This window comes from Microcoleus sp. S1D4 (assembly GCF_036700765.1).
Classification (GTDB): Bacteria; Cyanobacteriota; Cyanobacteriia; order Cyanobacteriales; family Microcoleaceae; genus Microcoleus.
Genome location: NZ_JAUBPP010000023.1, coordinates 57,143 through 104,529, shown reverse-complemented (window position 1 = coordinate 104,529; position 47,387 = coordinate 57,143). Strand labels below are relative to the sequence as shown.

General features: G+C 44.9%; 37 protein-coding genes (1 of these 37 cut by a window edge). 17 read left to right on the top strand and 20 right to left on the bottom strand.

Annotated elements, in window-relative coordinates:
- Positions 1-236: 236 nt before the first annotated feature.
- Positions 237-374, bottom strand: coding sequence for a hypothetical protein (locus QT998_RS21660; RefSeq protein ID WP_228042064.1), 138 nt, complete (start codon positions 372-374; stop codon positions 237-239).
- 195 nt (positions 375-569) lie between these two features.
- Here QT998_RS21660 and dnaN point away from each other — a divergent pair, with 195 nt between their 5' ends.
- A complete protein-coding gene (dnaN, locus tag QT998_RS21655) occupies positions 570-1,709 on the top strand; it encodes a DNA polymerase III subunit beta (protein ID WP_194008244.1) in 1,140 nt (379 codons plus the stop codon).
- Between the two features lie 483 nt (positions 1,710-2,192).
- Here dnaN and QT998_RS21650 read toward each other — a convergent pair whose 3' ends face one another.
- Positions 2,193-3,632, bottom strand: coding sequence for a sensor histidine kinase (locus QT998_RS21650; RefSeq protein ID WP_333090845.1), 1,440 nt, complete (start codon positions 3,630-3,632; stop codon positions 2,193-2,195).
- A gap of 818 nt (positions 3,633-4,450) precedes the next feature.
- On the opposite strand from QT998_RS21650, the gene QT998_RS21645 reads away from it, so the two are divergent.
- From QT998_RS21645 to QT998_RS21595, 11 genes are all read left to right on the top strand, one after another.
- Positions 4,451-5,527 (top strand): permease, encoded by a 1,077-nt coding sequence (locus tag QT998_RS21645; protein WP_333090847.1) that lies wholly within the window; start codon positions 4,451-4,453, stop codon positions 5,525-5,527.
- Between the two features lie 314 nt (positions 5,528-5,841).
- Entirely contained in the window at positions 5,842-6,630 is a 789-nt protein-coding gene (locus tag QT998_RS21640; protein WP_333090848.1) for a TIGR03943 family putative permease subunit, read from the top strand.
- A gap of 183 nt (positions 6,631-6,813) precedes the next feature.
- Positions 6,814-8,193 carry an oligosaccharide flippase family protein gene (locus tag QT998_RS21635; RefSeq protein WP_333117716.1) on the top strand — a complete coding sequence of 460 codons (1,380 nt, stop codon included), beginning with the start codon at positions 6,814-6,816 and terminating at the stop codon, positions 8,191-8,193.
- A 452-nt stretch (positions 8,194-8,645) separates the two neighbouring features.
- Positions 8,646-8,825: a hypothetical protein gene (locus tag QT998_RS21630; RefSeq protein ID WP_333090850.1), complete on the top strand. Its 180-nt coding sequence runs from the start codon at positions 8,646-8,648 to the stop codon at positions 8,823-8,825.
- Positions 8,826-9,728: 903 nt separating this feature from the next.
- Positions 9,729-11,297: a hypothetical protein gene (locus QT998_RS21625; protein WP_333090851.1), complete on the top strand. Its 1,569-nt coding sequence runs from the start codon at positions 9,729-9,731 to the stop codon at positions 11,295-11,297.
- Positions 11,298-11,814: 517 nt separating this feature from the next.
- Positions 11,815-15,030, top strand: coding sequence for an ATP-binding protein (locus QT998_RS21620; RefSeq protein ID WP_333090852.1), 3,216 nt, complete (start codon positions 11,815-11,817; stop codon positions 15,028-15,030).
- Positions 15,031-15,329: 299 nt separating this feature from the next.
- A complete protein-coding gene (locus QT998_RS21615; protein ID WP_333218144.1) occupies positions 15,330-16,211 on the top strand; it encodes a tetratricopeptide repeat protein in 882 nt (293 codons plus the stop codon).
- 24 nt (positions 16,212-16,235) lie between these two features.
- Complete coding sequence (locus QT998_RS21610; RefSeq protein WP_333117712.1) at positions 16,236-17,447, top strand: glutathione S-transferase family protein; 1,212 nt, start codon at positions 16,236-16,238, stop codon at positions 17,445-17,447.
- Between the two features lie 102 nt (positions 17,448-17,549).
- The gene (locus QT998_RS21605) at positions 17,550-17,924 is read left to right on the top strand and encodes a DUF433 domain-containing protein (RefSeq protein ID WP_333117710.1); all 375 of its coding nucleotides are present in this window, start codon (positions 17,550-17,552) and stop codon (positions 17,922-17,924) included.
- The gene (locus tag QT998_RS21600; RefSeq protein ID WP_333117708.1) at positions 17,921-18,316 is read left to right on the top strand and encodes an ACP S-malonyltransferase; all 396 of its coding nucleotides are present in this window, start codon (positions 17,921-17,923) and stop codon (positions 18,314-18,316) included. Before QT998_RS21605 ends, QT998_RS21600 begins: the two co-directional genes overlap by 4 nt.
- 67 nt (positions 18,317-18,383) lie before the next feature.
- Complete coding sequence (locus tag QT998_RS21595) at positions 18,384-18,614, top strand: hypothetical protein (RefSeq protein WP_333117706.1); 231 nt, start codon at positions 18,384-18,386, stop codon at positions 18,612-18,614.
- Positions 18,615-18,659: 45 nt separating this feature from the next.
- Here the strand turns inward: QT998_RS21595 and QT998_RS21590 are convergent, their stop codons facing one another.
- The 6 genes from QT998_RS21590 to QT998_RS21565 all read right to left on the bottom strand — a co-directional run bounded on the left by QT998_RS21590 (position 18,660) and on the right by QT998_RS21565 (position 27,722).
- A complete protein-coding gene (locus QT998_RS21590) occupies positions 18,660-19,757 on the bottom strand; it encodes a Druantia anti-phage system protein DruA (protein ID WP_333117704.1) in 1,098 nt (365 codons plus the stop codon).
- On the bottom strand, positions 19,757-21,418 hold the full coding sequence (locus tag QT998_RS21585) for an ATP-binding protein (protein ID WP_333117702.1): 1,662 nt from the start codon (positions 21,416-21,418) through the stop codon (positions 19,757-19,759). The genes QT998_RS21590 and QT998_RS21585 overlap by 1 nt, the downstream gene beginning before the upstream one ends.
- Positions 21,419-21,429: 11 nt before the next feature.
- The gene (locus QT998_RS21580) at positions 21,430-22,662 is read right to left on the bottom strand and encodes a hypothetical protein (protein WP_333117700.1); all 1,233 of its coding nucleotides are present in this window, start codon (positions 22,660-22,662) and stop codon (positions 21,430-21,432) included.
- Positions 22,663-23,101: 439 nt separating this feature from the next.
- A complete protein-coding gene (locus QT998_RS21575) occupies positions 23,102-25,480 on the bottom strand; it encodes an EF-hand domain-containing protein (protein ID WP_442921990.1) in 2,379 nt (792 codons plus the stop codon).
- Between the two features lie 183 nt (positions 25,481-25,663).
- On the bottom strand, positions 25,664-26,314 hold the full coding sequence (locus QT998_RS21570; protein ID WP_333117698.1) for an RNA ligase family protein: 651 nt from the start codon (positions 26,312-26,314) through the stop codon (positions 25,664-25,666).
- A gap of 130 nt (positions 26,315-26,444) precedes the next feature.
- On the bottom strand, positions 26,445-27,722 hold the full coding sequence (locus tag QT998_RS21565) for an HhoA/HhoB/HtrA family serine endopeptidase (RefSeq protein WP_333117697.1): 1,278 nt from the start codon (positions 27,720-27,722) through the stop codon (positions 26,445-26,447).
- A 286-nt stretch (positions 27,723-28,008) separates the two neighbouring features.
- Here QT998_RS21565 and QT998_RS21560 point away from each other — a divergent pair, with 286 nt between their 5' ends.
- Entirely contained in the window at positions 28,009-28,359 is a 351-nt protein-coding gene (locus QT998_RS21560) for a metal-sensing transcriptional repressor (RefSeq protein ID WP_194010563.1), read from the top strand.
- 328 nt (positions 28,360-28,687) lie between these two features.
- On the opposite strand, the gene QT998_RS21555 is transcribed toward QT998_RS21560, so the two are convergent.
- Entirely contained in the window at positions 28,688-29,125 is a 438-nt protein-coding gene (locus QT998_RS21555) for a helix-turn-helix domain-containing protein (protein WP_333090872.1), read from the bottom strand.
- A gap of 1,056 nt (positions 29,126-30,181) precedes the next feature.
- Between QT998_RS21555 and QT998_RS21550 the strand changes: the two genes are divergently transcribed.
- From QT998_RS21550 to QT998_RS21540, 3 genes are all read left to right on the top strand, one after another.
- On the top strand, positions 30,182-30,826 hold the full coding sequence (locus tag QT998_RS21550; RefSeq protein WP_194010561.1) for a pentapeptide repeat-containing protein: 645 nt from the start codon (positions 30,182-30,184) through the stop codon (positions 30,824-30,826).
- 564 nt (positions 30,827-31,390) lie between these two features.
- Positions 31,391-32,917, top strand: coding sequence for a hypothetical protein (locus QT998_RS21545; protein ID WP_333090875.1), 1,527 nt, complete (start codon positions 31,391-31,393; stop codon positions 32,915-32,917).
- Between the two features lie 307 nt (positions 32,918-33,224).
- On the top strand, positions 33,225-34,001 hold the full coding sequence (locus QT998_RS21540) for a pentapeptide repeat-containing protein (protein WP_333090877.1): 777 nt from the start codon (positions 33,225-33,227) through the stop codon (positions 33,999-34,001).
- Positions 34,002-34,011: 10 nt separating this feature from the next.
- Here QT998_RS21540 and QT998_RS21535 read toward each other — a convergent pair whose 3' ends face one another.
- From QT998_RS21535 to speB, 9 genes are all read right to left on the bottom strand, one after another.
- Positions 34,012-37,020: a GAF domain-containing protein gene (locus QT998_RS21535; protein WP_333090878.1), complete on the bottom strand. Its 3,009-nt coding sequence runs from the start codon at positions 37,018-37,020 to the stop codon at positions 34,012-34,014.
- 372 nt (positions 37,021-37,392) lie between these two features.
- Positions 37,393-37,848, bottom strand: a complete 456-nt coding sequence (locus tag QT998_RS21530; protein WP_333117696.1) for an NADAR family protein — start codon at positions 37,846-37,848, stop codon at positions 37,393-37,395.
- A 265-nt stretch (positions 37,849-38,113) separates the two neighbouring features.
- A complete protein-coding gene (frr, locus tag QT998_RS21525) occupies positions 38,114-38,662 on the bottom strand; it encodes a ribosome recycling factor (RefSeq protein WP_194068474.1) in 549 nt (182 codons plus the stop codon).
- Entirely contained in the window at positions 38,649-39,377 is a 729-nt protein-coding gene (pyrH, locus tag QT998_RS21520) for a UMP kinase (protein ID WP_228050104.1), read from the bottom strand. Before pyrH ends, frr begins: the two co-directional genes overlap by 14 nt.
- A gap of 186 nt (positions 39,378-39,563) precedes the next feature.
- On the bottom strand, positions 39,564-39,962 hold the full coding sequence (msrB, locus tag QT998_RS21515; RefSeq protein WP_194068416.1) for a peptide-methionine (R)-S-oxide reductase MsrB: 399 nt from the start codon (positions 39,960-39,962) through the stop codon (positions 39,564-39,566).
- Between the two features lie 66 nt (positions 39,963-40,028).
- Entirely contained in the window at positions 40,029-41,849 is a 1,821-nt protein-coding gene (gene modB, locus QT998_RS21510; protein WP_333117695.1) for a molybdate ABC transporter permease subunit, read from the bottom strand.
- 150 nt (positions 41,850-41,999) lie between these two features.
- Positions 42,000-42,806, bottom strand: a complete 807-nt coding sequence (modA, locus tag QT998_RS21505) for a molybdate ABC transporter substrate-binding protein (RefSeq protein ID WP_333090883.1) — start codon at positions 42,804-42,806, stop codon at positions 42,000-42,002.
- 383 nt (positions 42,807-43,189) lie between these two features.
- A complete protein-coding gene (locus QT998_RS21500) occupies positions 43,190-43,747 on the bottom strand; it encodes a thioredoxin family protein (protein ID WP_333090884.1) in 558 nt (185 codons plus the stop codon).
- Between the two features lie 133 nt (positions 43,748-43,880).
- Positions 43,881-44,810: an agmatinase gene (speB, locus tag QT998_RS21495; protein ID WP_333117693.1), complete on the bottom strand. Its 930-nt coding sequence runs from the start codon at positions 44,808-44,810 to the stop codon at positions 43,881-43,883.
- A 249-nt stretch (positions 44,811-45,059) separates the two neighbouring features.
- Between speB and QT998_RS21490 the strand changes: the two genes are divergently transcribed.
- Positions 45,060-45,965 (top strand): alpha/beta fold hydrolase, encoded by a 906-nt coding sequence (locus QT998_RS21490; protein ID WP_333117692.1) that lies wholly within the window; start codon positions 45,060-45,062, stop codon positions 45,963-45,965.
- Positions 45,966-46,202: 237 nt separating this feature from the next.
- Here QT998_RS21490 and QT998_RS21485 read toward each other — a convergent pair whose 3' ends face one another.
- Together QT998_RS21485 and QT998_RS21480 are read right to left on the bottom strand one after the other, a co-directional pair.
- A complete protein-coding gene (locus tag QT998_RS21485; protein ID WP_333090888.1) occupies positions 46,203-47,129 on the bottom strand; it encodes a calcium-binding protein in 927 nt (308 codons plus the stop codon).
- Between the two features lie 157 nt (positions 47,130-47,286).
- On the bottom strand, positions 47,287-47,387 hold the final stretch of the coding sequence (locus QT998_RS21480; protein ID WP_333090889.1) for a hypothetical protein. The gene runs 352 nt beyond the window's last position; the window shows 101 of its 453 coding nt (coding positions 353-453); its start codon lies beyond the right edge, outside the window — the gene reads right to left on this strand; its stop codon occupies positions 47,287-47,289.

The following is a 47,387-nucleotide window of genomic DNA, read 5'->3' as shown; positions in this document are numbered from 1 at the left end:
TTTAGTGACGAGTATGTCTCTGGTAAATATAAAGCCGTCCTAGAAGGACGGGGTTTTCGACCCAATTTTCTGATAAAAAGTCATTAGTCATTAGTCATTAGTCATTAGTCAGCAGTCATTAGTCATTAGTCAGCAGTCATTTCAATCCCCCTGCCCCCTACCTGTGGAAAAACCTGTGGAAAATTTGCCCTTTGTTTGTGGAAAACTTTACTCGATCGCCCAAAACCATTTTTTTACTAAAATGGGCGATCGTATTCAGCAGCTTTTCCACAAGTTTTCCACAGTTTTTGGAAACTATAAGTCATATCCCGCAAACAGTTAACTTTTTTTTCCACAGTTTCCACAGGGCGATCGACATAAAAATAATTCAACAAATTAAAAAAAAATCTAGTCCTCGGCGCGTTAACCTCAGAAACCGGGTTTCTAAGTATATTTCTCCTTCCTTCACAAAATTTTGCCCTGAAACCCGGTTTCTAGCCCCAGAAATAAGCCATGACAGAGAAAAGTCAGCCCGCCGACTTTCTGTGATAGGATTTGGTTTCGTCTCAAATCCGGTTAATTAACCTCCCATGAAATTGGTTTGCACCCAAAGTGACCTCAACGCCAACCTCTCGTTGGTAAGTCGGGCCGTTCCCTCCCGCCCGACACATCCGGTACTAGCCAACGTGCTCTTAGTAGCGGATGAGGAAAATCAGCGGGTTAGCTTGACAGCTTTCGATCTCAGTTTAGGAATTCGCACCAGCTTCGCAGCAGAAGTGACCGGCGGCGGCAGTTTTACCATACCCGCTAAATTGCTCAACGATATTGTTTCGAGACTCCCAGATGGAGAGATTACTTTAGAAGATGAAGCGGGGGACACCGTAGCATATCTCAGTTGCAGTTCAGGCAGCTACCAAGTCAGAGGCATGGGCCCGGAAGAATTCCCAGAATTGCCAGCAATCGAAGCCGGAACAATCCTCAAACTGCCGCCCGAAGCCTTGATAGAAGGACTCAAAGGAACTTTATTTGCGACAAGCCCCGACGAAGCAAAACAGGTACTTGCAGGCGTGCATTTAAAGGTATTGCAAGATTGCTTGGAATTTGCAGCGACAGACGGCCACAGATTGGCAGTAGTTCAAACTGTCAATGAAAAAGTCGAAGGCGAAGAAACCCAAGAAGAATTTGAGGTGACAGTTCCGGCTAAAGCATTGCGGGAAGTAGAAAGAATGCTAGTAATGCGGCAGTGGACTGAACCAGTTACGCTGCATTTTGAACATGGTCAAGTAGTGTTTGAATGGGCAGACCAGCGGTTGACAACTCGCACCTTAGAAGGGCAATATCCCGCATACCGGCAGTTGATTCCACCGTCTTTTGAGCGGCAAATTACCTTAGAAAGGCGATCGCTCTTAGCAGCCGTCGAAAGAATAGCAGTCTTTGCCGACCAAAAAAATAATATCCTCAAATGCAGCATCGACGAGGAAAATCAGGAAATTACTTTGTCGGTAGATGCCAAAGATGTCGGTAGCGGCAAAGAGTCAATGCCGGCGCAGATTTCGGGAGACAGCATCGATATTGCTTTCAACGTGAAATACTTAATTGACATTTTGAAAACAGCTCAGTCTCCCGAAATTCAACTGCAATTAAACGGCGCTCTGGCTCCTGTAATTTTTCAGCCTTTAGGCGGAGTCAATGCTACATTCTTGGTGATGCCCGTTCAGCTTCGAGCTTAAAAATAGTCAGTAGTCAGTAGTCAGTAGTCAGTAGTCAGTAGTCAGTAGTCAGTAGTCAGTAGTCAGTAGTTATTGGTTATTGGTTATTGGTTATTGGTTATTGGTTACTTGCTACGAATTCCCAATTTTCCATTCTCAATTCCCAATAACAACTAACAAATAACAGTTAACAGTTAACAGTTAACAGTCAACAGTCAACCGTTAACAGTTAACAGTCATTAGTCATTAGTCAACAGTCAACCGTTAACAGTTAACAGTCATTAGTCATTAGTCAACAGTCAACAGTCAACAGTCAACCCCAGACAGTTCCACCAAAATTGTTGATACAATTAATCAGCCTTAATCTGTGTTAATCTGCCTGTATCTGCGGTTAAAAAAAGATAATTTAGTAACCGCAGATGACAGTGGATTGACGCTGATTTACGCCGAGGTCGAGAGATCCGAATAATTCTGCTGCTAAAAGATTTGATATGACTTCTTCATTCAAATCAATGGCAACAAAATCTCAAATTCCGTCCCCGTACCGGGCGTAGAATGCAAATTCAACTTGCCTTTATGCTTCTCCGTCACAATTTGATGAGTAATTGCCAACCCCAAACCCGTACCTTTCCCAGCAGGTTTAGTGGTGAAAAATGTATCAAAAATCCTGCGCTGAATTTCTGGCGGAATTCCCGGCCCGTTATCGGCAATTCTGATCGCTATCCAAGCGTTATTTTGATTCTTTTCGCTTGCTTCTGGGCTGAAACCGGCGTTTTGGCTGGCGGATGATAGCTGTTTTGCATTTTGTCGATCGCCCAAAACATAATTTTGCAGTAATTCCGAATTCACGAAGTCTCCGTCAGAACTGTCTATTACCTCAGTTTCAATCGTAATCGCAGCGACAAAACCTGTTTCTTCTTTTACTTCTTCCAAAGCATCGATCGCATTGCTGATGATATTCATAAATACCTGACTCAACTGACCAGAGTAACACTTGACCAAAGGCAAATCCCCATAATTTTTAACTACTTTAAACCCGTACTTCAGACGGCTTTTCATAATTAGCAGCGTACTGTCAATACATTCGTGGAGGTTAGCTTCTTTCAAGTGAGTTTCGTCCATGTAAGAAAAGGTGTGCAGGCTGGTGACAAGTTCCCTCAGTCTCTCTGATGAAGCCTTCATACTTTTGATAATTTCCACCCAATCTTCTTTCAGAAAATCAAATTCTATATTTTTTTTGAGTGCGTCAATTTTTTCGCTAGGCCCGACAATTTGCTCGTAAGCAGACAGCAACTCCATGATGTCTTTCGAGTAGTTAGACAAAAAGCCGAGATTTCCGCTGATGCAGGTGACAGGGTTTCTAATTTCGTGAGCTACTCCAGCTACCATCTGCCCCAAACTGGCTAATTTTTCGGTTTGAATTAGTTGAGATTGAGTTTGCTGCCTCAGCAATTTTGTCGCTAATTCGTGAATTTTTGACTGGGCCACTAACAGTTCGCGTACATCTACCAAAGTATAAGTTTGGGGCGACACTTGAACCACAATCGGCTCGTAAAGCAGTTCTTGCGATCGCTGCAGCGACTTCCGGGCTGCATCCACGATTAAAGTATTGCTAGGAAAAATCAAAGTCTCAATTTCAGCAAAGCGATATAAAGCCTTGACAGGTCGTTTTAAAAATAATTCTCTTCCAAAAGGACGGCTGAGAAATTCTAAAAATCTCCGCCGGGAAATCATGCCGACAAATTTACCTTGATTTGTCAAAATGACTCCCGGTAACAGCGGATTAGTTTCTAACATCTGGGAAATTTTCATCCCGAAATCCATAGCTTCTACTTGAAAATCGTAAAGCGATAATTCTTGGAGAGTAGAGTCTAAACGAAGTTCTCCAGAGTCAGCTTCGGACGCGGGTTGTACTGGTATTTCTACGCAAGAAGTATTTAACATAAATTCATCAGCACGCTTTTTTGGTTTTTATTTGCCAGCAGACATTCAGTTACCAAAGCTCAGTCGGTGAGTAGCTGAGTGCTTTTGCCGACATCCCTCTGGCAAACTGCATTTTAAATTACACAAAAAACTGTTTGTGGCAAATGGGATTTTACCACTCCAAGTATTAGGCAAGTTTGAGGATGACCGAGATAGATGCGCTTTGGTAATTATGCCTGACTTTATTTTATATTGGCTGGAGGCGTATTAACTGTTATTTGGAGTATTTAACTATTCGTTAACCTTGGGCTAAAAGCTTAACCTGTTGTTAACACTAACCCGATTGCGCTGGAAGTTATCATTAATTGATGATACAGGAAAATCATTATTGCGGCGCGCTTCTCAAATACCCCTGCTCGGTTTTCCCATAGAGTCTGGCTGTCTAAACAAGCTTGCTACTTTTATGATTTGTTCGTTGCAACAAGCCAATTTGGCGCAATATTTGGTGATATTTTAATTGATTAAATTTTTATGACTTTTTGTGATAATTCGCGCCAGTTAAATCAACAATTATCCGATTGATAGGAAAAATATAAAATTAATTTTAACAACTATTATTTTCGTGTGTAAATATAGAGATTATAGGCGACCATTACTAGGGATCGGATATTGCGGTGTCCGGTGCTGGAATCTGCAACTTTTAATGGTTTCTATAACATTGAGGACGATCGCCAAAAAGTTTCAACGGAATTTTAAACTTAGTGCTGTGCAGAAGGTATGATCGACAGGGAGTCCGCCAAATACGTGAAACTAAATACCAATTTACCAGTAGGCGATCGATGCAACCAGCCCTAACGAATCAGTTAAACAATGCTTTTACCCTTTTTCTCAGCCTGTTAGTAGAAGCAATACCTTTTCTGCTGCTGGGAGTTTTATTCTCAGGTTTGCTGCTGGGGTTTGTAGACGAACGCAAACTCGTATCCCGCATCCCGCGAAACCCACTGCTGGGCGCTTTGATGGGGAGTTCGATCGGCTTTTTGTTTCCCGTGTGCGAGTGCGGTAACGTGCCCGTAGCCCGCAGGTTGCTGATGCAGGGAGTACCCGCACCAGCGGCGATCGGCTTTTTGCTAGCAGCCCCCACCATCAACCCGATCGTAGTTTGGGCGACTTGGACAGCATTTCGCGATCAGCCAGAAATAGTAGTTTTGCGGGTAGTATTTTCTCTGTTTATCGCCACAATCATCGGCTGGGTGTTCAGTGTTCAAGCCGACTTGCGCCCTCTGTTACATCCCTCTGTAGCCCGCGCGATTCCCCTCCCAAAACCAGAGTTTTCCGAACAAAACCTCGCCCCAGCCAACACTCCGCTACTGTTACAGTCGGGAACATTTATGCTCGGTCAGGGGGGTGCAGTGCCGATCGAATCTTTGCTAAAAGATGACTGGAAGCCTTTACAAACAGGCAAAACAGACAAAACCTCGAAACGTTCATCTATGTTTCACCCGGTTTCTAAAGAGCGTCTGCGCCTGCTTTTAGATAGTATGGTACAGGAGTTGCGGGAGTTGGGAGGAGTTTTGGTCATCGGAAGCGCGATCGCCGCCATCATTCAAGTTGGCGCACCCCGCGAACTAATTCTCAACCTCGGTCAAGGCCCGGTTTCCTCGATTCTCGCCATGCTGCTATTAGCCGCAGTCGTATCGATTTGTTCTACAGTAGATGCTTTTTTTGCCCTATCTTTTGCCGCCACATTTACCAGCGGTTCGCTGTTAGCCTTTCTCGTTTTCGGCCCGATGATTGACCTCAAAGGCATCGGTTTAATGCTCTCTATTTTTAAAGGTAGAGCAGTAATTTACTTAATTGTCTTGGCTGCTCAACTAACATTTTTAATGACCCTCGCTGTCAACTTGTATTTAGGTTGATCGATTTGCCCGCACGGACAAATAACGATATAGCATTTCTCATAAAGATGAGGTGCTTTCGGGCATAGGGCATAGGCCAAACCGGGCATAGGCCAAACCGGGCATAGGGCATACCTCACCACGCGATCGAACCGCAATAGACTTCCAATTCTCTTTGAGCCAAGAACAATGACAAATAACAACAACTAATAACTAAGGAGCAACAACTAATAACCAACAACTAATAACCAATAATCAATAACCAATAATCAATAACCAATAACTAATGACTGATGACTAATGACTAATGACTAATAACTAATGACTCTTCAAATATGAATCTTAAAAAACTTAGCCCTTGGCTGGACGCCCTAGCTATCCTAGCCTGGGGAATATTGCTCCTCAAATATTGGATTACAGGCAAATTAAGCATTCTGATTCACCCCAATTACTTTGGCTTGACAGTCGCGGGAGGAATCGGCTTAATGGTGATTGGCGGATTTAAAATTTGGGAACTCTTAAAGGTCGATCGCGCCAACAAACAATTGCGGGCATCCCCAGCCAACAACTCTCCCAGAATCACAGAAGTTGAACACATTACTTTATTTCCCCCCAGCATCGGCAGCACCTTAATGCTGAGCGTCGCATTAATCGGTTTAGCAGTAACGCCCCGCACATTTACCAGCCAGACAGCATTGGAACGAGGCCTCACCGAATCTCTGCCCATCACCAGACTGCAACCGCAAGAATTTCGCAATACTACAAAACCCGAAAATCGATCGCTCGTCGAATGGGTGCGGCTGTTAAATTTTAACCCCGAACCAGATACATACAGAGGTCAAAAAGTCAAGGTTAAAGGATTTGTGATTCACCCGCCCAACATAGCAGAACAATATATGTGGATCGGGCGTTTTATCATTACCTGCTGCGCGGCGGATGCCTATCCGATCGGGTTGCCGGTCAAATTAGCGATCGGTGAAAACCGCGCCTCTTTTCCGCCAGACAGTTGGCTAGAAATAGAAGGAGAAACAATCGTAGAAGAACTACAAGGTAAGCGCAAATTAATCATTCAAGCATCCTCCCTCAAACCAATTCCCGAACCAAAAAACCCTTATGATTATTAGATTTGGAGCTGGTTGCAGATTAAATTTTATCTTTCTGACTGTAAAATGTGTGTCGGGCCAGTCCTACAATCAGAAAATGAAGATATTGTAAAGTTCGCTAAAAAATGGCTGCAGCATCCTGTAGAAATTGCCAACTACCGATTCAGCAACTAGACTCATAATTAGGAAATAAGTTTAGAGTATATGTCATCAGAAAAAAAATTAGCGATCAAAGGCGCATTCTGGACGATCGCCAGCTATGGAAGCAGTCAAATTATCCGATTTGGCAGCAACCTAATTTTGACCCGCCTGCTTTTGCCCGAACTATTTGGTTTAATGGGTCTAGCCTACGTTTTCATCACAGGTGTCCACCTATTCACAGATATAGGTCTGGGCCCAAGCATCATTCAAAACAAGCGCGGGAACGAGCCAGAATTTCTCAACACCGCTTGGACAATGCAAGTTCTTCGCAGCTTGTTTGTTTGGTTGTGTTTAATGTTAATCACCTGGCCAGTTGCTAACTTTTATGAAGAACCGCGTCTCCTGTGGTTGCTTCCCTGCATAAGTATAAACACCCTAATAGGAGGGTTCAAATCCACTTCCGTATCCACCCTCGAACGCAAAATGAGCGTCAAGCAAGTAGTGCTTTTCGAGTTGGGGATACAGGCAATTTCTACTACAGTGATGATTGTATGGGCCTTTTTCCATCCTACAATCTGGGCGATCCTCGTCGGCGGTTTTGCTAACTCTATAATAGAGTTAGTATGGAGCCATTTTTTGATTCCCGGCAAGTCAAACCGCTTCGCTTGGGACAAAGAAGCCGCTAAAGAAATATTTTCTTATGGAAAATGGATATTTTTATCGACGATTTTATTTTTTCTGTGTTCTCAAGCCGATCGCCTAGTTCTAGGGAAAATCTTTACTTTAACAATGTTGGGCATTTATGGCATCGCTTTTACCCTCGGCGATATGCCGCGCCAAGTGATCATCGCCCTCGGAGGTAGGGTAATTTTTCCCTCTATTTCGATGCTGGCAGAGTTGCCTCGTGAGGAATTGCGCGCCAAAATTATTAAAAACCGCAACTTAATCCTGATACCTTTAGCCATAGGCTTAGCAATTTTTGTGAGCTTTGGAGATCAGCTAATTTTAACACTGTACACGAAAGAGTATATGGCAGCATCTTGGATGATGCCAATCTTGGCTTTAGGTATCTGGCACACTACTCTCCACAATTTGATGGGTTCTTGTTTGTTAGCGGTTGGCAAATCTCAATATGCAGCTATGGGCAATCTGGTAACTTTCTTGAGTATCACTATTGGCATCCCAGTCGGATATCATTTTTTTGGTAATTTAGGTGCTGTGATTGCTGTAGCTGTCGGTGATATTCCTACTTATTTAGTAACCAGCTACGGTCTTTGGAAAGAAAGGCTAACTTGTTTTTGGGAGGATATCCAATTGACAGCACTGTTCTTAGGGGTACTAGCGGGAATACTTTGCATTAGAATGTATCTGCTGGGTTGGGGACTACCTATCGACAAAATATCACCGATGGATTTAGTACCGATAAATCAACTATTTCAGTAAACACAAAGGAGATTGTCTGTATGTCGGCTGAAAATTTACAATAAAGAAAAGTAATGCACTTTATCATTACCCAAATTGCTTTGTTACAAGAAATATCGCAATCGGTCATTAGGTATATTAAAATGATGCTGTTTTTTCATAAAAGACCATCATAAATTTATTCAAATAAAACGAACCGCCTGAGAAAGAACGCCCTAAAATTTTTGTTGCTGTCGCACACATTACATCAGTTGAAGAATCTGAGAATCCTGAACAAGAGGCAGCAAAAATAGAAAGACTCAGGTATACAATAGATGGACTGTTGGCGAGTTTTGCTCATTGCGACGTGAATATAGCCTTTCGATCTCTCATATGAGGTACTATCCGGCATAGGCCAAACCGGGCATACCTCACCATACTTGAGAAACGCTATATTGCGAGCCAAACTCTACCGAACAGGCAGGTTACAGCGTATGTATTTACCTGAAGATCAAATTAAGTGCATTCAGATACAAGAAGACCCAGAATGCGACCCGATCTTGGTATGGTTTAGGCTTCAGGAAGAATTTGTCGAAAAAGTAGAAGAACTTGAATGGTTTTTATTCAGAGAAGATGACATTATTTTAGCCGATGCTTTCACGCTAGAAAATTAGCAAAATTCAACCAAGAAAGCGGATATAAAAATGCTATTTTTCCCCCAAATTGTTATGAAATGTATCAAGGGACTAAGAGATATATTGATTTGACGATAACGCAACCATTGGTAATAAACAAGCTATCTAGTGTAGAGATAGAGGGTGTAAAATTTGCGGAATTTAACAATCCTCACGCAGCATTTTACTGTTTGTCAAGAAAGCAGATGAAACACTGGATAAAATCAGGTCGTTTCTTCAAAAATCGAATAGTGGAAGTCTTGCCTTTAGAGAGTGCAGCAACTTTTTGTTTTTTGGAATTTTTCTCTATATATTAAGTCTCACACGTCAAATTTAAACTATTTTGAGGTCAGGCATTACGATAGCAAATATTCTATAGAACCCATTTGATATCTATTGTGTGTAAATCTCAGAAACCGGGTTGATCTCTATATTTCTCATCACCCAACCCAAAACTCGTAGAAACCCGGTTTCTCGCCCCTTGCGTAAATCTCAGAAACCAGTTTCTCTCTATATTTCTCGTCACCTAACCCAAAACTCAAAGATGTCAAATGGGTTCTATATTATATGCCGAACCGGAATCGCCCTATACACTGTCAGCGGTTAATCATAGTTCGAATATACCAATCGTCAAGGATTCGTGAAATAATGGCTCTGGGCTAAGTAGCCGTCTGAATTATTAGGAGTTTTGGACGCGGTGGCGATAGCTTGAGCGCTCTCGGATTGGTTCGTAGTGCGGTGAAGTCCTCACTACGAACTGTTTTTGCTATGATCGTCAACCGGAGTTGATATGAAACTCCGATCGCCAAATTGGGTTTTTGAGCTGGGGTGCGCCTGGGAAAGTAAAATTTAAGAGGGAAAATTGGGCAGTGATTTTTCACCATAAATAGGAGAGAAAAATTTGTGAATATTTTTAACAAAAAATTTAATCCTTCATTCTTCGGTATTCTGCCGTTCAAACAGCCGATCGACCGCACGGCGATCTTGCTGATGTTAATGTTAAGCGTCTTAATCGGACTGCTGCTGCTGAGTGGCGATCGCACAGCGCCCAGAGTGCGAGAATTTAGCTGGGAAAACAAACAAATCGGCGCGCGAGATACCGGCTTTCTCCTCACCTTCTTTCGCCCGATGAACCACTCCAGCGTCGAGGAAAACTTAACGCTAGAACCTCCCCTCCCCGGTAAATTTAGTTGGGCGGGACGGCGCATGGCTTACACCCTCCAAGATCCAGCACCCTACGGCGTTACCTACACATTAAAACTCGCTGGTGCAACGGACAAGTATTTCGGAGAAAACAACCAATATAAAGGCACGCCAATGCAGCCGTTTAGCAGTTCCTTTCGCACTCGCGATCGGGCTTTTGCTTATATCGGCGTTCAAGGCGAAACAGAAAGCAGATTAATGCTAGTCAATCTCTCCAGCAGCGAATCGAAACCGATACCCCTGACTCCGAAAGATTTGGTTGTCACCGATTTTAAACCCTATCCCGGGGGCGATCGCATTTTATTCTCAGCCACAGATCGATCTATCGCCCGTACTCGCGGCACTCTAAATCAAGAACTATTCACAGTCACCACCGGCCTCAATCCCCAATCCCCCGGAGAAGAACCCCAACAAAAACAGCCAGCAGGTAGAATCGACAAACTACTAGACTCCAAAGATTACCAAAACCTAAAATTTGACCTTTCAGCCGACGGAAAAATCATCCTGATTCAGCGCGTCAACCGCAGCAATCCCAGCGATTTCAGCCCTTGGATTCTCGAAGAAAAATTACCGCCCCGCCCATTGGAAAATCAACAAGGCGGAGATTTTATGATTCGGCCCGACAGCAAATCGGTGGTAATGTCTCAAAAACAAGGATTAGCGATCGTCCCGCTCAAACCAGAAGCAGATCCAGTACAACTTTTACCAAAATACGAACAAGTATTGGGCCTGGCCCGCGACAACTCCGCCGCCGCCTATGTTAAATACAACGGCGACTTTACTCGATCCCTTTTCATCTTAGACAACCAAGGTGTGGAACAAGAAATATTGCGGATTCCCGGTAGCATTATCTCCGTTTATTTCGACCCGCGCAAAAACAAAGACAATCAATTCCAGCGTCTTTACTGTTTGTTAGCCCAACGCCTCGAAACAGAAAGCTACAAAGAACAGCCTTTTATCGCCGCCATCGACCTCAAAAAAGATGGCACTCGTTTGGTAGGAACCATCAAACCGCTGCTAGTTTTGCCCAACCAATTAGATACCCAAATCAGTTTATCTCCCGACGGTCTGGCATTAATTTTCGACCAATTAGTTACATCAGCAAAACCGTCAGCAGCAGACAGTCCCCGCAACTCCGGCGGACAGTCGATCGCCACCAGCCGCCTTTGGGTGCTACCCTTATTAGAAATACCTCCAGACGGTTCTGCTGCAAAAGTACAGCCCGAAGAACTTCCCTTTACCGGCTATCATCCCCGCTGGCTGCCGTAAATCGATTTTATACTTTATGGCGATCGCAGGTGGAGAGAGTTTGAGAGTTTGACAAAAGTTAACGATTTGCAGTTTGTCGAGATATAAAACGTTTATTTGCACAACAGCCGATCGCCAAAAAGTGCTTGTTACAAAACCGGAGATGCTCCATAACACAGCGAGATTCATGCCGATCGCTATGACAAATTTGTTTACACAATTAAAATCATTTCAACATCAATTGTAACCAATCTTAACGACCAAATAAATAAGGATAAGCTTTCTAACAGAAGAATAATCACAGTTTGCTCAGGGTGCTTTAATATCAAGCACCCTGAGCTTGATTTCTGCAATTAAGCTTAAGCCTTAAAATAATTAGTAATCGCCTCAAATCAAGTGCCGGTCTCGAACTCGCTCTTTTTTGGTCGATCCCGGACCAGATAGCGAACTGATATAAAATTAATAAGATACAGAAATCCGCAGGTACATTGGGTATCAAAAATATTACTGCTATAAATAGCAGACTCTCAGGTTTGTTATGCCAACCACTAACCCCAGTCTCAACAATTTTATCTCCCCAGTGCCGCTGTGCCGACCAACGGCGACACTAGAATCGCTGCGGTCAATTTTCATTGAGGGAAAGTGCGATCGAGTCGCAGTAGTCAACGAACAGAAGGAGCCGCTAGGATTAGTTTACCTCCGCAGCCTTTGGATGGGCACGGACTCGCGCACAAACGACGGAGAGCAACTTTTGTCGGAAAGCTCGATCGCGATCGAACCCATCACCATAGTACCGGCAGCTTTGAGTGTCAGCGAATTCTGGCAGTACCTGCAAAAAGAACAACTAAATAGCCCAGCCCACAGCCAAAGCGTCGGCGGTTTCTCCAAAAGCCCGATCGCCCTTACAGATGCCAGCGGTAAATTTTTAGGACTCCTAGAGAGCCTGAGCCTGCTCCAATTTATCGCCGCATTTAACAGCAGCAGTCAGGCGGAGTCAACAGCAGTCAAAGAAATTGAATTAATACCCGTTTCCTCGGCGCTAGCCACCGCCGAGGGCAAAGGGCGCTTTTTAGAAGCAGGATTGAAACCCTCGGAAAACCTCAACTCCCTAGTCCAACTCCTAGAAAAACTGCCCCTACCGCTGAGATTGCAAACCCCCAGCGGACAAATAGTCAGTCAAAACGCAGCGTGGCGGATTTTGCTGGGAGCCGGGCCTCAACCAATTCCAGAACCAGCAGCAAATTTGGGCAAACACTCGTCCCACAAACCAAGCCATGTAACCAGCGAATACCAGAGCGTGCAATTCGAGGCTATCACCTCTGAGTGCAGGAGCTTAGTAGGAGTAAGTCGATCGGGCGATTCTCTGCGGGATAGCTTCGGTTCACCGGATGCAACCGCAGCCACCAGTTGCCCGCTACCGCTGTACTCGGCCGCCTCCCCATCAACCTTAACCGCTCCAGCTTGGTGCGCCATCGCAGGCAAACCAGACACATACATTTGCGACTGCCCGGTACAAACAGGTCAAGAACGGATCTGGCAATTTGTCAAACAGCCGCTCGGAGACCAGCTAATTTTAGTCATGGGACAAGATGTCACCGAAGAACATTTAGTCGCCAAAGAACTAGCAGCAAAAAACGCAGACTTAATCCATCTCAACCGACTAAAAGACGAATTTTTATCCTGCATCAGCCACGAACTAAAAACCCCGCTTACCGCCGTCCTCGGTTTGTCCAGCCTCCTCAAAGATAAATTGATCGGAGAACTCAACGATCGGCAATCACGTTACGCCAAACTAATCCATCAAAGCGGGCGGCATTTGATGACAATAGTTAACGACATTTTAGACTTGACCCGCATGGAAACCGGGCAGCTAGAACTAATTCCCGAATCCGTAGAAATAGCAGCAACTTGCAAAAGAGCCTTTGAACAAGCAAAACAACTGCAACAGCAAGAAGAAAAATCTCCCCCCAAAACAAACGGCGAAGCAAACGCAGAACCGTCAGCAAAAATAGAATTTACATTAGAAATAGAACCGGGACTGAGCTATTTGATTGCCGACGAACTGCGGCTGCGGCAAATGCTCGTCAATCTCCTTGCCAACGCCCTAAAATTCACCGAAGCCGGCGGCAAAATCGGATTGAAAGTAAATGTTTGGGAAGGTTGGCTCGCCTTCACAGTTTGGGACACCGGCATCGGCATCCCCGCCGACAAACAGCACCTGATCTTTCAAAAATTCCAACAGCTAGAAAGCCCCCTGACCAGACGCTTTCAAGGAACCGGACTGGGACTGGTACTGACTCAACGGCTCGCGAGGCTCCACGGCGGAGACGTTTCGTTTATTTCCTCAGAAAACCGAGGCTCTGAATTTACCCTGCTGCTGCCGCCCAATCCTCCGGGAAACTGCGGGGAAGAATCCCCACCGCCTGCTTTGGCCGAGGAAGAATTATTCAAACCAAAATATCAGCATCCGATCGCCAATTCTCGCTCTCGTTTAGTATTAATAGTCGAAGCAGTTCCCAAATATATCGAAGATTTAACCAACGTCCTCTCCAGTTTGGGCTACCAAGTAATAGTCGCCCGTTCCGGCACCGAAGCCCTGGAAAAAGCCCGCAGGTTCAGTCCCGAAGCGATATTCCTCAACCCGCTGCTGCCCCTGCTGTCCGGTTGGGACGTGCTGACGCTGCTCAAGAGCGATCCAGATACCCGATCGATTCCGGCAATCGTCACAGCCACCAGAGGCGAAAAAGAACGGGCTGCTGTCAACCGCGCCGAAGGCTTTTTGAGCTTGCCGGTGGAAGAACCCGCTTTGCGAAGGTTGCTGGCAGATTTGATCGGCCACAGTAATGCCAGTACCAATAAGGTGAGAAGTTCTTTAACCGTGTTGTGGCTCAGCCCGCAAAATACTTCATCTCAAGGTTCCGCTTTACTGCTAAATCCCACCTACTGCCGGGTTTTAGAGGCAGACGACCTCGACCAAGCAGAACTCGTCGCCCGAATTTGGCGGCCTTCGGCGATCGTTTTGGACAGTACAAGTCAACTGAAAAACCCCTTAGCTTTTATTGAACAGTTAAGTCGATCTCGAAATTTAGGTTCTCTGCCCTTGGTGACTTTAGACCCAGCAACTACGCAACTGGCCAATCAAATCAAAGGATTGTCCGTATTTCCCTGTTTGGCAGCCGGCAGTCGCGAAGGCACTCTTTTGGGCGCTTCTGCGTTGTGGCAAGTGATTCAAGTAGCTGCGGGCATGAGTTGGAAGCCCAGCATTTTATTTGCTGACATTTCGACTTTACCGGACTTGCACCGCGCGGCTGGGGAGAATATGACAAAAGAATTGAAAAATGGCGATCGATCGACCAATGCCGAGATTCCTCTGCCCAATTCCCAGTTTTCTGCTCCGAACTTTCAAGCTTTTATTCAATACATCCAAACGGCAGGATTCCGAGGGGCGATCGCACCCTGCTGGAGAGAAGTTTTGCAGCAGTTGCAATATCAAAGTGTTGACTTAGTTTTGCTGTGCTTGCGAGATGCCCCCTCAGAATCAACTGCTATGTTGCAAGCGCTCTCGAACCTGCGACAAATGACTGGAAAACTGCCAATTTTAGTTTGGGATTATCGATCTGTTGTAAATTCAGAATCCGAGGCGATCGACTTTTTGCTGCAAGAAGTATCGGCTAAAATTTTGCCTTCTTCCTTATCGGTAGCACAATTGTTAGACCAAATTCAACAGGCTTTATTAACTCATTCAGATTGCTAAAATGAAAAAAATCTCAGGTTTTAAGTAAGGATTTCAGTCCTCTCTAAAGCAGTATTCAACAGACTTTATTAACTCACTAAAGTTGCTAAGATGAAAAATTTTCCTGGTTTGTAGTGAGGACTTCAGTCCTCTCTAAAACAGTGAATCAAAATTATTATTCCTGAGTGCAAAACAGAATCTGGGAACAATTTAACAGAAAACCGCAAAACGTTGCGAGTCAGGAAGCAATATCAAAACTCAAAAATATGAGTTATTATAGGCGATCGAGAAACCATTATATTTTTTCCTGGGGCTGTACAGTGCCTAATCGTATTTCTTTAATATCTCTGGCGATCGCGCTCAGTTTGGGCACAATGCCCAAGCCCGTTGTCGCACAGGCACTCCTGCCTTACACCCTGCAAATCGACTCGGCCCAACTCGACCAGACAGCCTTGAGCCTTGCTGAAGAAGCAGTCCAGCTAGCCCGACTCCAGCAGTACCAACTCGCCATCCCCAGAGCCGCACTCGCCACACAGTTAGCCCCCAAGAACGATCGAGCTTGGACTTTGTTAGGCAGCTTGTACCTTCAAGTCGAACAGTTGGACAAAGGGATTGAAGCTTTGGGGCAAGCTCAATCTCTATCGCCAGAAAATCCCTCAATTAAATTTGTCTTGGGAGAAGCTTACTTTCGGCAAGCGAAGTACGAAAAAGCAGCCGAATACCTGCAAGCTGGTTTGAAAATAAAGCCAGACACTCCGGGCGCATTATTTGATTTGGGCAACGCTTTTTACAAGCTCAAGCGGTTTGATAATGCGATCGCCCAGTACGAAAAAGCCTTTGCTTTAGAAAAAAACCTGTGGCCCGCTATCAACAATATCGGATTAGTCAAATACGAAACCGGAGATGCCGATGGCGCAATCAAACGCTGGCAACAAGCGATCGCGATCGACAACAAAGCAGCAGAACCAATGCTAGCTCTAGCAGTAGCACTCTACAGCAAAGGCGACAAAGAAAAAGGTTTAGCAATGGGAGAAGCCGCCCTGAAATTAGACAGACGCTATGCCACTGTAGATTTTCTCAAAGAAAACCTCTGGGGCGATCGCTTGATTGCAGCCACCCAAAACTTCCTAGCCACTCCTGAAATGAAAGCAGCACTGGTTAAAATTCAAGACGCTCCACCTCCTCCCCAGACATCGCCCTAAGCTTATTATCAGCCCAATTTAACTATGACACCCACCGATCGCCTCGCCCCCCTAAGCTGGACAGAATTGGAGGCACTCACAGACTTTCAAGTCGATCGCACCAACGGGCCAACCAACTCTCAAGCCCGCTTGCGCCTCTTCGGACAAACCGAATCCGATGTGCGAGTCACCCTGTACCGCGATAACCACGCCTGGTGTCCCTATTGCCAGAAAATTTGGTTGTGGTTGGAAGAAAAACAAATCCCCTACCGGATTGAGAAAGTTACCATGTTCTGCTATGGGGAAAAAGAAAGCTGGTACAAGCGGAAAGTGCCGTCGGGAATGCTACCGGCGATCGAACTAGACGGCCGCATTATCACCGAAAGCGATGATATCTTAATCGCCCTAGAACGAGTTTTCGGCCCCTTGGGCTTGGGGATGGAAAACCCGGCAGTAATACCCATGCGGCGGTTAGAGCGACTGCTGTTTAGGGCCTGGTGCTCTTGGCTGTGTTACCCGGCGAGTTCAGCCAAAGTAGAACAGCACAACCGCAACCAATTTATCAGTGTCGTCGCCGAAGTAGAAAAAGCTCTGGCTAGCACATCCGGGCCTTATTTCCTCGATGAATTTGGCACTGCGGATGTGATCTTTACGCCCTACGTCGAACGGATGAATGCCAGTCTTTACTACTACAAAGGCTACTCAATGCGGGAAGAAAACCCGCGCTTTGCTGACTGGTTTGCGGCGATGGAAAGCCGCCCCACCTATCGCGGCACTCAGAGCGACTTTCACACCCACGTCCACGATTTACCGCCTCAAATGGGCGGCTGTTATGAAAACGGCGAACCGCAGATGCTACTCAATAAAGCCCGCGTGGATAATGGGCCTTGGGCTGGACTCCCGGATGTGATGTACCCAGAACCGGAAACTTCTCGCGCTGAAGCTCTTCACCGCGTCATCAAGCACCAGCACAACATCGTTCGAGTCAATCCTGCTGATGACAGCTTATTTGATGAGGCTTTGCGTTGTGCTTTAACTTTGATGATGACTGGCGAAGTTTGTACGCCGCCGGCTGGTTCTGATTCGGCTTTGCGGTATTTGCGCGATCGGGTGAATGTGCCCCGCGATATGTCCATTTACGCGGCCAAGCGGCTGAGGGAAGCGTTGGAGGAAACGGCGGCTTTGGTGGGTGATGGCCAAGGTTCTCCGATTCTGCTGAAGAATCGACGGGATCAAGATCCGGCTAATTTTGTGTAGAGTGAGTATGGTGGATTTGCTCAAAGGTTTCTCCAAACACGACATCACAGATTTGTGATGTACGATCGGGTTATTTAGTAAGTTGTTTTAGAGGCTCTGGATATGGTTTCAGTATCCAACAACCAACCAATCATTATTCGTACAGATCGCGGACTGACAATTTCAGGTACGCGCATCACTCTCTATGATGTGATGGACTACCTGACGGCTCAATATCCCGCGAAATTTATCCGTTCCTTGTTTGACTTAACAGACGATCAGATTAACGTTGCTTTATCCTACATTGAGGCAAATCGTGCAGAAGTCGAAGCAGAATATCAAATTGTTTTAAAGCAAGCTAAGGAAATTCAGCATTACTGGGAAGAGCGCAATCGCGAACATTCTGCCCGCGTTGCAGCGATGCCACCCAAACCCGGTCGAGAGGCTCTTTGGGCAAAACTCCGAGAGCAGAAAGCCAAACACGAACTAGAAGCATGAATTTTCTTATAGATCACAATCTCGGAGGTCATGCAGAGATTTTATTAGGAAATATTGCGAGTCAAGGCTGGTTAAATCTACTTCCAATTCGTTTTGTCACCTTCAAGCAGATGAATTTGTCGATCGACAGTAACGATCGAGTTGTTTGGCGACTTGCTCAGGCAAATCAGATGATTTTGCTTACTGCCAACCGCAGCATGAGGGGTGAAGACTCCCTGGAACAGGTGATCCGAGAAGAAAATACAGTGGATTCCCTACCTGTGATTACGATTGGAGATGCCGATCGATTTTTAGGCGATCGAGTCTATCGAAATCGTTGTGTCGATCGTATTCTGGAAATCTTGCTGGATATCGAAACCTGGATGGGCGTTGGTCGTCTTTTTGTTCCGTAAGGTGAGTAAATAGAATTGTGCTACCATTTGTAGTATTGAAAGTGACATAAATAGTTTTACAATAATTATGAAAGTATCTATCTCTTTGCCAGATGAGCTAGTGCGTTACATTGACGATCGTGTAGAAAATCGCAGTCGGCTAATTGAGCTTTTATTGCAAGCGTGGCGCAAACAACAAGAACAGCAGGCAATGGTAGAAGCCTGTTTATTGCTGGATGAACTGAGCGATGAATTAGCCGATGAGGAGGAAGCATGGCAGCAAGCAGCGATTACTGAGTGGGAAGCCTCTGGCTCGTGAATTTCGATTGAGGTTTTGGAGTGAAGGGTGCGGTACACTAAGAGATTAGGTTAACTCCCCCTCTAGTTTGCTTTGCAGCGCATCCATTCTAGGAGTAACCCATCTTTCATGCCAATAAGTTACTAAGTCTTTTTGTGTAAATTCTCGCCAGACGACAGAATCTGTCTCTCCTAATAAATATTCATTCCAATTTGCTGCTAATGGACAACGATAGTATGCTCTCTGCCAACCAATGCTTACCATATCTTCTGATAATCCAAGTTCTCGTAGTCCCCTTTTTAAGATACGCATTTTCCAATTTGGCCCCTTGCCAAAATTGTAGGTTTCAAAAATTTCCGGTGGTACAACTTGCTTAATTAATTCCCAACTTCCATTGGCTGTTATATGAAGATGACTTTGACCTTTAGTATAATCAACAAATTCCCAGTTAATCAAACGATTATAGATTGCTGATTTCCCAAAGGCTCCTAACGTATCAATATAAACAAGATCAGATTTTTTGTTTTCTCCTGTAATAAGAGAAGATTTATTCTTATATTTTCTATTAAAGTCTTGACGAACTGTTGGAAACATTACAGCAAGGGCAACTAATTTTGAGGCAAGCACTCGATTGTATGGAGGGATGGCTCCTAAAATATAGGCTGTCATACAGTTATACAGTCGTTTCAATTTCTGATTCTTTGTCCAATTAATAGAATTTTCATCTCGTACTCCCAAACCAATTACAGGGTCACAAAGTCCAATAATCCCGATCAATTTATGATTTTGGCTATCAAAAACAAAATATCGAATCCGTCTACCATAACCATTTGTAACGGGTATCGACCAGTGAGATATAGCATACGCCCATAGTCTTTGATGTTCTGCTCTGGGTTCAACAAGGACAAGATATGGATCTATTTTAGATATATCAATATCTGAAGATTCTGCTAGATATTTCTGAACTTTACATTTATATTGCTGACCCTTTAAGTTTGTTTGTTCAGAGAGTTTTCTTTGGACTTCTCTAAAATCATTAAAATTATTTACAATGATTTTGTTATTTTCTCGATCCCAAAAAACCCCATAATCTTCTAGGTTTTGGATAATCTGTTCTTTGATAAGAAGTTTATGATCAGTTGTAGAAAAATCATTATTTTCCATTAATTAAATTTAGATTCTCTATAAACTTTTGATTCTACAAGCTTTTCAAATTCAGTTACTCGTACCGGCAGGGCGAAAGCTTGATCAGATGAAACCATGTAGAGATTACCTGCAATTGTCTCGCGCTGAATAAAGTTGGATATCACCCCATCATAATTGATATTAGACTTTACCAGTGCTTTAATATCGTCAGAATTTCCCATATGAAAAGCAAAGAAATTTTCTGCTTGGGTTCTAATTTCATCAGAAATAGCAGATGGACGTTGTGTTACAGCGACTAATCCCAGCCCAAATTTGCGTCCTTCTTTGGCAACTCTAACAAATGGATTGGCATTACTCTTAACGAATTCCTGAGATAAAACATTTTGGGCTTCTTCTACAAATACAACGGCATTGACAACTTCTTCTGGTTGATCTGAAGTGAATTTTTCCTTGTTGCTTTCAAACAATTTCCGAACCAGAATAGTTGAAATAATGCTGGCATCCATGTTGTCTTTTAGGGACAGGTCAATGATAACAGTCTTTCCTTGCTTCAAATATTTGAATACATCTTCTATGAGATTTGATCCTCCAGAATGTAAATTACCTTCATCAATTAAATGACGAATCCTTTTCCGAATTGCCATAATTGTTTTCCTGGCAGATACATCTTCTTTAATGTTGCCATTTTTATCTGTTTTCTGTTCGCCAAAGAAATCCGAAAAATCTCGATAAAGATTGCTTGGAGTTTGAACATAGTTATCAATATTTCCCACAAAATTAGATACACCCTCTTCATCAAGGTAGAGAAGAAAAGCTTTCATTACTTCAGAGAAACCACCACCAAAATTTAATATGTCCCCTACTGCTAAGTGCCTGTGCATATTGAGCGTAACTTTACCACCGGAAATAAATCGATTCTGTTGTGTATAAATTTCTGGTAACTTTTTGTCCGTATACACGACAACATTATCGCGAATTGAATTTTCATCGATATCTCCCAATCCGTATGTAGCTGTGCCACGCAAAAAATATTCGCCATTCAAATCAAAAATCAATTTTCCATATGACTTATTGCGAGTCATATGATAAAGGAGTACCTTAACAAGATTAGTTTTGCCAAAACCTGATTGAGCAAATACCATCGTGCGTTTGTTACGCAATTTATCAATTTGGAAAAGAATAGGGCCTTTGTCCTGAAAAATAGTTTCTCCTACACAAAGATATCCAATTTCAGCGCCATTTTCATTGGTTTTGTTGAGAATTGACTCTATTTCGCGTTTGTTTAGATGTCTTGCAATATAAGAAACTGTGGGAAGTTTCCTAACAGCCGTTGTGAAAGCAATGGTAGATCCGCTATCTGTAAATGTTCCTAGAATCCGAACTTTGTAGGTGTAACTGAACATTTTCTGTTTGTCTCGCTCAGAAAGCTCTCTTTCTGCAATTCGAGCATAATGTACTGCTACTAACGTTTTTTCCTGTGACTTAAAGATAGGATCTTCATCATAAATTTCTGCTTCGACCCTAGCAAGATACTTTGTATTTCCTTCATCTTTGGGTGTCAGAACAATAAAGTCGCCAGTTTGTGGACTAGCTTTAGCATCCTCATAGGATGAGTATATCAATAGGGCATCTTCAGTTGTCTTCTGCCCATATAAAACACCAAAATCTACTTTTCCCATTGCGTTCGCTCCTAAAATCTGTCGTGTGTGTCTAAAAATAGATTTTCAATATCGACGTTATCCATTCTCTGATCCTTATAAAGAGAGTATTTAAGGCGAGCAATTATCTCATCTTTAAAATTTCTTTTCAAGGATATGAAATTATGTACTTCACATAATGGGTAGGGATAGCCAAGAATATAGTGTTCTTGTGTAAGCCGAGTTAGCTCCTTAAATATTAACTCAAGTTCTTCCCTACATCTTTCATATGAGCCGGCTCGGATTTGTGGAATAGCATCAAAAATATTCACATCAGCTATAAGCCAGTCATAGTTTTGGAGCTTTTCTACATAATCTAATCTCGCTGCCATAAATAGCCCAAATCCTCTTCCTCCACTAATTGATTTTTTAATAAACATATCTCCCTGATATGCTGCTTTAAGAACAACATCAGGGATTTCAAACCAGCAGCAGAGTTTTTGGCGTTTGGAGTCTGTTTGTACAAAAGGATACTCAGGCTTAAGCTGATCTTGCAGATAATTATCAATTTGTCTGAATGTATAAGCCAGTTCCATTTTTACTGGAGATTGCTTAGTCACAGACACTATTTTTATCTGTTTTTTATGAGCATACTCGCCCAATTTTACTAAGTATTTCTGCTTTATTTGGAGGGGACGTAATGTACCATCTCTTAAAATAAAATCCCCAGCTTTTGTTTCTGGCAGATCAATCACTTCTAAAATCAGTGCAATCTCTAGGACTTCCTGACAGAATCCGAGCAACGTTGATAAGTTTGTGCAAATTAGTTCTTTTTTATAGGGAAAAATATTTTCTGGTGAATCTTCCAGAAATTTGAATAGATATTTTATTGGCTCTAAGGTTAAAAATTCATTATAAATGGCATTTAAGTGATTCTGATGTGTGATTAAAATATTCTGCGGATAGTATGCCTGTCCAAGTACAACGGGATCGTCTAATGAATTCATCCTAATTTGCTTACCTTGATGAAAGCAAACGTAACCAGCAGCATAAATTGCTATGGCTAAACCATTATAAAACTGCTCACTGTTGTAACTACCATCTATCGCGTAGAACCTTCTATCGCTATCATCAATTTTGTCAAACTGAATAATTTCAAAAATTTGAGGCGTTTCTATATTCCCTTCATGCCCAATAAGTGGAATACCGTAATTTTTATTGCTTCTGGTATTAATGTGTTGAGCAACTTGCTCGATAGCACTATCAGGGATCTGTTTTCCTGCCATATTTTAGTAGTAGTTTCACACAAATACAATCTGTTGTAACAGTAGCCACCCCGACATTTACGCGATCGCTCTGCACCTTCACCACTACCATCTCATCACAAGATAGGTTCTTTGTCAACTCTTCTGGTAAAAGGCGACCAAAAGAGGGTTTCAGCGATCGCACTACTCGATCGATTCATGAAAAAAATTAGCCTTCAGATTTGATATTACTCCCAGTAATTTTCCCAATCATCCTTAAAAGCTTGCTGCAATCTCTGCATATACGCATCAGTCTTAATCTTCACCATCGATCGTCCTTTTTGTGCATTCCCGCAAACGAATTAGCACCAAAAAACTCTGCAAACACAGTAATTTCAGGGCAGTGATACAGTTCATTCTCTCGAAATTTTGAAGGGGTAAAAAGTTAAGCTTAAAAACTTAACTTTTTACTCACTGATATCTAAGCAACCTCTACGAACACACCGCTGCGAGCAAACTCCTCTTCTTCAGGACTGAAGACGGGAGCTTGATCCACAAGATCGGGGTCAAAGTAATATGTCTCTTGTAAGAATTGTCCGGTGACGATCGCCTCCTCCAACTCCTTGATATAATCTTGGGCAACTAAGCAAGCCTCCTTGATGCCTTCCTCATCCCGCTTATCCAAGAGCTTTTGCAAAGTTGTTCTCACCCCTGTCAGTCGTGCTGCGGGTTTGAGCATACCGTAGAGGCGGTACATCCGATCGGTGGCAATGCTGATGTGTTTGAGGGCCTTGGCTCGTGCTAGCTCAGAGTCAATACTGGGCCAATAACGGGTGGTATAAAATGCTTTCTCATCCTTGTGATACCACTCCTCCGATCGCGCAATTGATGAGGAGACAGTATTGTGCAGCTTCCAGAAGAATAAGCGCAGGGAATCGCCATCTACTACGGTGGACAGCTTTGCCTCCATTGATACCTCAAAGTTATTCAGACGCGGGTCACGCCCAAGCACAAGGTACTCCACAGGGTACATTTCCACCTCCTTATTCTGCACGACGTAGGCGTTGAGGTGGTGGCGGCAGTAGGGGCAGGGATACATAGTGGCAAACAGCTTGAAAAAGTCCTTGAAGATGGCCACCAGAGTTTTTTGCTGTTTGGGGGTCTTCGTAGAGACGATTTCAGCCGTAGTGTGGAAGAAACGCCACACCGCAGGGCCAATATAGTAAGGGAAGCTGACGCGCATTTGTGAATTCTTTATTTCACTGCGATCGAGATACACGTCGATAAATGACACATATTGCGAAAGTTCGCCAGACTCGCGCCCAAACTCCATGCGTTCGCGCCGTTTCTGTACCCCATTTAGGTAGTTGTGCGTCAAGCGCCATGCCTGTTTGAGCATCAGTTGCTGTTTTGGAGCGCATTTGGGAAAGCTTTCTATAACATCCGCCCCATAGCGCCCAAATTCCCCTGACGTTTTAGTGGCTTCGTACCACTGGTTTAAAGCCGTTTCGTCAGGCACCGTGTTCAAGGGGATGTCTGCTGCGGTGCTGACGCTAAAGGCAGCCAGCAACTTCGGCATAAAGTCTTCATACCAATAGGCGACTGGCATCATCGCACCATCGATTTTCTCTGAGGCATCCGAGAGGATGACGCGGTTCCACTTCTTCAGGTAATCTTTGGGATTTCCCTCGGATTGGGCTGGTGGCGGTGCCATTTCCTCACTCAGCTCCATTTTTCGCAGTCGGTTGAGTTCGTTGATGGCAAGCACGCCCTCAGCGATGTCGCGCAAGTTGAGACTCTTCTTCTTGATGGTGATTGCAAACTCGACTCCCGCGGCAAACTTTTCCTTGGCGGTGGCAGATTTACCCCGCGCCTCCAACATGGCTTTTTGTTCTGCCAACATTTCTGGAGTTTTTTCGATCGTCTTCCACTTCTTGATGCGAGCCTCTAGTCTGGCATATTCATCTTCGATCGATTTCACGACTGCATCCAGTACAGGGTTGCACGCAGACTCTACGATACCTAATCCTTTATAAAGGGCGATCGCAGTTTTGACAAATTGCACAAAATCAGCGATTCTGTACGGCAAATTTCTCACGCGCAGGTGAGTCTGGTGGTTGGCGGAGAAACTCTCGCGGAAGCTGCGGTAGGCGGCTCCCTGGATCAGACGAAACAAACCAATCTGCATCTGTAAGCGGGACGTACCGCGCTTCTTCTCAGTTTGTGGGTGTTGGGCGAGTAGTTCTTTTAGCCGCGCTATTTCTGGATTGCTATCGGTGGGTGCTTCTTCTAGATTAGGTTCAATAGTGGCAGAAGCTGCCTCATCGATCGCAGTTGCTGTACTTGCGATCGCAGCGGCTGTACTATCTGAAATCTCGGTTGTCTGTGTACTGACAACTGGAACGGGCGAGTCTTTATATCCGGTTGCGAGCTCTGACTCATCCGGTACCAGTTTGCAGAATTCCTCAAAGTCAATTGAGGCATCGCCATCATTGTCTACCTCTTTGATGATCTCATCCAGCTCTTGCTCTGTGAGCCCAAACTGGCTCATCACACCCTGCATCTCGTTTTTAGTGATTTGACCGCTGCCATCCTCGTCAAATACACTAAATGCCATTTTGAGACGACTCTGGCGATCGCCCTGCTGGGACACCATCAGCATTTTGAATTCCTCAAAATCGATACTGCCCGACAAGTCTACGTCCACTTCCTTGATCATGTCGCGCAGATCGGTTTCGTTAGGACTCTGGCCTAGCGATCGCATCACTTGACCCAGTTCTTCTGATGAGATAGAACCGCTCCCGTCTGCGTCAAATACTTTGAAGGCTTCCCATAACTTTGCCACTTCTTCTTCAGTCATGGCTTTTTTTTCAAGCTCCACAGATGTCATAACTAAATTTTCCCTGATTTTTTTATTGGCTGTCTATTGATTACGACCAATATACTTTAATTCCTGATGACTTACGCAACGGTATTGTCAAATCCCAGGGGATTGCCGACATCTTCCACTTTGGCTTGTGACAGTTGATCTATCAGTTTGATATTACTCCCAGTAATTTTCCCAATCATCCTGAAAAGCTTCCCGTAATCTCTGCATATACGCATCTGTCTTAATCTTCACCATCCACAGATTATTAGAGTTGCTGCCTCCCTTGCACACAACACCTTCATCCACACCGTATTTTCCCTCGCGAATATCATCCATAAACTTGCCAGTTAATTTGCCACGATAAATCACTCGCGCAATATTTAATTTACCAAAGTCCTGAATAAACCGATCGGGAAGAACCATACCGCCCTCGGTTTCCACATCAAAAAGCACTAATTGTTTGCGATCGTCCTTTTGGTGCATTCCCGCAAACGAGTTAGCACCAAAAAACTCTGTAAACACAGTAATTGCATCACAGTGATACTGTTCGTTCTCTCGAAATATAGACTCTAACGGACTAGCAAAATCTCTCTTAAATATTTCAGGTGCTGCTTCTAAACCTGGATGTGCAGCATTAAATTCTGCAATTCCCATTTCATCCAAATCAAATCTACTGCGGCGCATACCAAAAGCATACCAACCGAGTTCAAATTCCCAAACCCAATGAAAATTAGTGCCATCGTACTTTTCAAAAGCTATACATTGTTCGTTAGGGCAATTTTTACTATCTGGAATTTTGGGATATGCAAGCTGAATTCGTGTCATATAGAGGAAGGAAGTTCGGCAACGGATTCGCTCGACGGATGTAACGGATGTAACGGATGTCAGTCCGAGGGAAGTCGGAAGAAGGAAGAAGGAAAGGGTTTCTAACAGTTTCCCCCCTTCCCCTTCTTTCCTAAAAATCCCTCAATTGAGCAGTTTGAACCGCAATATCTTTCGTCTGGGCACCGCGGCGCACCTTCAGCTTGAGAATTTGACCGATTTGGCTGTTTTCCACCAAATTTTGCAACTGTGCCGGCTGTGTCACTTTCTCGCCGTCAATTTGAACGATCGCATCTCCCTTCAGAATCCCGGCTTTCTCAGCAGGCGTATTGGGCACCACTCGCATCACCAATACCCCTGTAACTTCCGGCACGATCGCAGGAGCATTGGGGTCAGCATTATTCTCTCTGGCCATTTCAGGAGTCAAAGCAATCATCTGAATCCCCAAAAACGGGTGGCTGACTTGTTCTCCCTTGGCTAACTGCGCGTAGATAGCCTTGGCTTTGTCGATCGGAATTGCAAACCCAATACCCATTGCATCAGCTCGAATCGCCGTGTTGATACCAATCACTTCTCCCCTGCTGTTTAACAGCGGGCCGCCGGAATTGCCGGGATTGATGGCCGCATCCGTTTGAATGAAATCGAGCCGCTTGTCGGGGATGCCAACGGCTGCACTGGAGCGTTTGAGAGTGCTGATAATGCCCAAGGTGACGGTGTTGTCAAATCCCAGAGGGTTGCCCACGGCGATCGCCCAATCTCCCACTTTCACCGCGTCGGAATCTCCCAAGGTGGCCGTCGGTAAGTCTAATTGCTTAGTATTAATTTTGACAACAGCCAAATCTGTTACTTCGTCAGTACCTTGCACTTCTCCTGGAAATGTCCTGCCGTCGTTTAAGGTGACAGTCACTCGATCGGCTTTGTCAACTACGTGAGCGTTGGTTAAAACAATCCCGCTTTTGTCAATGATGAAGCCGGAACCTTGACCGCGCAACCGTTCTTGTCTGGGGGTCATGCTGCGCAAATCTTCTCCCAAAAATCTGCGGAAGAAGGGGTCTTCCATTAACGGGTCGAGGTTGCGACTGACAGTGCGCTCGGTATCAATGCGAACAACTGCCGGCCCGACTCGCTCGACTGCCGCCGTCACAAAACTGTTGGTATTTGTCGCCGCCAGGATTTCCGGGCTCTGCAGCGCTAGCATTTGCGGATTTGGCAGAGTCGCTGGGGAACTCAAATCTGCTTGCTGCACGGCTGTTATTGCCATTTCCCGCGAGTTTGGCGGATTTTTGTCAATTGCTAAAGCCAGTGCAGGATTGATTGCTAGAACGCTCAGGGCGATCGTCATTCCTAAAATTAGGGCGAAGTGGCGATCGCCGGTGCGGGGTGCGCGGTCAAAAAACTTAAATAGTCGCATAGCGTCAATCTTTGTTACTCTGAGTTATTCTGGTGAAGGTGTGCGAAGGTGTGCGATCGCGCCCGCTTAATTATTTGCGGCTCTCTAGATCCTAAATATATTTTGACAGTTACAATACATGAGTCAGCAGCTTTGACTAATTCAACATATTCTCAATTCTAACTTGAAAATTTTCTTGACTAACATCAGTTTCACAAAATAATGCAACACTAGACACGGGAGCCAACCCTTACCGAATAACTCATTCCGAAATCTAAAATCTAAAATCTAAAATAGCATAACCCCAATGATTGTATCTGATACTTCTACTGACAAATCCTTGCCCTCAAATTCCCACCACCATCACAATGAATCGGCCCACCCTCACCATCACGATGAAGAATCGATGCGGCGGTTGGTAAATCGCTTATCTCGCATTGAAGGACACGTCCGCGGTATCAAAACAATGGTGCAAGAAAACCGTCCCTGTCCCGAAGTTCTCGTGCAAGTTGCAGCAGTTAGAGGAGCCCTAGATCGCGTAGCGAGAATCATTCTTGACGAACATTTAACCGAGTGCATCGCCCGAGCCGCTAAAGAAGGCAATATTGATACAGAAATAGAAGAATTGAAAGCGGCTTTGGATCGGTTTCTGCCTTAATTGCTGCAGATTTTTACCTTTATATAACAAAACCTGCAAATTAGACAAAACTTGCAAGCTATAAATTATGGCACATTTTTTAAGCATCTTTCACAAACTCTGAGAGCGAGTTTGCTTCACAAAACTGATGCCAAAGAAACCCGGTTTTTGCGAAACATCTTGGTTTGCTAGCGCAGTATCTAGGAAGAAACCGGGTTCCTGGCCCGCGCGCGCAATTTTTAGTTCAAAAACAATTAGTTTAGTTTGTATTGAAGATCCAAATCCTCAAAAATTTCAAAACCTGCAAACTTTTGGACGGTGATTGACTTGCTGCGCGAGTATCAACTGTCTAGACTTTCGTCAGCTTGGCTTTTAGCTGATATCTGACTGTTGCGTAAACGGCTTTATAGGAAGCTTCAATGCTGTATTCCTGCTGCAACCACTCTTGAATTTCTCCATAGCTTTTAAAGCCTTTCTGGGGGTCGCTGAGGCGCATTGCCAAACTAGCGCGGGCTAGAGGAGGAATCGCAGGCTTGCGGCCGCCGCTGTGCTTTGTTTCTAGAAGTCCTTCAAGTCCCTCAGAGCGGTATTTTCTCAGCCACCGCTGCACGGTAATTCGGTTGACGCCGATTGTCATTGCTAATTCTTTAACTGTCTTAATTTGACAAATTTTAAACAGGTAAAGTGCTTGAATTTTTTGAAATCCGCTTGCCGTTTTTTGTTCGTTTAACAAGCTTTTCAATTCTTCAATTGTCTCTGTGATGCTAAGTTTACATACTCCAGCCATACCAATTACCTCACGATTTGCGTTATACAATAGGTTTGTTTGACAAGGGATAAAAATCGGCCCCGTCCCAATCGATCGCCTGTTGTTTGCTAATCAAGCAATACACAAGCGCTCTCCATCAATTTTTTTCAGTCATCGGCTTACTCAGACGATAGTAAGCCGGTTCTTGATTTAGCCCGGGGCTGCAACCATATTTTTTGAGAAATTACCTGTTTTTTGGGTAAGTTTTGTCTTCGACGATCGCACCAGCGTCCTTGCTAATACCGATCTTGGTTAACCGTTTGACTGCTACATTCGCTGCAATAGTTAAATTCTATGTGATATCATTTTTGCTATTTTTACTCAACATTTATCATCGTCTTCATGGTGTGTTTCGGTATTTTTTGTGCCGATATTGGCAATTTTTAATCATTACGTGCTAGCAAACAGGTTAAATCTGTACGCCAGCGATCGAAATTTTACACATACATTTCCCTGTACCCATAAGTGCATTTCTGGCTCTCGCTGTGCCATAAATCCTGCGATATCAGCACTTTCATCAATCTGAACAGGTTGCGTCGAGTTACGCTAGAACCGACCTTCGTGCCACAGGCCTGTCTCTGTGAAACTACTTGCTCGATCGCCTGTTGAGTAAAACACGCAGGCGGTGGGATTGTCAATTTCCCAGCCGCACGGTACCATTATCGGCTATTTTTTGGGCTTTGTCGCGATCGAAACGGTTGTTTCTATGTGATACTACTAACATCAATTAGCGATCGCGGTCACACCATTCCTCAGTAAACTCAACTATACGCAAGAACTTATGGCCTCGATCGCCCTTTTGAGTTAAGATGTTTGATTTACTCAAAAAGTGCGATCGAGGTTGTTAAAAAAATTAATCTTAATTTTTGTTAATTCAGGGGCAAAGAGAATCTTGTTTTGCGCTTCTACTCCCCAAACAGTCTCAGAGTTCTGGGCCTGTGAACCTGTCAGCATCTAAAATCTCAAATGGCAGAACATCCGGTATAACCAACCAACTGACAGTATTCTGCATTTAAAAGGTGTAGAGAAGGCAAAATGAAAGTTGACGAACTGCTCAAGCTATACGCAATAGGAGAAAGAAATTTTAGTGGGGTCTACCTGCACGAAGTATACCTCTACGAAGCAGAATTGATTGGAGCCAATCTGTATGAAGCAGACTTGATTGGCTCCAATCTCAGCAAAGGCAAACTCAGCAGAGTCAACTTTGGCAAAGCCAATTTGTCCAAAATCAATTTGAGCAGAGCCGACTTAGCTGGAGCGGACTTCACAGAAGCACTTTTACTGGAAGCTAACCTGTACAGAGCAGAGTTGATGGGAGCAAATTTGAGCAAAGCAGACTTGAGCGGTGCTTCGCTGATCCAAGCAACTTTAATTGGAGCCAACATATCTCGGGCAATACTCTGCCGTACAGACTTGCACGGAGTAAATCTTTACGGAGTAAACTTGCGGAGGGCGGTGCTGACAGAAGCCGATTTAATTGGCGCAAACCTGAGCAAAGTAGACCTCAGCGGAGCCGACTTAATGGGAGCGAGCTTAATTAGGGCAGACTTGACAGAAGCGATTTTAAGTGCGTCTGATTTAAGCGGGGCAAATCTCCTAGGAGCAAACCTTACAAAAGTTAACCTGAACGGAGTATATCTTAAGGGTACGACGATGCCCGACGGCACGATCCACGACTAATTTATCAGAAAATTGGGTTGAAAACCCCGTCCTTTGAGGACGGCTTTTTTGCATTGTTAAGTAAAATAACAAATCCATCTTCACAAATGAATATGGTAGAGTATAGCAATCAGACAAGATGTAAAAACCTACCTCCGGACTGGGGGAAAGTCTACGCCCAAAACATTCACAGAGGAGATATGATTGTGCGCGTAACGTGCAAATGCGGTCAGCCTGGGAACCCTAGCAATAGGGATATTAAGACCCAAATGTCTTAAGAATCCTCGTGCCCGATTGCCGAGGAGTGTCAAGTTTTAAATTTTATGGTTGGTGAGAACCGCTGCTCAAGGGTAACAGCAGTTGACATTTTACCTAGACTTACCTAGGTTTTAGTAACTAAAACCTAGGTAAATTGACGAACAGACTAATTAGCGTTGGTGATTTCGATCGAAAGAGAAGGTGCAACCTTTGAAAAAGACCTCGCCAGCGACGTTTCGGAAATAAAAGAAACTCATTGAAAAACTTGCAAATCCTGCGCGAAGCGATTAATATACTAGGATGCAACCACATTGAAAGGTCGAATCAATGGCTACCTTAACTTATTGTAAAGGCTTGCCCACGCCAGCAGATGAACTCAACGAACTTGGATTTACAGATTTCGAGATGTTCTTGGAAGCTTACGCCCCAATTTTCAGGGCTGCAAGTATTGAAACAGTCAACCACTTACTTTTAAATACAGAATTCAAGAAGTCCGACTGGAACACACACTTACAGCAAACCTACGGCATCAATAAGCGCCATGCAAATGGCGTAATCAGTGCTGCCAAAGGTCGTGTAGACGGCGCTAAAGAACACAAAAATTTACACATAAAGACTCTTGAAGGAAAGATTAAATCCATTAATGCATGGCTCAAGAAAGCCGAACGTAAGTTGGCCTTAGCCCGTAAATTTTATGCCAAAAAAAAATGGCAGAATTCAAAGACAGGTTGTAATTTTCCCATAGCTTGCTCGCTCCAATACAAATCTACCAATTGGCAGAGTTTACGCTTTCAAATACACCATAAAAAGCGTAGACTGACCTTGTTAACGAATAGGCTCGAACACTTAAGAGTCAAGCCAATCAAAGTCTTCGTCCCTCACGGTGATATTTTTGTCGTCGGCTCTAAAGACGAGTCTTTTGGCAATCAAGTCTCCCAGTGGAATGGGAAAAAAATAACCTTTAGAGTTCCCAAATGCTTAGAGTCACGATTCGGGAAAGCTGTATCTTCGGAGGTTGGTGATTTCAATCGCAACATAAATAGACTACCAGAATGCGGGGCTAAGACCTGGCATTTCTACCGTAAAAACGGAAAGTGGGTTATTGCCGTGCAATTTACTCCCAAGCCTGTGAATCAAGTTTCTAGAAATAGGATGTACGGTTGCATTGGTATCGATATGAATCCTGGTTCTCTTGGGTGGGCGTATGTTGATACTGAAGGGAATCTCAAAGCCAAAGGGCAGATTCCATTGCAGATGGGCTTACCGAATGGCAAGCAGCAGGCTCAGATTGTTAATGCCTGCTTGCAACTAGCAATAAGAGCCACGGAATTTGAATGTCCCGTAGTTTGTGAAGAACTTGATTTATCAACAAAAAAGCAATCTCTGGGAGAGAGAAGTAGAAAGTACGCTCGGATGTTGTCGGGCTGGGCATACAGTGAATTCTACAAGCAATTGGGTTCTATTTTGTCGAATCGTGGTATTGAGTTGATTGCGGTCAATCCAGCTTATTCAAGCGTTATCGGTTTGGTGAAATACCTGAGAATGTATGGATTAGCGAGTGACGAAGCGGCTGCACTGGTAATTGCTCGTAGGGCTATGAAATTAAGTGAAAAAATACCTCGCTCCTTAACCGCCTATTCTGAGGTGAACTCAGAAAAGCACGTCTGGAGCGAGTGGAACCAACTAAATAAAAAGATCAAACGTTCCGCTAAAATATCACGTCGTTGTGATTATTATAGCGTTTTTAACTGGAGTTTCTTGGTCAACCTTGACCAGAGAGGAAGCGTAAGCGCTAAGAAAGAACGTTTAAAGCTTATACCGCAGAGCTTACCCAGGTTTGCCAGGTTTTTCTAAGCGGTAACAAGCTTTTTGTTACCCTTATTTATTGGTGGCGAAATGTTTATTTGGCAATCTGTTGAGGACGTTAATTTTAATGTATCGGCTTGGACGCATTCAGGTCAAAGAAACCGGGTTTTTACCCTATCTGTGGACTACAACGCGCATATTTTCCTAAAAAACCCGGTTTCCGATCGCCTGTGCGTAAGCCCTATGTATAATGTCTAGAATCAGGTAATATTTAGCAATATCTGTTATCTTGACTTTCACTTGCTGTGATAAAAGCTATTTTAGATTTAATATTTGGGATTTTGGACGGATTAATATGAAACTAAGAATCCTTGCTGCTGCAACGCTGCTGAGCACGATCGCGCCTCTAGCTCCTGCAATGGCCGAGAACATCCAACACACGCAACAATTACTAGCCACGAAACAGTGCCCCAACTGCGACCTGAGCAGTGCCGGTCTGGTTTTAGCCAACTTAACAGGAGCGAATCTCAAAGGAGCTGACTTGAGATTGGCAAATCTCAGCCGAGCCAACCTCACCGGAGCCGACCTCAGCGGAGCCAATCTCAGCGGCACAAGTTTGTTTGGTGTCAACCTCACCGGAGCAAACCTCAGCGGAGCAAACCTCAGCGGAGCTGACTTGAGAAGCGCCTATCTCAGCAATGCCAATTTAACTGACACCAATTTAACTAACGCCCAATTGCTGGGAGTTAGGGGAATGCCAACTAATATCGGCAGCGCGGAAGATTTCTATCGCTTGGGAGTAATGGAAGCTCAAGCGGGAAACTACAGAAACGCCATTGATTATTACAATCAAGCCCTGAATATGAAATCGGATCTAGCCGCCGTTTATTTCGCGCGCAGTATGTCTCGGGCTGATTTGGGAGATTTCGCCGGGGCGACTCAAGATGCCGATCGAGCTAAGCAACTCTTTACCGATCAAGGAAATCCCCAAGGTCAGGAATTGTCAAAGCAGTTAGCCGAAGCCATTGTGGCGCGCCAAAAACCAACCGAGCCGCGCACTGGGGGTAACGGCAACTTGATGAGTCTTCTCGGCTCCCTCGGTTCGGTTCTGGTGAAGATACTCTTGCCTTAAGCAGAGCTTGCTAATTCACCGGAATCTCGATCCAGAACTCTGTACCGCGACCTGGCACAGAAATACACTTGAGTGTTCCTTGGTGTTTCTCAACTACAATTTGATAACTGATAGAAAGTCCTAAACCCGTCCCCCGACCGACGGGTTTAGTCGTAAAAAAGGGATTAAATATGTGAGAAATCAACTCTTTGGGAATGCCGTGACCATTGTCTGCAATGCAAATTCCTACTGTTGTTTCATCGATTAATTCGGTACGAATCCGAATGGAAGGGTAGGAAAAATCAGGAATCAAAGACTCGCTGCTACCATTTATATCTGCAGGTTCTATCTCCGGTTTCTGAGAGCTAAAATATGTTGCTGCTGCGCTGGCAGAGAGTCCGGGAACATTGATAATTTGCTCTTTTTGTCCCATTTCTAGCGCGTCAATGGCATTGCCGAGCAAATTCATAAATACCTGATTTAGCGAGCTCGCATAGCATTCTACTAAGGGCAAATTGCCGTATTCTTTGATGATTTCTACGCTGGGGCGATCGGACTGGGATTTGCATCTGTGTTGCAAAATCAACATGGTACTGTCGATGCCTTCGTGAATATCAACAGGTTTCTTTTGAGCTTGATCGAGTCTAGAAAAATTCCGCAAAGATACAACTAACTGGCGGATGCGCTCAGATCCGACTTTCATGGAAGTCAAAATTTTGGGCAAATCTTCGGCCAGAAATTCAACGTCGATGGCTTCGGAGCACTCGCTAATTTCTGGGTGGGGATTGGGATAGTGCTGGCGGTAGAGTTCCACCAAGCAGAGCAAATCTTTGCTGTATTCGCTGGCGTGGGAAAGATTTCCGTAGATAAAGTTAACGGGGTTGTTGATTTCGTGGGCGACTCCCGCCACCAGTTGTCCGAGACTGGACATTTTTTCGGTTTGAATCAGTTGGGCTTGGGTATTGTTGAGTTCTGTGAGGGTTTTAGCTAGCTGTTCGGCTTTGTCTCGATCGGCAGTTGCGGCATTGAGACTTTCTTGATAAAGTTCTGCTTGGTGAATGGCGATCGCAGCTTGAGAGGCCAAATGTTGCAGCAACTCTTGTTCTGCTGTTTGCCAAACCCTCGGCGCGGAACACTCGTGGGCTATCAGCAACCCCCAACATTCGGTATCTGTGCCCATCATCGGCACAATTAAACTTCCCCTCACCTGCAATTTTTCCAAAAATTCGCGGTGACAGGGCGTTAAATCCTCAGTCTCAATATCGTTAATTGCTCGCACTCGTCCAGCTCGGTAAAAGCACTCTGAGCCTTCGGGGAAGCATTCTTGTGGAGATTTGAGACCTAAAATTGACTCCCACTCGCCGCGCACAGCTTCGACAACTACCTCGCCCTGTTTGGCGGCGGTAAATTGATAGATTACGGTGCGATCCGTATCGAGCAAAACTCTCACTTCCCGCACAATAGTTTGGAGGATGGTTTTTAAATCTAAGGTGCTGCGAATTTGGTCTCTAACTCTGGTCAATACTCGAGCAAAGTCCAAGGATTTTTGCAATTGGGCGGTACGTTCTTGAACTTGGCGCTCCAAGTTGGCATTCAGGGCCTGCACTTCTTTATAAAGTAGGTACTGCCCAATTGCCGCACAAAATTGGCTGCCGATCGCTAAAGCTTGCTCGATATCTTCCCGTTTCCACTCTGGCGACTGACCTTTTTTGATTTCTCGCCAGACTTCAAAGGATTGTCTGGGAAGGGTTTGTGCAGCGCTGCTGTCAAAGCGCCCCGCCCACATTTTTTCGGTATCAATTTCATTGCGAAAAATGGTCAAACAGCCTACTACTTGTTGTTCGTGGTGGAGGGGAATTACCAGCAAACCCCGAATTTTAGTAGCTTGGAAAGCTGGGAATAAAACTCGAAATTGAGATTCTTTGTAGAGGTCTGTAATTATCCAAGCTGGGAATTGAGAATTAGTAAAAGTTGAGAATTTGGGAATTTTTTCGGTGTTTTTGAATCCTTTGCTCAGCCATTGCTGCCAGAGCGGATGAGCTTCGATCGCCCCTGGTGTTTCTCCGTTGGAAAGTGTGGGTTGCTCGCCGGTGGCGAACAGTTCAAAGCTAGGCTCGCTTTGGGCAGCAATGGCAAATGCTCGATCGCCCTTAACCGATAACTTGTCGCTGTTTTTGACATTCGGGGCGTTGAGATAAATTCTGCCACCGCTGCCACCAAAGGCTGCTACAGTGGCCTCTAAAGCCTGTTGCAGTTGAATATTGGCGTGACCGTACAACATGGCTGCGATGCGGCTCACGGTGGCTTCGCGGGCTGCTTGAGAGCGGATTTGGTGGAGCAGGCTCGAGTGGCCGATCGCATTTGACAGTTGATCTGCTACGAGCTGAACTACTTCTAAATCTGTGGGTAAAATATTGCGGGGAACCGAGTGGTGAGCAACTAAGAGTCCCCACAGTTCGATGTGAGTTTGGCGATCGCTTCCCGGCTCGTATCTAGTCACGCACGCGGGGGCTTCGCACATATCTTCTGTTTGGCTGTTTTTCGACACGATCCGGCGGTGCAAAATCGGCACGACGAAGGAAGATTGTACTCCCATTCCCATCAGGTAAGCTGCGTGGCAAGGATCGAGCGATCGGTAGTGCGTTTCTTCGTTTAATAAAGGTTGACCAGTATCGGCGGCATCGAGGGGACTCAGGACGATCGTCCCGGAGTTAACATCTACGATCGTCCGCTGGCGCATCCTGACATACATCTCCCTGGCGTGGGGGGGGATGTCGTCTGCTGGAAAGTGCAAACCCTTCAAGGAAGGGAGACGGTTGTTATTAATTGATTCGGCAACAACTTCTCCGCTGCAGTCGGGACTAAACCTATAAATCATGATGCGATCTGTTTTTAAAAAAGACCGCACTTCTGCTACCGCAGTGGTTAAAATATCTTCTAATTCTAGAGATTGGCGGATGCGTTCTGTGATCCGCCGCACCAAAATTTCTCTGTCTAGTTTATGATTTAATTCTTCTTGTGTGTTTTCTGTCAGTTGCATAAATCTCCTTTGGCAATCATCAGAATTACGATAAAAATAAGAAGTTTTGATATGCTGTCAGATCGCTCTGACGAGCACTGCACCTGCCTGATTTTTTAATTTAACCGATCTGTAGAATGAATCGGGCGCGCGCGCGGCTTAGAGAGGACGCTGGAGCGCTGGGGGGACGGAAAATGTGCGATCGCCCCGGTTTAGTCTTTGCCTTCAACAGACCAAGAAGCTTAACCGAATGATAATTATTATTATAATATTCTCATAAATTTCTCGCAATCTTAAAATCTCACTCTCATAATTATTAATCATCAAGGTAACTTGACATTTGTTTGTCTAACTTCATATAATAATCAAAAAAAAAAGGAATTGGAGTTTCTCTCAGCCTCCCAGACGCTGACCAATTTCGTGTCGCACGCTCATCAAAATTTTACCCAAATGATTTTGGCCTGTTCCATCGCAGCCGCAGCCCCAGTAGTAATCGGTTGGCGAATCCTCCACAATCACTCGCTCCCCCGTACCCAGAAGAATAGCTTGAATATCTCGATGAGCGAGAAACTTAGTTAAAATTGCTTCGCGCATAATCGGAATTTTCACCGCTTCCCAATCGTCGCGAATCCGGTGATGGGGATCGCGACCTAATTGGGCTGCTTCTTGAGGAGTTGCTACGCCTCGAATCGCCGCCACTAATCTTCTATCGACGCTACCAACAAATTTGTGGGCTTGATAGTAATGTTCCACGGTTAACCAATTTTGACCGCCCAGGAAAATCTCATGCGGTGAAAAATTGGAAAAGCAGCCGTAAGGCTCCTCTACTTTATAAAAATAAATTATCATAATTATTTTAAATTTTCTAGGATAAGGAAGATGCAACAATCGCGGACGCACGCGCCCAGATATTCAAACAGGTTTCAACCTGGTTTTATAGTTGAGAAACCAATATTTTTCTGAGAAACCCGGTTGAAGAGCGCAAGTCCCGATGGAAAAGGGAAGGTGAAATAAAAAGGTAATACGATGTCCGGTGAATTACCGGATCTAAAAAATAATTATTGGGAGCAGGCCCGAAAGCCTGCTCGCTTACTGGCTTTTTAGGATAACTGCACTAAACAGTCGTGATATCTTTCTCTTTGGCTGCCAGAACTTCTTCTATTTTGGCGACATACTTGTCCGTCAGCTTTTGAATTTTGTCTTGCAAGTCCCGCGATTCATCTTTAGAGAGATCGCTGCTTTTTTCTTGCTTGCGAATCGAGTCAACCGCATCGCGACGGATATTCCGAATTGCGACTTTACCTTCTTCGGCAAATTTCGAGGCCATTTTGGCAAATTCTTGCCGTCTTTCGCTTGTCAGCGGTGGAATGTTCAAGCGAATAACTGAACCGTCGTTGTTGGGCACGAGTCCTACATCCGACAGAGAAATTGCTTTTTCGATCGATGTTAGTGCTGTGCGATCGAACGGTTGAATGTTGATCGTAGTTGCATCCGGTGTGCCGATATTGGCAAGGGATTTGATGGGAGTTGGTGCTCCGTAGTAATCTACCATGACTCGATCGAGGAGGGAGGAGTTGGCCCGTCCCGTCCTGATAGTATTAAAAGACCGTTGAGTAGCCTCAACTGCCTTTTGCATATGATCTTCTGCTTCAGCTAACTTCACAAAATCCTCCGACAAGGGTTCCAATAGATTCTCCCATTACGGCTCGGTAGATGTTGCCCGATACCGAGAGGTCAAATACCATAATAGGAATATTATTTTCTTTGCACAGGGCGATCGCGGTACTGTCCATCACCCGCAAGTCTTGGTTCAAGACGTGGGCGTAGGTGAGGGTTTGATACCTGCGCGCGTTGGGGTTGAGGTGGGGGTCGCAATCGTAGACCCCATCTACCTTAGTAGCTTTAAAAATCACCTGTGCATCAATTTCCGCCGCCCGCAAAGCGGCTGTAGTATCAGTAGTAAAAAAAGGATTGCCAGAACCGGCACCAAAAATTACTACCCGTTTTTTTTCGAGGTGACGAATTGCCCGCCGCCGGATGTAGGGTTCAGCTACCTCTTGCATGGCGATCGCCGATTGTACCCTCGTTGGTACTCCTGCTTGTTCCAAGGCATCCTGCAAAGTGATAGCATTCATCACCGTAGCAATCATGCCCACATAGTCGGCTGTTGCCCGATCCATACCTGCAGAAGCAGCTTTTACGCCGCGAAAAATGTTGCCGCCGCCGACAACGATCGCGATTTGGATGCCTTCGGACACTACTTTGGCCACTTCCTGGGCGATCGATCCAACGACTACCGGATCGATGCCGTAGCCCAAGCTGCCCATCAGCGCTTCACCGCTGAGCTTCAGCAAAACCCGCTGATAAACCATCCCCATGCCGCCACTATTTTTTCTTTTTGTCTCCACCATAAGATAGCAGCACGGGTGCATTTTGAACATCAATTGCTTGGAACAGGCTGCTGGGAACGGATAAAAACCCGGTTTCTCGGCCTAATCTTCTTTTTGAGCAATCTTAAAGTTAAGGCAGAAACCGGGTTTTTTGGTGAGAAATACGGACTTAATTTATTCCTTGGGAACGAAATCAAGAGAAGCAGAATTCATGCAGTAACGCTGGCCCGTGGGTTTTGGCCCATCGTTGAATACGTGACCGAGATGAGCGTCACAAACAGCACACAGTACCTCAGTGCGGCGCATGAATAAGCTGTTATCCGACTCATTCTTGACATTTTCTTCGTTAATGGGAGCGTAAAAACTCGGCCAACCAGTACCGGAATCGTATTTTGTTTCTGATTTAAATAGCTCGGTGCCGCAGCAAATACACTTATAAATTCCGGGCTTTTTGTTGTCGTGATATTCGCCACTAAAAGCTCTTTCGGTTCCCTTTTTTCGGGTAACTTTGAACTGTTCTGGGCTGAGTTGCTGTTGCCATTCGGCATCGGTTTTTTTAACTTTGTCTGTCATGATTTAATCTTGTTAATTGTTGACTGTTGGCTGTTGACTGTTGGCTGTTGGCTGTTAACTGTTGACTCATGCCTCCATTAATATTAACCTAATTGGCTCCAAATAAACATACCAGGGAAAAGAATTGTCCTTGATCGCCCGCCACTTTTCCTTGAAAAGTTCAGCTTGCAAGTGATAATCTTGGGAATCGTGGGGAGGCGAGTGCAACTTAAGATATAATGTCACTCGGTGCGGAGTTTCTACTGTTGAGGCTACCCAACAAGCAATAGTATTTTCGCGATCGCACCCGCTAACAAAATTGATTTGATGAGCTCGAATTCCGACAGAAACTAGAGATTTGGGAATTGGTTCGACTACAGTTAAAGTGCAGCCCCAGTCGATCGCCTCTACGACAGTTTCAGCAACCGGTTTAGCAGCAGAGAAATTCTTGCAGCCCGTTAACTGCGCGACGGTGAAGTGGCGCGGGCGATCGAAAATGTTCTGTTTGCTATCAAAGGCGATCGCCCTTCCCTCAGCCAAAACCAACAGATTCTCGCACACCCGGTAAACCTCCTCTAAATTGTGACTGACAAACAAAGTAATTCCCCGATAATTAGCCAGAACCTGCATTAACTCCCGTTCCAGTTGACTCCGCAAGTGCGTGTCCAAAGCCGAAAACGGTTCGTCTAACAGCAGTAAATCGGGATTCGGGGCGATCGCCCTCGCCAAAGCCACTCGCTGCTGCTGGCCGCCAGAAAGTTCGTGGGGATAGCGGTTTTCCATTCCCGACATTTGCACCGAAACAAGCTGTTCTTTGACCCGAATCTTTTGCTCGCCTTTAGATAAATGCTGCAAGCCAAAAGCAATATTTTGAGCCACATTCAGATGAGGAAACAAAGCATAGTTTTGAAACAAAAAACCAATACGGCGGTCTTTAGAAGGTAAATTAATGCCCTCTGCCGAGTCAAATAAAACCTTTCCATTAACTGCAATTTTACCGCTGCTGGGAGTTTCCAAACCCGCGATACAGCGCAGAGTCATGCTTTTGCCGGAACCCGACGCGCCCAGAATTCCCAGCACTTCCTGACCGATATCAAAACCGACCTCCAAAGTAAAGCCAGAAAGAGGTTTAAAAATATTTAAAAATAGTCCGCCTTCCAGTTGTTTTTTTGGGGCTTTTATGGTAAATTTAGAGCCAAATTGAGCGAGATTAGATTGCCGTTGATAGTTAGGATTTGGCTTGGACGAAATTCTCGGTAAATAAGTCCAGTAATTAACCAAAGTGAGCACGCTCAAAGCAAGACTGAGAATAATCAAAACCCAAATAGCAGCTTGCCTCATATCCCCAGCTTCCACCGCAAAATAAATTGCCATCGGGATAGTTTGAGTTTGTCCGGGAATATTCCCAGCTAACATCAGCGTCGCGCCGAATTCACCCAAAGCGCGGGCAAATGCGAGAATAGTTCCTGCTATAATTCCCGGCCACGCTAGCGGCAACATAATCCGCCAAAAAACCGTCCCTTCCGAAGCGCCCAAAGTGCGGGCTGCATTGAGAAGATTGGCATCAATTTGCTCAAAAGCCCCCAAAGCAGTTTTGTACATCAGGGGAAATGATACGACTGTGGCAGTAATTACGGCGGCTTGCCAAGTAAAAATTATAGTTAAATCAAATTTTAGAAGAAATTGACCGATCGCGCCATTTCTACCAAACAGCAGTAGCAGCAAAAATCCGACTACTGTGGGCGGCAAAACCAAAGGAGAGATGAAAATGCCTTCAATCAACGCTTTACCTCGGATGCGAGTTGAAAGCATCCACCGGGCGGCAGCTATTCCCAGAAAGAAGGTAAAGAATGTCGCAATAGCGGAGGATTTTAGGGATATCCATAATGGAGATATGTCAAATTCCATATTTTGGATGAACTATCGCAGTTTTGGATGATTTGTGAATGAGATTTTTTTTAACGAACCGCGAAGACGCGAAGGGCGCGAAGGAAGAAAGAGAAGGAAGAGAATCAACTGTAGGGGCGGTGTCCCCGTGCCCGCCCTCCGGGTTTCTAATTAACGAGCTAGACCAAATCCGTATTTCTGAAATACTATTTTAGCGCGATCGCCCGCTAAAAACTCAACAAAGGCTTTTGCTGCGGCGGGATTGCGGCTGTTTTTGATAATTGCTAGCGGATAAACAATGGGCGAGTGCAAGTTTTCTGCCGCGGTTAGTCGCACTGTTACTTTGTCCGATGCTTTGGCATCTGTGGTGTAGACTATACCGGCATCAACGTTACCGCTTTCGACAAATGTTAGCACTTGGCGGACGTTATTTCCCAATACTAATTTTGGCTGCAGTTGCGGCCACAATCCGAGCTTAGTTAGCATTTCCTGAGCGTATTGTCCCGCAGGTACGCTTTTGGGTTCGCCGATCGCAATTTTCTTGATTTTCGCCTCTGTCAACTGTTTAAAATCGCTCAAAACAGCGCCATTTTTAGGAGTAATCAAAACTAGGCGATTTGTCAGCAAATTGCGGCGCGTCTCGTTCATCAGCAAATTAGCTTTTTGTAAACCATCCATTTGTTTAGTCGCGGCGCTGAAAAATACATCTACCGGAGCTCCTTGCTGAATTTGCTGCTCTAGAGCGCCGGAAGCACCAAAATTATAAGTAATAGTAGTATTGGGATTGCTGCTTTGATATACTGTTTTGATTTCTGTTAAGGCGGGCGAGAGACTGATGGCGGCGGATACAGTTAAAGACGTGCGCTGCTGTGCTGTGGCTGGGGAAACATTCTGAAATAAGTTCCAACTAATCAGCAGTACCAGTGTGGCGACGGCTGCGATTATCAAGTTGAGAATACGTTTTCTTTTTAGGTTCATCGGGAATAGTTGAGAATCTTTGATTTTGAATTATATCAAAACCGCTACAAAACTATCTTCCTCTTTTTCTTCCTTCGCGCTCTTTGCATCTTCGCGGTTCGTTAAATAATAGTGCGGTAGGCAGACGGCACCGATCATTAGTGTCAACTTAAATGTGAAAATCTTTGTATTTCTCGTTTATAGCAGAGGCCAGATCCCCCTCGCATCCCCCTTAAGAAGGGGGACTTTGAGCAGAATCTTGTCCCCCCCTTAAGAAGGGGGAGTAGGGGGCAAGCTAAGGGGGGATCTGGCCTTAATCGCTAGACAGAAGACTCGCACTACGTTTGACGTTAAATTCACACTAATGGGCGGTGCCGTGTTCCTACGGATTTCAGGTGTTATCCCTATTGTCGCCACTTGACAGAACAACCGATCGCCTCTGTAATAGAAGGTTCTACCGGTTCGTCTTTGAGCAATTGGTCGATCGCGCTTTGCAGATAAAAAACCTGTGCCGCCGCCGCGTCGTCGGCATTATCATCAATTAAACCTTTATAGCGCAATTTGCCGTCTCGGTCTAACAAAAAAACTTCCGGCGTTTTAGAAGCCCCAAAACTGTGGGCCACATCTTGAGCAACGTCTCGGATGTACGGGAAGTTGAGTTGATTGTCGGCCGCAAAAATTTTCATATTCTCAAAACTGTCGTCTGGATACTGGTTGCAATCATTGGCATTAATCCCGATCAACGTAACAGCTTGATCTTGAAAAGCTACTTGAAGTTCTTTCAGGCGATCGATATACAACTTCACGTAAGGGCAATGATTGCAGATAAATACTACCCCGATTGCCCGAAATTTTTCTAAATAGCGAGCTAAATGGTGAACTTCATCGTCAACTCCCGGCAGTTCAAAATCGGGAGCGTAGCCATTAATTGAAGTACCCGTTGTTTCGATTGGTAAACTCATGTTTTCAGGAGGTTAAGAGCAGTATTTGCGAGCGTGAAAGATGAAATTCTCAGCAATAATCAAATTAGCTGTTTTTGGGTTTTACTTTGATTCTAACCTGGCCAACAGCTTATTTTGATTAATAATTCGCGATTTATTCCTCGTTTTGCTTTAGCCAACCTTGAGCCGCCGCTTGATATCCAATAAGTTTGTAGGTTAATTTGGCGGCGGTAAATTCTGAGACGACAGAATCTACAACAGGTGCTAATTCCATGATGTCACAGCCGATTACTTCGTAGGACTCGAAGACGCGCCGCAAAAATCCGGTTAGCGAATACCAATTTAACCCACCCGGTTCGGGTGTGCCTACCCCTGGAATTAATGTCGGGTCGATGCCGTCTAGGTCGATCGTCAAAAATACTCGTTTGGTTGTTATGCTGGCAATGGCGCGATCTGCCCAATCCGGTTGAGTAGCAATTTCCCGAGCTCGAATCACGTTTAGCTGTTTGGCTTTAATCAAGTCGGCTTCTTCCTTGCAGATAGCGCGAATCCCGATTTGCAGTGTCGGTAAGCCCATATCAACAACCCGCCGCATCACGCAGGCGTGGTTGTGGATCGAGCCTTCGTATTCGTGTCGCAAGTCGCCGTGGGCATCGATTTGCACGACGGTGAAGGGTTCATCCGGGTAGCCTTGGCGGTAGCCTTCGACAATGCCGGCGGTGATGCTGTGCTCGCCTCCGAGGGAAATTACAAATTTATTTTCGGTAATTAGCTGGTGTACGGTTTGTTGCGTGACTTCCAGCATGTCTAAGGATGAAACTGGTTGATGGTTGCGAGTATCGGCGATCGGCAATGCGGTATAAATGCCAACATCGTAGCAGACTTCGGAATCTAGTTCTTCGTCGTAGCATTCGAGCTGGTGTGAAGCTTCTAGCAGTTTGGCTGGCCCGTTTTCACACCCCCGGCGGTAGGTGGTGGTTGCTTCGTAGGGAATTGGCAAAATTACTACTTTGGCTGTGTCGTAGTCGGGTACAATTTCTGACCCCAGAAACGGTACGACAGCAGTGGAAATGATCGTTGGCATAGGGGAAATTTCAATAAGGCAAAATAGTCAGCATCTTTAATCCTGACATAATAGCGGCTCGTAGTGCAAAGGAAGTTCGGCAACGGATGTCAAGGATATAAAGAAGAGGGAAGAAGAAAGAGGATTTAACCGCAGAGGGCGCAGAGGGCGCAGAGAGGGAGAAGGGAGGGAGGCTTTGGGATTTATGATACGGTTTGTAGTAAGGGGTTCAGTCTTTCCTAACTTTTGAATTTTTACTTTTTTACTTCTATGACTTCTTCTACGTTAACTGCTGTTGCACCTCAAACCTGGATGTGGAAAGGTTTTCCCATTTGCTACCAGGCTGCGGGAACCGAGGGCCCTGCGGTGGTGTTTGTCCACGGTTTTGGCGCGTCTTCGGGCCACTGGCGCAAGAATTTGCCGGCATTGGCTGCTGATTGTCGCTGTTACGCGATCGACCTCATCGGTTTTGGCGGTTCTGCTAAGCCCGCGCCCAAACTTGAGATTGACTATACTTTTGAAACTTGGGGACAGCTAATTGCTGATTTTTGTCGGGAAGTTGCGGGCGGGCCGGCTTTTTTGGTGGGAAATTCGATCGGCTGCGTAGCAATTATGCAAGCCGCTGTTGATTTTCCCGATATTGCTTCTGCCGTAATTTTACTCAATTGTTCTCTGCGTTTGCTGCACGATCGCAAGCGCGCCGAAATGCCTTGGTATCGCAGTTTTGGAGCGCCAATTGCACAAAAAGTTTTAAATGTCAAGTGGATAAGTCAATTATTTTTTAAACAGTTAGCCACGCCAAAAACAGTCAAAAAAGTGCTTTTGCAAGCCTATCACCAGCCGGAAGCTGTCACCGACGAACTTGTAGAAATCTTGTTAAAACCAGCGCGAGATAGCGGCGCTGTGGATGTATTTGTGGCATTTATCAGCTATTCTCAAGGGCCGCTACCGGAGGATTTGTTGCCGCGTTTGAGCTGTCCGGCTTTGATTTTGTGGGGTGCAAACGATCCTTGGGAGCCGATCGCCCTGGGGCGAGAATTGGCAAATTTTCCGGCTGTTGAAAAGTTTATTCCTTTGGAGGGAGTTGGCCATTGTCCGCAGGATGAAGCGCCGGAATTGGTCAATCCTATTTTACTTGATTGGATTAAAGGGCGATCGGTAATTGCAGCAAATTAGAAATTAGGAGACGGCAGTGCCGTGTCCCTACAATATTATCTTGGGTAGGGAAACTGCACTGCCGTGTCCTCGGTATCATAAGTATTATTGAACCGCGAAGACGCGAAGAACACGAAGGAAGAAGTAGGAAGAAGAAATTAGGAGACGGCAGTGCCGTTTCCCTACAATATTATTTTGGGTAGGGAAACTGCACTGCCGTCTCCTCGGTATCATGTCTGAGTGCAGCCGCAATTGATATTACACGAATATGAAACTATCAGGGGTAAAGCCACCTTGAATTACAGCAATTTGGTCAGAAGTACCAGCTAAATTGATGGAGTTACCAACAATATTGTAGTTGGAAATACTCCCATGTAACTGAATGCGATCGATTCCCTGTTGGAAATCCTGAATTACTGCAACTCCTGTTCCTTGATAGTAGCTGATTGCGGCATCACCGAGAACAAAAACATCTCTACCTCGACCGCCAATCAGCACATCTGTTTCGTTGCTTCCCGGTGTAGCACTCGATGGATTGACTCCAATCAGCGTATCATTGCCACGTCCACCCGAAAGTGTGTCGTTACCCGCTTCTCCTATTAAATAATTGTCTAGGTTATTGCCGGTAATCACATCTACATTGGGCGTGCCCGTGACATTCGCGAAATTCTCTACAGTAAAATTCAGAGTGCCGATACCGGGTAAATTGTTAACTGCTAAACTATTCTGCAACAAATTTGCATTAATAGAAGCTGTGCCGCTACCTGTGGAAGCATCGATGGTGTTAATCTGCCCCAAAGGAGCAATGATTTGCTCGATGCTTTGAAGGCTGTCTGTGCCGGCTGCGCCCTTGTCTACAATGCCTTTAGCCTCAAGGGTAATGCTATTGCTGAGGGAAAGATAGCTGATTGTATCCGTGCCTAATCCTCCAAGGATGCTATCAGTGCCGCTACTCCCTAGGATGAAGTTGTCTAAACTATCTCCGGTAATATTGTCGTTTCCTGTTGTGGTGTTGATACTGTTGGCTGGCGGTACTGGTGGAGTTGGGTTTTGGGGAGGTAGAGCAGAATTGGTAAGTTGTCCGCCTTGATTTGGAGGTGGAGGATTGCCCGGTACTCCTTGATTTGGAGGTGGAGGATTGCCCGGTGCATTAATTGAATTAGGATTGGGAAATAGTGGTGGCATGGTGTAATTATCTCGATTAAGTTTCTAAGTTGAAAGCAGTTGTCAGGCTAAAGAAATGAATTCTCGATCGCCTTTTGCTTTAGTCGCTACAATCATTAAGCTGGTTCAACATGACATTTATCTCTGTGCTGGGATTACAGTTTTGTAATCTGGAAAATTACCGTTTTTCTGAATTGTCAGGTATATTACGATCGCCCGATGGACGCGGTGGAATGCCCAAAACTTTGATTAGCTGTGCTTCGGTAATACCCAACTTTT

Excerpts from the sequence above, each read along its gene's own strand:
- QT998_RS21535 (WP_333090878.1), bottom strand. The coding sequence starts at position 37,020 with ATGCAACTGACAGAAAACACACAAGAAGAATTAAATCATAAACTAGAC.
- QT998_RS21580 (WP_333117700.1), bottom strand. The coding sequence starts at position 22,662 with ATGGCAGGAAAACAGATCCCTGATAGTGCTATCGAGCAAGTTGCTCAA.
- QT998_RS21640 (WP_333090848.1), top strand. The coding sequence starts at position 5,842 with ATGAATCTTAAAAAACTTAGCCCTTGGCTGGACGCCCTAGCTATCCTA.
- QT998_RS21590 (WP_333117704.1), bottom strand. The coding sequence starts at position 19,757 with ATGGAAAATAATGATTTTTCTACAACTGATCATAAACTTCTTATCAAA.
- QT998_RS21630 (WP_333090850.1), top strand. The coding sequence starts at position 8,646 with ATGTATTTACCTGAAGATCAAATTAAGTGCATTCAGATACAAGAAGAC.
- QT998_RS21530 (WP_333117696.1), bottom strand. The coding sequence starts at position 37,848 with ATGATAATTTATTTTTATAAAGTAGAGGAGCCTTACGGCTGCTTTTCC.
- QT998_RS21570 (WP_333117698.1), bottom strand. The coding sequence starts at position 26,314 with ATGACACGAATTCAGCTTGCATATCCCAAAATTCCAGATAGTAAAAAT.
- msrB (WP_194068416.1), bottom strand. The coding sequence starts at position 39,962 with ATGACAGACAAAGTTAAAAAAACCGATGCCGAATGGCAACAGCAACTC.
- QT998_RS21550 (WP_194010561.1), top strand. The coding sequence starts at position 30,182 with ATGAAAGTTGACGAACTGCTCAAGCTATACGCAATAGGAGAAAGAAAT.
- dnaN (WP_194008244.1), top strand. The coding sequence starts at position 570 with ATGAAATTGGTTTGCACCCAAAGTGACCTCAACGCCAACCTCTCGTTG.
- QT998_RS21610 (WP_333117712.1), top strand. The coding sequence starts at position 16,236 with ATGACACCCACCGATCGCCTCGCCCCCCTAAGCTGGACAGAATTGGAG.
- QT998_RS21490 (WP_333117692.1), top strand. The coding sequence starts at position 45,060 with ATGACTTCTTCTACGTTAACTGCTGTTGCACCTCAAACCTGGATGTGG.
- QT998_RS21600 (WP_333117708.1), top strand. The coding sequence starts at position 17,921 with ATGAATTTTCTTATAGATCACAATCTCGGAGGTCATGCAGAGATTTTA.
- QT998_RS21650 (WP_333090845.1), bottom strand. The coding sequence starts at position 3,632 with ATGTTAAATACTTCTTGCGTAGAAATACCAGTACAACCCGCGTCCGAA.
- QT998_RS21575 (WP_442921990.1), bottom strand. The coding sequence starts at position 25,480 with ATGACTGAAGAAGAAGTGGCAAAGTTATGGGAAGCCTTCAAAGTATTT.
- modA (WP_333090883.1), bottom strand. The coding sequence starts at position 42,806 with ATGAACCTAAAAAGAAAACGTATTCTCAACTTGATAATCGCAGCCGTC.
- QT998_RS21540 (WP_333090877.1), top strand. The coding sequence starts at position 33,225 with ATGAAACTAAGAATCCTTGCTGCTGCAACGCTGCTGAGCACGATCGCG.
- QT998_RS21595 (WP_333117706.1), top strand. The coding sequence starts at position 18,384 with ATGAAAGTATCTATCTCTTTGCCAGATGAGCTAGTGCGTTACATTGAC.
- QT998_RS21620 (WP_333090852.1), top strand. The coding sequence starts at position 11,815 with ATGCCAACCACTAACCCCAGTCTCAACAATTTTATCTCCCCAGTGCCG.
- QT998_RS21565 (WP_333117697.1), bottom strand. The coding sequence starts at position 27,722 with ATGCGACTATTTAAGTTTTTTGACCGCGCACCCCGCACCGGCGATCGC.
- QT998_RS21485 (WP_333090888.1), bottom strand. The coding sequence starts at position 47,129 with ATGCCACCACTATTTCCCAATCCTAATTCAATTAATGCACCGGGCAAT.
- QT998_RS21635 (WP_333117716.1), top strand. The coding sequence starts at position 6,814 with ATGTCATCAGAAAAAAAATTAGCGATCAAAGGCGCATTCTGGACGATC.
- QT998_RS21555 (WP_333090872.1), bottom strand. The coding sequence starts at position 29,125 with ATGGCTGGAGTATGTAAACTTAGCATCACAGAGACAATTGAAGAATTG.
- pyrH (WP_228050104.1), bottom strand. The coding sequence starts at position 39,377 with ATGGGGATGGTTTATCAGCGGGTTTTGCTGAAGCTCAGCGGTGAAGCG.
- modB (WP_333117695.1), bottom strand. The coding sequence starts at position 41,849 with ATGGAATTTGACATATCTCCATTATGGATATCCCTAAAATCCTCCGCT.
- QT998_RS21605 (WP_333117710.1), top strand. The coding sequence starts at position 17,550 with ATGGTTTCAGTATCCAACAACCAACCAATCATTATTCGTACAGATCGC.
- QT998_RS21560 (WP_194010563.1), top strand. The coding sequence starts at position 28,009 with ATGATTGTATCTGATACTTCTACTGACAAATCCTTGCCCTCAAATTCC.
- QT998_RS21645 (WP_333090847.1), top strand. The coding sequence starts at position 4,451 with ATGCAACCAGCCCTAACGAATCAGTTAAACAATGCTTTTACCCTTTTT.
- QT998_RS21500 (WP_333090884.1), bottom strand. The coding sequence starts at position 43,747 with ATGAGTTTACCAATCGAAACAACGGGTACTTCAATTAATGGCTACGCT.
- QT998_RS21545 (WP_333090875.1), top strand. The coding sequence starts at position 31,391 with ATGGCTACCTTAACTTATTGTAAAGGCTTGCCCACGCCAGCAGATGAA.
- QT998_RS21585 (WP_333117702.1), bottom strand. The coding sequence starts at position 21,418 with ATGGGAAAAGTAGATTTTGGTGTTTTATATGGGCAGAAGACAACTGAA.
- speB (WP_333117693.1), bottom strand. The coding sequence starts at position 44,810 with ATGCCAACGATCATTTCCACTGCTGTCGTACCGTTTCTGGGGTCAGAA.